We start from the raw sequence: 57,671 nt of genomic DNA, 5'->3' as shown, positions 1-57,671 counted from the left end.
TCAGGCGATCGACCTGCTCGCGGCTCAGAGTCTCCTTGACCAGGGCACGCATGATCTTCACGCCCTCCGCGTTCGGCGGGAGCGTGTACGCCGGTACCATCCAGCCGCGCTCGGCCGAGAGCTGCCAAGCGACATCGGACTCGTCGTAGGCGTGCTTGCCGGCGAGACGGAAGGCGACCAGCGGCAGCTGCTCGAGGCCGCTCCCGATCACTTCGAAGCGGCCGCTGCCGCGCAGGTTGTCCGCCAACGCCTGAGCGTTCTCCTGCATCATCTTCATGACGTAGGTGTAGCCCTGGCGGCCGAGACGCACAAAGTTGTAGTACTGCGCGAGCACCATCGACGCGCCGGTGGAGAAATTCAGCGTGAACGTCGCGTCGGTCTTTCCCAAGTAGTTCTCGTAGAACACGAGATCCTTGGGCAGGTCGGACTCCTCGCGGAAGACCAGCCAGCCGATGCCGGGGTAGACGAGGCCGTACTTGTGTCCCGAGACATTGATCGAACGCACCTGTTCGAGCCGGAAGTCCCATTTCGAGTCCGGGTAGAGGAAGGGCCACACGAATGCGCCGCTGGCTCCGTCGACATGGATCGGGATGTCGAGGTCCCGCTCCTCGCGGACGTCCCGCAGGAGCTTGTCGATCCCGACGACGTCGTCCTTGTGTCCGGTGAACGTGGTGCCGAGTACGGCGACGACGCCGATCGTGTTCTCGTCGAGGTGGGGCTCCACATCCTCCGGCCCGATCGTGTACTTGCCCTCGGCGAGCGGCACGATCCGCGGCTCGACGTCGAAATAGCGGCAGAACTTCTCCCACACGACGTGGACGTCCCCGCCGAAGACCAGGTTGGGCCGGTCGACCGACAGATTGGCCGCCTGGCGGCGCTCCCGCCACTTCCACTTCAGCGAGAGCGCCCCGAGCATGATCGCCTCGGACGAGCCCTGGGTCCGGCAGCCGGTTGTCCTGCCCGGCGCGTTGAAGAGATCGGCGAGCATGCGCACACAACGCTGCTCGATCTCGGCGGAAATCGGGTACTCCGCGTGGTCGATGAAATTGCGATGGAGATTCTCGGCGATGATCCGCCGAGCCTCCGGCTCCATCCAAGTGGTGACGAACGTGGCGAGGTTGCGCTGCGGATCGCCCTCCATGGCGAGGTCCACATCCAGCAGCCTCATGGCGTCCATCGCGGCCATGCCCTCCTCGGGGAATTTCTCCGAAGGGGCGGGCGCGGTCAGGAATCGGTTGCCGAACAGGGCCGCGTCGTCGCGCTTGGTCATATGACGATTCAAACAGCGCCGGAGCCTGTCTCGGCGAGGGACACGCCGAGGCTGAACAGCGAGGCACCGAACGTGAACGAGACGGCGGCCCGCTGATCGAACCGCGGGAAAGCATCCAATTCCGTTGCCGCGCCCTCCGACGGAACTCCCTACTGGTACGACCTGGACCGTCCGCCGATTCCCTGGCGGTCGGGCAGCTGCGCGACGGCTCGGGAGGCCGGGTCCGTGAATCCTCGCTCCACCGACTGGCGCAGCAGTTCCGACTCCGCTCGTACCGCCGGGCGTTGCGCGGGAGGCAGGGCGTCGAGAAGGTCGTCGAGCAGGGCGCGCAACCGGCGGCAGACCTGTACGGAGGTTGCCCCGTAGTCGCGGATCTCCGAGACGGCGAGTTGCAGGAAGCCCTCCCAGTCGCGTCCCTGCAGCACGAGGCGCGGCCGGCCATGGTCGTCCGCGATCACATAGCGTCCGGGCAGCGGCGTACTGCCGACCTGGGTGAGGAACGACTCGATGTGGTTGAGCACTTGCACGGCTGTCGTGGGGTCGTTGACCGCCGGAGACAGCGCTCGGATGGCGATGTCCACCAGAACCCGCATGGCGAAGGCGGGATCCTGATCGATGGTTCTTTCGGCACCCAGCGCGATGAGGCCGGTCAGGTGCTCGGGATCGGCCGCGGATGTACCGCCGTGGACCTCGACGAGGACACCTCCGGGTGGTACGTAGTCCCCGATGAGGTGGGGCACGACGAAAGTGCAGTCATGGCGCGCCGCAGCGGTCACCAGCCCGGCCGTGTTGAATGCCTGAATGGCCCCGCCGCGTGGAGAGCGGACGAGCGTCACCGGGCCGCCTGACGCGACGGACTCGCCATCGTGCGGAGCGGAACGACGGACTTCTGTGACCCCATGGGCGAAGACGCTCTCACCCATGCGTCCGACGATATCGGCGATGGCCACCGGCCTGAGGTTGTGTGTGAAGCGGTTGAGATAGACGAGCAGGAGCACCAGGCTGACGGCGACCGCTGCGCCCGCGAGGGTGACTCCGAGGTCCGGTACCGAATTCGACTCGATACTGCGCAGCAGGGAGAAAGCGAACGCGAAAGTACCGGTGAAGGTGGCCAGAACCATTTTCTGGAGGCGGTCTCTGTACCACAGGCGCATATATCTCGGGGACAGGGCTCCGGTTGCCTGCTGAATGACGAGGACGCCGATCGTCACGACAAAACCCAGCAATGCCACCATTGCCCCGACAATGGCGCTGAGCACGCCACTGGCGGTGGTGGCGGAGTAACGCCATCCGCTCGGCGGCCAGTCCGCCCCGTCCGCGGCGACGGCACATTCGGCGAGAATGACACCCAACGCGATGCCGCACAGCGGAACGATCCACAAGCTGGATTTCGCGTACTGTCGCAGCCGGAATACCGAGGCCCAGGACATCATCGTGCGCACGCCCGTCCCCTTCCCTGACCCTTCCTCACGGTAAGGCAATGAGCGAACGTGCGCATCGGCGCGTCACCGTCCCGCTGCCCGCCAGATGCCCGCCGGATTCGCTGGACAGGACCGAACGGGTTCCCCCACGTAAGCTGGTCGGGCGACACCTACGGGAGGCCACGGAGTCCGTTCGGATGGGCCTTCAGCACGGCCCTGGGTGAAAGCAGGCTCTTCATGGATGCGTACCCGCTGATCGAAAATCATGGTCTGATCGGTGATCTGCAGACGGCGGCCTTGGTGACGACCGATGGCACTATCGACTGGTTCTGCTGTCCGCGTTTCGATTCGCCCAGTGTGTTCGGCGCCTTGCTGGACCGGGAAAAGGGCGGCCATTTCACTGTCCGGCCTGCCGACCCGGCCTACGCGACGAAGCAGTTGTACTTCCCGGACACCGCCATTCTGGTAACGCGCTTCATGACGGAGTCCGGCACGGGTGAAGTGGTCGATTTCATGCCGGTGACCGGGGCCGTCGCAACGGGCCGGCATCGCCTTGTCCGCATGCTGCGTTGTGTGCGTGGCAACATGACGTTCGAGGGAGAGATCGCCCCCCGCTTCGACTACGGCCGCAAGGCGCACGAACTGCACATCACCGAGCACGGAGCGGTGTTCGCCTCGGAAGGGCTGGAACTGGCCGTTCACTCCGTCCGTGAACCGGAGGACGAGCGGCTGCTGAACCTGCTGTCGGGAGGCCGAGACCTGCGCTTCTCGCTGCCTCTGCGGGCCGGACAGCAGCGCGGCGTGGTCATGGAGTCGTCGCCCGATGGGCCGCCCCACGAAATCCGCGTAGCGGAATTCCAGCAGCTCTACGAGCAGACGATCCAGTTCTGGCGGTCCTGGCTGGGCCAGTCCCGATACTCGGGTCGCTGGCGTGAGGCGGTGGAACGCTCGGCTGTGACGCTGAAGCTCATGACGTACGCGCCGAGCGGGGCCCTGGTCGCCGCTCCCACCGCGGGTCTCCCGGAGCAACTGGGCGGCGAGCGCAACTGGGACTATCGGTTCACCTGGATCCGCGATGCCTCGTTCTCGGTCTACGCCCTCCTGGGTATGGGCTTCAAGGAAGAGGCGACGGCGTTCATCGGCTGGCTGCGCGATCGTGTGAGGGAGGAGATCGGAGGCGACGCCGACACGGGGCCGCTGAACATCATGTACCGGGTCGACGGCTCCTCCGACCTGGAGGAGGAGATTCTGGAGCATTGGGAGGGGTACGAAGCCTCCGCCCCCGTGCGCATCGGCAACGGAGCCGCCGGCCAGCTGCAACTGGACATCTACGGCGAGGCTCTGGACAGCATCTACTTCGCGCACCAGCACGGAATACAGCTGGACACCAAGAGCTGGTCCTCGCTGCACATACTTCTCGACTGGCTGGTCGACCACTGGGACCAGCCGGGCGAGGGGCTGTGGGAAACCCGCGGCGGCCGTAAGGACTTCACCTACGGCCGGGTCATGTCCTGGGTCGCCTTCGACCGCGCTCTGCGACTCTCCTATGCGAGCGGCCGTCCGGCGGCTCGCGGACGCTGGACGACCGAGCGTGACCGGATCTACGAGCAGGTGCTGGCACAGGGATGGGATCCCAAGCGCGAGGCGTTCGTGCAGCACTACGGCAGTGACGTGCTGGACTCGTCGCTGCTGCGGATACCGACGGTGGGCTTCATCACTGCGGACGACCCGATGTGGACGTCCACCCTGGAGGCGATGGACCGCGAACTGGTCAGCGACAGCCTGGTCTACCGCTACAACCCCGAGGCCTCGCCCGACGGGCTGAGCGGCTCCGAAGGCACCTTCTCCCTGTGCACGTTCATGTACGTCGACGCTCTGGCCAGGGCCGGGCGGGCGGATCAGGCCAGGCTCGTGCTGGAGAAGATGCTCACCTACGCCAACCACCTGGGTCTGTACTCCGAGGAGATCGACCTGACAGGGCGACAACTGGGCAACTTCCCGCAGGCTTTCACGCACCTCGCGCTGATCGATGCGGCCATCACCCTGGATGCGCAACTCAACCGGGCACGTGGAAGCGGCACATAGCCCGAGAGGGCGTCGCCGCTACCGCGGACGAGGGGCGGCGTCGAGCACCACGACGCTGTCGCCCTCCTGCGGCGTGATCGGCTGGTTCTCGGTGACCGGCTCCAGCTGGTGGTTTGCCCGCACCACGAACAGTGTGTCGTGGTCCGGTGGCCGTGGAACGGAGGCGGGCTGCACCAGAAAGCGGGCCCCGGCCTCGTAGCGCTCCGCCAGGACGTGCCGGACGAGCGAACTGCCGAAGAGAATGGCGCCGCCGGTGTAGGGGGCGACGACCCCGTGGCTTTCGTGCTGCGGGCCGACCCGGTACACGGGGCCCTCGACGTTGTCCTGCATCACGACCGAGGCGAGGGCGTTGAAGTCGTCGTCGTCGGTGGCCAGGAACACGGCCGTCACGCCCTCCAGACGTGCCCCGGGGTTGGTGGCCGTGGCCAGCAGATCGCCCCTGGCCAGCTGGATGCCCGCAGCCTTGATCCTGTTCCGCTCCTCATCGAGCCCTGCCCACATCAGCACATCGAGTCCGGCGGAGCGCAGGGCTCGTCCCAGATCGACCACCCATGGCTCGCCACCCACCAGGAGGATGCGCGTGCCGGACGGCTTCACGACGCCCAGCCGTCGGGCCACGGGGGCCGCGGTCAGGGCGTACAGCAGGACGGTCGCCACGATCACCAGGAAGGTGACCGGAAGGATGTCGGCGGCCCCGTCCACTCCCTGGGCGACGAGACTGGCGGAGAAGGTCGAGGCCGTGGCGGCCGCGACGATGCCGCGTGGCGCCATCCACCCGATGAAGGCCCGCTCTCCCCGGGCCAGTCCGGAACCCGCGGTCGCGGCGAAGGCGACAAAGGGGCGTACCACCAGGACCAGGATCGCGACGAGAACGAGCGAGGGAAGGAGTACGGGCACCAGGGAGGACGGGGTGACGGTGGAGGAGATGGAGACGAACAACAGGCCGATGATCAACTGCACCAGGGTCTCGAAGAAGGGCCGGCGGGCGGGCATGTCGAAACCGGGGATGTTGGTGACAGCGAGACCCGTGACGATCGCGGCGATGAGTCCCGTGTCGTCCCGGACGATGTCACAGCCGGCCGACACGCCGATCACGGTGGCCAGTTGCGCCAGTGTGCCCAGGGTTTCGCCGAGCCGCAGGGTACGGAGCGTCCACCACAGCACCGCGGCTCCCACCGCTCCGCCGATCAGACCGACCGCGAGACTGATGGCGAACTGGCCGAGCTGGTACCCCCGGCCGATGTCCACCTTGTGGGTCGAGGCGATGGCGTGGAAGACGAGTGCGCCGAGGATGCCGCCGATCGGGTCGGTCAGGGTTCCTTCCCAGATGAGGATGCGTCGCGCCTTGTCACTCGGCTTCACGTAGTCGAGCAGCGGACCCACCACGGTCGGCCCCGAAACGACGAGGATCATGCCAAGCATCGCGCCGACTTTGAGCGGCATGTCGAACAACACCGGTGCCAGGAGGCCGACACCCACGAATGTCACGAGCACGCCGAGCAGCAGCAGCCGGCCCACGATCCACCGCGTCCGACCGGTGAGGTTGCGCAGGTTGAGCCCCAGGCCCGCGTCGTAGAGGATCACTGCGACGGCCAGGGACACCAGGTCGGAGAAGCTCTGGCCCATCAACTCGTCAGGATGGATGACATCCGTCAGGGCGCCGGCGGCGAAGCCGACAGGCAGCAGAATGATCAGGGCGGGAACACGCAGCTTGCTCGCCAGGATCTGCGATCCGGTGGCGAGCACCACGGTCAGCGCGAGTCCGAGAAGGATTTCGTCGTCGGTCACAGCGGCTCCCTCCGTCGGGGTCCTGGCGCGCGATGGGATTCAACGCCGGTCCGGCGCGTCAGATGGCTCCCGTCGAGCCGTCCCCGTCCGGGCCGCCGCCCTTCCGCAGGTCGGCCTCGGTGAGTGGTTCCAGTTCGCCGTGGGTGTCGAGCCAGTACAACAGGACGACGGCCGGCACGACGATCACCAGGGCGACCAGCGTGACGACCATGAGCCAGGTCAGCGTGCCGGACGCGCCCGCGCCGTCGGCCACGGTGAGCGAGGTGGGAACCAGGTAGGGGCGCTGGGCCATGCCCCAGGCGATGACAGCGGACGCGACGACCCCGACGGCCGCGACCCGGGCCCAGTTGCCCGGTGTCCGCAGCAGCAGCCACGCCGTGACGAGCGCGGCCGCCCCGGCCACGACGACGAAGACCAGTCCCACGCCGTGCGTGAGTCCGTGCCACACATGAGGGGCGTCCTCGTGGGTGACGAACAGCGTGATCACCGCCAGGACCGAAAGCACGACGAGCGCGGCCAGCGCGCGCAGCCGGAAGTAGCCGATCAGATCGGGGGCGTCGAACCGGCGGGCGTCACCGCAGAGAAAGACCGCGCCGAGGAAGGCCGTCGTCGCGACGGCGAGCAGCCCGAACATGATCGAAGTGGGATTGGACCAGGCGTCCGCCCCGGCTTCGCTGCCGGCCTCCACCCGGCCCGAGGCGACTCCACCGACGGCCGCACCGAGGAAGAAGGGCGTCACGAGCGAGGCCACGGCGAACACGGCCCCGTACAGGCGCCGGCCGGCGAGCCGTCGGCTTGCCTTGCGGAAGGCGAAGCCCGCCCCGCGCAGGACCAGGCCCACGGCCGCCAGCGCCAGCGGTGGCCACAACGCGGAGAACACGAGCTGGAAGAACGAGGGGAAGCCGGTCCACATGATCACGAAGACGAAGATCAGCCAGACGTTGTTGACCTCCCACACAGGCGCCATGGCGTGGTCGATGAGCCAACGCGGACGCTTGCCGCGCGCCGCGCCCCCCGCCGTGAGGTCCCAGAAACCGGCCCCGTAGTCGGTGCCGCCCGCGCAGGTGTACGCGGCGACGGCGAGCAGCAGCACCACGGCGACGAGGTCGGCGGTCATGACCGGCCGTCCTCGGACGTGTCGGTTCCACCGCCGCTTGTGGCATCGCCGGCGGGAACAGGCGCCCTCGGCCCGTAAGGGCTGTCCGCCTCCGGCGCATGGGCAGGGTGTCCCGCTGCCCGCTGTTCGTCCACGAGCCGCCAGCGGGTGCGCATCTTGAGGAGGACGGCGAGCAGCGAGCCGAAGATGAACAGATACACCACGATCACCAGACCGAGCGTGATCCACAGGGTGGTGGAACGGGTCGAGGTCACCGCCTCGGCGACCCTCATGTTCTGGTAGACGATCCAGGGTTGGCGTCCCACCTCGGTGGCGATCCAGCCGCTTTCGACAGCCACCACTGAGGCGACGCCCGCGCACGCCGCGCTGCGATAGAACCACTTGGAGGCCGGAAGCCGTCGGCGGCGTAGCCAGACCAGGCCGTACCAGAGAGCGAGCAGCACCAGGACGGACCCGATGAGGACCATGATGTCGAAGGCCCAGTGAACGATGGTCGCCTGAGTGGCCGTAGGCCGCTCGTCGGCCGGAACCGACGTCAGTCCGACGACCTTGGTGTTCGGACTGAAGCCGGCCAGGACGGAGTCGAGCAGCGGGATCTTGATGCCGCCCGAGATCGATCCGTCGGGGTGCAGACGGCCGAAGAGGTACTCCGGCACGCGGGTGTCGGTCTTCCAGACGATCTCCATCGCGGCGAACTTGACCGGCTGCTTGTGGAACACCGACCGGGCGATGGAGTCGCCCAGGACGAACTGCACGGGTGTGGCGACAGCGGCGATGGTGAACGGAACGGTGAAACCGAGCCGGTGGTAGTGGTCACGGCGGCCGCGCAGCCAACCGACGGCGTAGACGCCGGCGACCACGTAGCCCGCGGTCAGCAGCATCGCCACGACGAAGTGCCAGTACTGCGGCCCGAACATCGGCGTGAAGAGGGCCTTCCACACGTTCACGTCGACGGGATCGCCGTCGGCGTCCAGGGAGAAGCCCTGGGGGGTGTTCATCCAGGAGTTGGCGGCCAGGATGCCGAACGCCCCGAGCAGGGCGGTGGCCGGCAGCGGCAGCCCGAGCAGGAAGTGCGTACGGGGCTTCAGCCGGCGCCACCCGTACAAGTAGATGGCGATGAGCACCGCTTCGAGGAAGAACGCCCATGCCTCGACACCGAATCCGATGCCGAAGACATCACCCCACCTGCCCATCAGCCCCGGCCACAGCAGCCCGAACTCGAAGGAGAGCACGGTGCCGGTGATGACACCGACCGCGAACTGCACCGCCATGACGGCCGACCAGCGCCGCGCCAGCAGAAGCGCGGTCGCGTCGTTGCGCCGCAACCCCAGATAGTGCATGACCAGGGTGATGAAGGGGAGCGCGACTCCCAGGGGCACCAGGATGATGTGGGAGGCCAGGGTGAAGGCCATGAGCTCCCGGGCGGGCAGGAGCTGGGCCGGCGTGTCCGCCAGCAGTTGGACCGAGGTGTGCATGAGGGCCTTCACTGTTCAGGACGTACAGAAAGGTCAGCCACCGGTGGCGAAGCCGGGGAACAGGGTCATTCCGCCGTCGACGTAGAGCGTGGTGCCCACCACGTAGTCCATGAGGTCGGAGGCGAGTGCGACGACCGCGTGGGCGATGTCCTGAGGATCGCCGATCCGGTCGTAGGGGATCAGCCGCAGCAGGTCCTTCTGGGCCTCGGGGGTCTCCCAGGCACTCCGGTTGATCGGCGTCCGGATGGCTCCGGGGGCGACCGCGTTGACCCGGATCTTGTGCGGGGCGAGCTCCTGGGCGAGGGTCTCCATCATCATCTGGACGCCGCCCTTGGACGCCGCGTAGTTGACGTGGCCCGCCCAGGGGATGAGCTGATGCACCGAACTCATGCAGATGATCTTTCCGGCCGCGGAGGACACCTCTGGTACGACTCCGCGGCGCCGGAACTCCTTGGTCGCTTCCCTGGCGCACAGGAACTGGCCGGTGAGGTTGACGTCGATCACCTTCTGCCACTGGTCGAGGGTCATCTCGACGAGCGGCGCGTCGCGCTGCAGGCCGGCGTTGGCGACCAGAATGTCGATCGTCCCGAACTCCTGGACCATCCGGTCCATCATCGCCGTGACCTGGTCCTCATCGGACACATCCGCCTCGTAGGCGGCGGCACGCACTCCGAACGAGGTGATCTCCTCGACCACCTGCTCGGCGGCGTCCTGACCGGCGACGTAGTTCACCACCACATCGGCGCCGGCCCGTCCCAGCCCGATGGCGGTGGCCTTGCCGATACCCGAGTTGGCCCCGGTGACCAGGGCCTTCTGGCCCTTCAGCAACTGCGCCGGAATGATGCCCTGCGGTACTTCTGCGGCGGAATCCATGATCCCCTGTCCCCTCGCTACCCGGCTCCGGATGCCCGGCCGCACGCGGTCCGGCACAAGGGCCAAACAACCACCGTCCCCGGAGCAGCGGATGGGGGACCAACCCGCCGTTGAGCCGTCGGACGGAACTTTTCGCCCGGTCGGACCAGCGACACCGGTCGTCAGCTCAGTCGCTGGAACTTGCCAGGACGTTCCGCCGGCTTGGCCCCCACAGTCGACTTGTCCGACGCCGACACACCCATCACGATCACCACGCGCGCATCGCCCGCGGTACTGACCAACGCGCCTCCCACCAGGGACGGTGGGACACTGTGCTCGTCGCCGAGCAGCGCCCTTCCCTCGGTCGAAGCACCGAAGGCGCGAGCCTGCGGCAAGGCCCTGAAGCGGGTTTTGCGACCGGTCCCCCGGTCGGAAGGCAGGAGTCCACCCCCATGAATTCCGTCGAGGCGTCCGCAGGGTTCCGGGTCCTGCTGCCGTTCACGCCGTCCGAGCTCGGAGGGCTTCCCGCAGGATGTGACGCGCTGGTCTGGGACGGCACCGGGCAGGAACCCACCGGCCAGGAGCTGGAGGCCGTCGAGTTCTTCGTCATCCCCTACACGTTCACCGCCGCAGCACTGCCCCTGCTGCCAAGGCTGCGAAACCTGCGCGTGGTGCAGTCCCTGAGCGCCGGCGTGGACGATCTGCTCCCCCGTCTGCCGGCCGGGGTCACGCTCTGCAATGCCAAGGGCGTCCATGACGCGAGCACGGCCGAGCACGCGGTCACGCTGATCCTCGCGGCACTCCGCGACATTCCCGACCACGTCCGCGCACAGGACGCGCAGCGGTGGTCTCCGGGCTTCCAGACCGCACTGGCCGACCGGACGGTCCTGCTGCTCGGCTACGGGGCCATCGGCAGCGCCGTCGAGGCCCGACTGACACCGTTCGAGTGCCGCGTACTGCGCACGGCGCGCACGGCCAGGGACACTCCGCGAGGGCGGGTGCACGGGCTCACAGACCTCCCGGTCCTGCTGCCCGAGGCCGACGTGGTGGTGCTGAGCGTGCCCCTCACCGACGCCACCCGGGGGCTGGTCGACGCGGCCTTCCTCGCCCGACTGCGGGACGGGGCCTTGCTGGTGAACATCGCACGCGGCCCCGTGGTGGACACCGCCGCGCTGCTCGACGAACTGCGGACAGGGCGACTGAGGGCGGCCCTCGACGTCACCGACCCGGAGCCGCTCCCGCCGGGACACCCGCTCTGGACGGCCCGGAACACCCTGATCACCCCGCACACGGCGGCTACCACCTCCGCCTTCCGACCCCGCGCCGTGGCACTCCTGCGGGCCCAGTTGGAGCGGTACGCGGCCGGAACGCCCCTGGCCAACGTGGTGGCCTCCGGCACTGACTGACCTGACGCACGAGCTAGGAAGGCGCCCTCGGACCCACTCGACAGAGCCCGTTCGCGCGGGGCGCTACCAGGGCCGGGCAGCGGCAAGCGAGCCGACGCCGGAAGCGTCGATGGGTCAGGGTGCGAAGCGCCGCCCCAAGCCGGCTACGGCGCGTAGCCCGCCCCCGCCAACGGCGCCTCCACCGCCCGATCGAGTGCGCCGCACCTCTCAGTGCACATGCCCGCCCGGCGCCGCCGCCACGTTCTTCACCGTCAGCGGCAGCAGCTGCTTGCCCGTGGGGCCGATCTGGATATGGGTGTCCATGGCTTGCGTACTCCAACAGAGCTAAATCCGGTACGGTGCCGCCATGGCTACCCGAAGCAGGAAGCGCGGCTCAACTCACTTACAGCCATACGACGTTGATGACGAGTGGACGGCAGCCGACTTGGCGGTCCTGGAGGAGCTGAAGAGAGCCGAGGCTCTGTTGCCCGGCGACGCCCCCAGGGCGCTCCTCTCCATACGTCTGTCGGTCCTCACCGACGAGACGACCTCCCCCGTCCGGCAGGAACTCGATCTGCGGAGGCTGGCCCTGGAGCGAGGCCGCAGGGTTGTCGGAGTCGCCAGTGACCTGAACGTGTCGGCCACGAAGGTCCCGCCCTGGAAGCGCAAGGAGTTGGGCGACTGGCTCAACAACCGCGCACCGGAGTTCGACGAGATCCTCTTCTGGAAGCTGGACCGCTTCGTACGGCGCCTCACTGACCTCAGCGCCATGATCGACTGGTGCCTGAAGTACGGAAAGAACCTGCTGTCGAAGCACGACTCGATCGACCTGACCACGACGGCCGGGAAGATCATGGTCACGCTCATCGGCGGTATCGCCGAGATCGAGGCGGCCAACACCAGCACCCGCGTCGCGAGTCTGTGGGACTACGCCAAGACACAGACGGACTGGGTCGTCGGCAAACCCGCGTACGGCTACGACACGGCGGAGAACGAGGACGGCAGGGTCGTACTCGTTATTGATAGGGACGCGCACAGGGCACTGCACTGGTGTCGCCGCGCCGCGCTGAGGCCGAAGCCCGCTTCTGCGAGTCGCATGGCCAGGGTTCTCATCCGTGCCGGCGTCTGTGGGCCGGGCCTGACCACGTCGACGATGCTCCGCCGGCTCAGGAACCCCGGACTGATGGGGTACCGCGTGGAGGAGAACAAGACCGGAGGCGTACGCCGCTCGAAGATCGTGCCGGGCAACGACGGGAGGCCCATCCGCGTGGCGGACCCGATCTTCACGAAGGAGGAGTTCGAGAGCCTCCAGGCAGCTCTTGACCGACGCGGGAAGAACCAGCCCACGCGCGCGCCCGGTGGAGCGACGAAGTTCCTCGGGGTTCTGCTCTGCTACGACTGCGACGCCAACATGATGGTCCAGAAGACAACGCACAAGGGCAGGTCGTACGAGTACCTGCGGTGCGGCAAGTGCAAGAGCGGCGGGCACGGCGCGCCGAACCCTCACCTCATCTACGGCAAGTTCGTCGAGGACGTGCTGAAGGTTCTCGGTGACGACCCTGTCATGGTGCGCGAGTACCGCCGAGGCGCCCAAGCCCGCAAGGAGCAGAGGCGGCTTGAGGAGTCGATCAGCTACTACATGGCAGGCCTCGAAGCCGAGGGGCGCTTCACGAAGACGCGCTTCACGAGGGAACAGGCCGAGAAGACCATGGACGGCCTGATGAAGCAGTTGGAGGCCATCCACCCCGAGTCGACCAAGGACCGGTGGGTTGCCGTGCACAATGGCAAGTCGTTCCGGGAGCGCTGGGAGGAGGGCGGCATGGAGGCCATGGGCGCCGATCTTCTCCGGGTCGGCGTGAAGTGCACGATCAAGCGCACCAAGGTGAAGGGCGTGCGGGCCCCGCGCATCCAGATGAAGCTCATGATCCCCAAGGACGTGCGAGACCGCCTGATCCTCAAGGAAGACGACTTCGCCGACGCCTTCTAGGCCAGGACAGAAAAAACACCTAGCTAGGGCGACGCGCACGGCCGGCACGGGTAAGAAAGCGGTCCAGTCAGAGCTGGACCGCATATATGACAGCGCGCACTGCTGAAACTCCCAACCCGAAGGCCCTGTCTGCCAAGGCGGGGCCCTTCGGGCCGCTTCCTCCTACGAGTTGACCACTCAGCAAGGACCACACCCGTGCGCGCAGGCCGAGAATGCCGTACGGGACGCCATGGCTGCCCGTGCCGAGGGCCCACGGCGGCACCGTGTCGAACAGCCTCCGAATCGAAGCCTTCACTCTCAAGGCGGTTGAGAGGGAGCATGCATGGCAGCCCGAGTGGCTGGTCAGCGTGCCAATGCCGCAGGGCGGACAGGAAGCCGATCCGATGGCGCCGGATTCGGGCGACACATGGCGCGTGGACGCCGTCAGCGGACAGGTGTACGACGGCACCGGTGTGCCGGCGAAGACTGAATGACGCCGGCCTCCGCCCAAGGTGCCTCCGGGACGGACCCGGGGGCACCGGGCGGGCAGCCATGAACTCGGTTTCCGGCCGACTCGGTCAGGACTAAACCCACTCCACCTCGGACTGGATGCCCGCACCGGCCCCCGGCGCCGGCAGCGGCGTACTCGGAGGGGCTGGAACAGCCCGCCCCCGAGCCTCCAGGAGGCCGAGCGGACACAGCGCCGCGGCCACCGCATCCTCCGTGACCTCCGCCACAGCCTCAGCGATCCGCCGCAGCGCCTCGCTCACCTCAGTGCTCGTGTCCGCTGGTCGCAGCGTCCTTCTTGACCGTCAGCGGCAGCAGCTTCTTCCCGCTGTTGCTCAGTTGTGGCCATGTGTCGAACTGCGGGCAGACGCCACAGTCGAAGCAGGGCGTCCACCGGCAGTCCTCGACCTCGGTCTCGTCGAGGGCGTCCTGCCAGTCCTCCCAGAGCCAGTCCTTGTCGAGGCCCGAGTCGAGGTGGTCCCAGGGCAGGACCTCCTCGTAGGTGCGCTCGCGGGTGGTGTACCAGTCGACGTCGACGCCGAAGGGCTCCAGGGCCTTGTCGGCGCAGGCCATCCAGCGGTCGTAGGAGAAGTGCTCGCGCCAGCCGTCGAAACGGCCGCCGTCGTCGAAGACCGCGCGGATGACGGCGCCGATCCGGCGGTCGCCGCGGGAGAGCAGGCCCTCGACGATGCCCGGCTTGCCGTCGTGGTAGCGGAAGCCGATCGAGCGGCCGTACTTCTTGTCGCCGCGGATCTTGTCGCGCAGCTTCTCCAGGCGCGCGTCCGTCTCCTCGGCCGACAGCTGCGGCGCCCACTGGAAGGGGGTGTGCGGCTTGGGCACGAAACCGCCGATCGACACCGTGCAGCGGATGTCGTTCGACCGGGAGACCTCGCGGCCCTTGGCGATCACGTTCATCGCCATGTCGGCGATCTGCAGGACGTCGTCGTCGGTCTCGGTGGGCAGGCCGCACATGAAGTACAGCTTCACCTGGCGCCAGCCGTTGCCGTACGCCGTCGCGACCGTCCTGATCAGGTCCTCTTCGGAGACCATCTTGTTGATGACCTTGCGCATGCGCTCGGAGCCGCCCTCGGGCGCGAAGGTCAGGCCCGAGCGACGGCCGTTGCGGGTCAGCTCGTTGGCCAGGTCGACGTTGAAGGCGTCCACCCGGGTCGAGGGCAGGGAGAGGCCGATCTTGTCTTCCTCGTAACGGTCGGCCAGGCCCTTGGCGACCTCGCCGATCTCCGAGTGGTCCGCGGAGGACAGCGACAGCAGGCCGACCTCCTCGAAACCGGTCGCCTTCAGGCCCTTCTCCACCATCTCGCCGATGCCGGTGATCGAGCGCTCGCGCACCGGGCGGGTGATCATGCCCGCCTGGCAGAAGCGGCAGCCGCGGGTGCAGCCGCGGAAGATCTCCACCGACATGCGCTCGTGCACCGTCTCGGCCAGCGGCACCAGCGGCTGCTTGGGGTACGGCCACTCGTCCAGGTCCATGACCGTGTGCTTCGACACACGCCACGGCACACCGCTCTTGTTCGGCACGACACGCGCGATGCGGCCGTCCTGGAGGTACTCCACGTCGTAGAACCCCGGGATGTACACCGCGCCCGTCTTCGCGAGGCGGAAGAGGACCTCCTCGCGGCCGCCGGGACGGCCCTCCGCCTTCCACTCGCGGATGATCTTCGTCATGTCGAGCACGGCCTGCTCGCCGTCGCCGATGACCGCCGCGTCGATGAAGTCGGCGATGGGCTCCGGGTTGAAGGCCGCGTGGCCGCCGGCCAGCACGATCGGGTCGTCGATCGTGCGGTCCTTCGACTCCAGCGGGATGCCCGCCAGGTCCAGCGCCGTCAGCATGTTGGTGTAGCCGAGCTCCGTGGAGAAGCTCAGACCGAACACGTCGAAGGCACCGACCGGCCGGTGGCTGTCCACGGTGAACTGCGGGACCGCGTGCTCCCGCATCAGCGCCTCCAGGTCCGGCCACACGCTGTACGTGCGCTCGGCGAGGACGCCCTCCTGCTCGTTGAGTACCTCGTAGAGGATCATGACGCCCTGGTTGGGCAGACCCACCTCGTACGCGTCGGGGTACATGAGCGCCCAGCGGACGTCACAGCTCTCCCACTCCTTGACGGTGGAATTGAGCTCGCCGCCCACGTACTGGATCGGCTTCTGCACATGCGGCAGCAGGGCTTCGAGCTGCGGGAAAACCGACTCGGCAGACATCGCGGAGGACCTTCGTGAGCGGACGGAATGACAGGGGTGACCATCTAGCCTAACGCGAACGGCGCCCTGCCCCGCCCCGCTCAGACCCGCACGCCCGCCTTCAGCTCCGTCCACGCGCCCGGCAGCCGCGCCTCGTCGGTCGCCGCGCGCAGTTCCTCGCGCCCGTACAGCACCCCGTACGTGAACGAGCTCTCCCCCGCCGCCTGCGCCTGCGCGGCCAGCTCCCGCAGCGCCTCGCGGGCCATCACGCTGTCCTGGTGGTCACCGAGGAGGTTCTGAAGGGCCTTCATCGACCTCACGAGCCCGGTGGCGCTGTCGCCGAGGGCCGGGACGGCCGCCTCCGCCGAGTACCGGGTCCGCTTGGCCTTCTTGCGCGCCTCGTGCAGCGCGAGGTCGCGGTCGCGGCCGGGCGGCAGATCCAGGGCCCCTTCCACGAGGTCTGACAGCTTCGCCAGGTCCTTGCGCACGGCCTTCCCGATCACCTGCTCCGCCGCCCCGGCGGCCCCCTTCAGCAACGGCGGATCGGCGATCAGCACATCCAGGGCGCCGAGCAGCTCCAGATACCGCTTGCCGTCCAGTACGGCGATCAGCCGCCGGCGCGATCGGCCGCGCCGGGCGTTCGTCCAGGTGCGCAGCCGCCCGCGCACCGGCCCGGTGAGCAGCGTGCGGGGCAGTTCGCCGAGGGCGGTGGTGATCCGCTCGGCCAGCACCTCCTGGTCGCGGCCGACGCCCAGCTCCCCCGCGAGCCACTTCAGTTCCTCGCCGATCGGGTCGGTGACGGAACGGTCGAGGACCTTGCCGAAGGAACGGTAGGCGCTGCGCATCCGCCGGGTGGCCACCCGCATGCTGTGCACGGAGTCGTACACATCACGGCGTACGGCCGGGTCCAGTTCCACGATCGCCGCGCGCTGGGCCCGCAGATACGCCAGGACGTGGTCGCCTGCCGTGACCGGCTCAGCCGCCCGGCGCTTGCCCCTGGCCTTCCTCTTCGGGCCGGTCTCGGCGAGCGCGCGGGCCAGTTTGGAGGCGGACGACGACGGGCGCACGCCGGCCTTGCGCAGGCGCTTCTCCACCTTGTCGAGGAAGACCGGGTCACCGCCGTCGGCGAGCTCCACCTCGATCTCGGTCCACTGGGCCTCACCGCCGCCCACGGTGAGCCGCTCGGCGTGTACGGCGTCCACGCTGACCTCGGCCAGCAGCCGCCCCTCGGCGTCGAAGAGCTCGCGCACATCGCGGTCGGAGCGCAGCCGGATCACCGGCTCCAGCTCGGCGTCCCGCACCCGCGAGCGCAGCAGACCGGCGAGGAAGCGGGGCACGGTGTCGGCGAGCGGGGCCCGGATCTCGTCGCGCACACCCGGCGCCACGGGGAACTTCAGATGCCAGCCCGCGTCGGAGCCGCCTGTGCGCCGGCGCAGGGTGATCGACGCCGCGTTCAGCCGCTCGTCGGCCGTGTCGTAGTAAGTGGCGTCCAAGTGCGCGACACCTTTGTCCACCACGGCCGCGACACCGGCGACGCCGGTCAGGTCGGGCAGGCCACTGTCGTCGGATTCGTACTTCCGCTCGATCTCGCGCTTTGTGTCCGCCATGACCTGAATCTAGTGCCCGTCACGGCCGGACAACAGAGCACAACAGGCCCCGAAACACCAGGAAAACAGAAGGTGACGGCTCTACGCCGACAAAGGTCTCTGCACCCTGATCGACTGCAGCAGCCCGACCGCCACCCACACCGCGAACATCGACGAGCCCCCGTACGACACGAACGGCAGCGGCAGACCGGTGACCGGCATGATCCCGAGCGTCATGCCGATGTTCTCGAAGGCCTGGAAGGCGAACCAGGCCACGATCCCCGCCGCCACGATCGTGCCGTACAGCTCGGTCGTCTCCCGGGCGATCCGGCAGGCGCGCCACAGCACCACGCCGAGCAGCACGATGATCAGGCCGCCGCCGACGAAGCCCAACTCCTCGCCCGCGACCGTGAAGACGAAGTCGGTCTGCTGCTCGGGCACGAACTGGCCGGTGGTCTGCGAGCCGTGGAAGAGGCCGGAGCCCGTCAGGCCGCCGGAACCGATGGCGATACGCGCCTGGTTGGTGTTGTAGCCGACGCCCGCGGGGTCGAGCTCGGGGTTGGCGAACGCGGCGAACCGGTTGATCTGGTACTCGTCGAGAATGCCGAGCTGCCAGATCGCCAGCGCGCCCAGGGTGCCCGTGCCCAGCAGGCCGAACACCCAGCGGTTGGAGGCGCCGGAGGCCAGCAGCACGCCCAGCACGATGATGACCATGACCATGACCGAGCCGAGGTCGGGCATCAGCAGCACGATCAGCATCGGCACCGCGGCCAGGCCCAGCGCCTGTAGGACCGTGCGGTGGTCGGGGTAGGGCTTGTCGCCGGCGTCGACCCTGGCGGCCAGCAGCATCGCCATGCCCAGGATGATCGTGATCTTCACGAACTCCGAGGGCTGGACGGAGAAGCCGCCGCCGAGCACGATCCAGGAGTGCGCGCCGTTGACCGTGGAGCCCAGCGGGGTGAGCACCATCAGGATCAGGAACACCGAGGCGCCGTACAGGACGGGCACGGCCGTGCGCAGCGCGCGGTGGCCGAGCCAGACCGTGCCGATCATCAGGGCGAACCCGATGCCGGTGTTCATGATGTGCCGGATCAGGAAGTAGTACTGGTCGCCCTGGTTGATCTCGGTGCGGTTGCGGGTGGCGGAGAAGACCAGCATCGAGCCGATCAGCGACAGCGCGAGCGCGGCCAGCAGTATCGGCCAGTCCATTCGGCGGGCGAGCGAGTCGCGGGCGAGCAGCCGTGTCCAGCCGGCCCGTTCGGGGCCGTAGCCGGAGACCTGGAAGCTGTTGGCGCCGGTCATGAGCACTTCCTCCGGCCGGGGCGGCGGGCGCGCCGCCGGCGCCGTGTCTGGCGGTTGTCGGCCTCCGGGGAGGCCACGGTGCCCGCCGTCTGCTGCCCGTCCGCCGGGTCGGTGGTGTTGTCGTCCGGGTTCACGGCGACGGTCTCCACCGTCTCCTCGGCGGGCTTCTGGTACTTCTGCTGGTCCTTCGCCGGGTCCTTGGACAGCTTCGGGGCGGTGATCGAGCCGTCCGGGCGGATCGTCGGCAGGTTCCGCTGCGGGGTCGGCAGCAGGGCGTTCTTCTCGCTGATGACGCCGTCGTCGGAGATGCCGTACAGCGCGTCGTATATGTTGCGCACGGCCGGACCGGAGGCGCCGGAACCCGTACCACCCTGGGAGATCGTCATCACGATCGAGTAGTCCTTGGTGTACGTGGCGAACCAGGAGGTCGTCTGCTTGCCGTAGACCTCGGCCGTGCCGGTCTTGGCGTGCATCGCGACCTTGTCCTGCGGCCAGCCGCCGAACCGCCAGGCGGCAGTACCGCGCGTGGCCACGCCCGCGAGGGCCTCGTCCATCTGCGCCAGGGTGGCCTGGCTCACCGGCAGCCTGCCGTGCGACTTGGGCTTGATCGGGGTGACCTGCCGGCCGTCCGCGCTGATGACGGCCTTGCCGACGGTCGGGTCGTACAGTGTGCCGCCGTTGGAGATGGCCGCGTAGATCGTCGCCATCTGGATCGGCGTCACCAGCGTGTCGCCCTGACCGATGGAGTAGTTGATCTCGTCACCGGCGCGCATCTTGTTGCCTTCGAGGCAGTTCTCGTAGGAGATGCGCTCGACGTAGTCGCCGTCCTTCTTGCCGGTCTTGCACCAGGCGTCCTTGTTGGCCTTCCAGTAGTCCAGCTTCCACCGGCGGTCCGGGACGCGGCCGGTGACCTCGTTGGGCAGGTCGACGCCGGTCTCCTCGCCCAGGCCGAACTGGTGGGCGGCCTTGAAGAACCAGTCGTTGGGCTTCTTCTTCGGGTCGATGCCGCCGTCCTTCTGCCACTGGGCGTGGGCCAGCTGGTAGTAGACGGTGTCGCAGGAGACCTCCAGGGCCCGGCCGAGGCTGATCGGGCCGTGGTTCTGGGACTCGAAGTTCTTGAAGACCTGGCCGCCGACGGAGTAGGAGCTGGAGCAGTTGTAGCGGCCGTCGAAGTCGTAGCCCGCCTGGACCGCCGCGGCTGTGGAGACCACCTTGAAGATCGAGCCGGGGGCCGCCTGGCCCTGGATGGCCCGGTTCAGCAGCGGGTAGTTGGAGTTCTTGCCGGTGAGCCGCGCGTAGTCCTTGGCGGAGATGCCGCCGACCCAGGCGTTGGGGTCGTACGTCGGGTTCGACGCCATGGCGACGATCCGGCCGGTCTTGGCCTCCATCACCACGACCGCGCCCGCGTCGGCCTTGTAGCGCTCCTGGGTGTTGCGGTCCCACTCCAGGCGGGCCGTCTTCATGGCCTCGTTCAGCTCGAACTCGGCGACGCGCTGTACCCGGGCGTCGATGCTGGTGACGAGATGGGAACCGGCCTGGGCGGGGTCCGCCTCGGCCTGTCCGATGACCCGGCCGAGGTTGTCCACCTCGTAGCGGGTGACGCCGGCCTTGCCGCGCAGCTCCCTGTCGTACTCCCGCTCCAGTCCGGAGCGGCCGACCTGGTCGGAGCGCAGGAACGGCGAGTCGGTGTCCTTGGCCTGCTGGATCTCCCCGTCGGTGACCGGGGAGAGATAGCCGAGCACCTGCGCGGTGTTGGACCTGCCGGGCGCGGGGTAGCGGCGGACGGCCTGCGGTTCCGCGGTGATGCCGGGGAAGTCCTCGGCGCGCTCACGGATCTGCAGGGCCTGGCGCGGGGTGGCCTCGTCGGTGATGGGGATCGGCTGGTACGGCGAGCCGTTCCAGCAGGGCTGCGGGGTCTCGGAGTCGCACAGCCGGACCTTCTCCTTGACCTCCTTCGGCCGCATGCCGAGGACGCCCGCGAGCTTGGTGAGGACGGCGTCGCCGTCGTCCGGCATCTTCAGCAGCTCGGTGCGGGAGGCGGAGACGACCAGCCGGGTCTCGTTGTCCGCGAGGGGCACTCCGCGCGCGTCCAGGATCGAGCCGCGCACGGCGGGCTGGACGACCTGCTGGACGTGGTTGCCGGAGGCCTCCTTGGCGTAGGCCTCGCCCTCGCGGATCTGGAGGTACCACAGGCGTCCGCCGAGTGTGCCGAGCAGCGAGAGGACGAGGATCTGGATGACGACGAGCCGGATCTGGACGCGTGGGGTCCGCCCGGTCTCGGGAATGTTGGTCACTGCTGCCTCCTCCTCTCAGGCTGAGTGCGCGAAGGCCGATGCGTGGACGACGGGTGTCTGTGCGCGGACGGCGGGCCCTGGACCGCGCACCGCGGACAGCGGGCACGCGGCCGGCCGCCCGGGCCCGGCCGGCCCCTCGCTCGCCGACGCTCTGTCCGCCGCCGGACCGGGCCCGCGTACCACCGGTCGCCGCCCGGCTACGAGTGATGAACGAAGGGCCCCCGCGCCGCGGTTCCGGCCCGTTTCCCCCGTCCGGGTGAACTCCGCCGTGCTCACAGGCGCTTGACCCCCTTGATGCGTCCGGCGCGTGCCGTGCGCGCGCGGGCCGCCTTCACCTTGAGCCCGCCGAGGCCCCCGCGCTGGCTGCCGATGCGCAGCCCGGTGCCGGAGGACAGCCAGCCGGATGAGATGTCGGCCGACTTGGCGGCGGAGCCCGCCTCGGCGAGCGGGTCGTTGTCGGCCCGGCGGGCCAGCGCCATGATGCCGGGCACGACGAACGGCGCGAGCAGCAGGTCGTAGAGCGCGGCGGTGAACAGCAGGCTGGGCAGCCCCACATGGCGGGCCGCGGTGTCGCCGACGAGAGCGCCGACACCGGCGTACAGCAGTGTGGTGCCGACGGCGGCGACGGCGACCACGGCCAGCGGGCCGGTCGCCGACTTCAGGCGGCCGTTCTCCGGCTTGACCAGCCCGGCCAGATAGCCGATGACGCACAGCACGAGCGCGTAGCGGCCGGCGGCGTGGTCGGCTGGCGGGGCGAGGTCGGAGAGCAGTCCGGCGCCGAAGCCGACGAGGGCGCCGCCGACATGGCCGTAGACCAGCGCCAGGGCGAGGACGGTCAGCAGCACCAGGTCGGGCACGGCGCCCGGGAGGTGCAGCCGGGCCAGCACGCTGACCTGGATGACCAGGGCGGCGACGACCAGGGTGGCGGAGAGCAGGATCCGGTTGAAGCGCATCGAGTTCAGCTCCCCTACTGCTGCTGCTCTTGCTGGAACTGGCCGTCGGCCGGCGCGGACGGGGTGACGGTCACCGTCACGGTCGGCGTCGGGGTGGGCTTGGGCTTGGCCGGGAGCACGGTGTCGCGCGGATCCTTTGCGGGTGCCTGGACGACGACGCCGACGATGTCGAGCTTGGTGAAGCCGACGTACGGGGTGACGTACAGGGTGCGGGTCAGGTCGCCGCCGGAGGGGTCGACGCGGGAGACCACACCGACGGGGACGCCAGGCACGAAGGGCCGGTCGGCCTGGGAGCCGAAGGTGACCAGGCGGTCGCCCTTCTTGATCTCGGCCTTGCCGTTGAGGAGTTCGACGCGCAGCGGGCGGTCGCCCTGCCCGGAGGCGAAGCCGAGTTCGTCGGAGCCCTCCATACGGGTGCCGACGGTGAAGTCGGGGTCGTTGGCGAGCAGCACGGTCGAGGCGTTGGGGCCGACAGTGGTGACGCGGCCGACGAGGCCGTCGCCGTTGAGGACGGTCATGTCGCGTCTGATGCCGTCGTTGGCGCCGATGTCGATGGTGACGGTCCAGGAGAAGCCCTGGGCCGCTCCTATCGCGATGACCTCGGCGCCCTTGATGCCGTACTGGCCCTCGCCTGCCACCTTCAGCATCCGGTCGAGCTGGCGCAGTCGGCTGCGGTTGCGGTCGTCGGAGCCGAGCCGGGCCTTGAGCGCGGCGTTCTCCTTCTCCAGTTCGGCGACGCGGTCGTGGCGTTCACCGGAGTCGCGGACGGCGGCGACGGCGTTGCCGACCGGGTCGACCGCGGAGGCGACGCCGTTCTCGATCGGGCCGAAGACGGAGGCCGCGGCCCGGCGGGCACCGTCGACCGGTGAGTCCTCCCCACCACGGATGTCCACCGTGATCAGTGCGAACGCGATGGCAACCAGCAGCACCAGGAGCAGCCGGCTCTCTCGTGTGTCCCTCACGTGTGGCGGCCGTGCCCTTCCTCGATCGGAATTCGGGTAGCCCCTGGGGAATCCGAGGGGCTCGTTTTGTGGCAGCTTATGCCTCTATATCAACGATCCGCCGTACGAGAGGAGATCATCTCGTACGGCGGAATCGAAGAGTTACGTCATCTGCGCGGCTGGGCGTCCAGAACCTGCTGGAGCGCCTCGAACTCCTCGACGCACTTTCCGGAGCCGAGCGCCACGCTGTCCAGCGGGTCCTCGGCGATGTGGATCGGCATGCCGGTCTCCCGGCGCAGCCGCTCGTCCAGACCGCGCAGCAGGGCGCCGCCGCCGGTCAGAACGATTCCACGGTCCATGATGTCGCCGGACAGTTCCGGCGGGCACTTGTCCAGTGTCGTCTTCACGGCGTCGACGATGGCGTTGACGGGTTCTTCGATCGCCTTGCGTACTTCGGCGGCGGAGATGACGACGGTCTTGGGCAGCCCGGAGACGAGGTCCCGGCCGCGGATCTCGGTGTGCTCGTCGGCGTCGAGGTCGTACGCCGAACCGATCGTGATCTTGATCTGTTCGGCCGTGCGCTCACCCAGCAGAAGGGAGTACTCCTTCTTGATGTGCTGGATGATCGCGTTGTCCAGCTCGTCGCCCGCGACCCGGATGGACTGGGCGGTGACGATGCCGCCGAGGGAGATGACCGCGACCTCCGTGGTGCCGCCGCCGATGTCCACCACCATGTTGCCCGTGGCCTCGTGGACCGGCAGGCCGGAGCCGATGGCCGCGGCCATGGGCTCCTCGATGATGTGCACCTGGCGGGCGCCGGCCTGGGACGACGCCTCGATGACGGCCCGGCGCTCGACACCCGTGATGCCCGAGGGCACACAGACGACGACCCGCGGACGAGCCAGATACCGCCGCTTGTGGATCTTCAGGATGAAGTAGCGGAGCATCCGCTCGGTGATCTCGAAGTCGGCGATCACGCCGTCCTTCAGCGGACGCACGGCCACGATGTTGCCGGGCGTCCGGCCGATCATCTTCTTCGCTTCGGCGCCGACCGCGAGGATGCCACCGGTGTTGGTGTTGATCGCGACGACGGACGGCTCGTTGAGTACGATCCCGCGACCCCTGACGTACACCAGCGTGTTGGCGGTCCCGAGGTCGACAGCCATGTCACGGCCGATGAACGACATTGAGTTCCCCATCAGGATTCGTCTGGCCTTCCCGCTGGCTTTTGAGAGCTTGTCAGGTCGGCTCGGTGGGTGCTGTGGCGTGAAGTGCTTCCATCGTAGACGCGCTTTCACGGACCCTGCGTGAGGGTCATTGCCATTGTCAGCAGATGATGTGCGGGTTCGCTTCTGGAGACGGGCGTTCGGGGACTCTCGTTCCCTCGATCGCCGCTCCCATGCCAGAAAAGTCCGGGGCGACGCCCCGGACTTTCCAAGCGGCTTGCGGCGAAGAGTACGCCGTTACGCGCGCCCGGGGAAGAAGATCTTGACCTCGCGCTCGGCGGACTCCTCGGAGTCGGACGCGTGGATCAGGTTCTCCCGGACGATCACACCGAAGTCGCCGCGGATCGAGCCCGGCGCGGCGGCGATCGGGTCGGTCGGACCGGCCAGCTGGCGCACGCCCTCGATGACCCGCTCGCCCTCGACGATCAGGACGACGACGGGGCCGGACAGCATGAACTCGACCAGCGGCTCGTAGAAGGGGCGGCCCACGTGCTCCGCGTAGTGCTGTTCCAGGGTGGCGCGCTCCAGGGTCCGCAGCTCCAGCGCCGTGATCCGCCAGTCGGCCTTGCGCTCGATGCGGCCGAGGATCTCGCCCACCAGCGAGCGGCGGACGGCGTCCGGCTTCAGGAGGACGAGGGTGCGCTGGGTCATGGTGTTCGGCTCCTTGCAGGCCAGGGACTATGCGATGAGGCCGAGGCTACCGGGTTGAGCCGGCAGGGCGGCACCCGGACCGCCCCGGACGACACCCCCGCGGGAGCGGGGAGCACGATCGGCAATACGCTGAGCACAAAGGGAAGGCCGGGAGCATCCCCGTGTCGGCGGGGAAGGACCGGATGCCGCGCCGACAGTGAAGCACCCCCCACCGGCAGTCCCTTACCGCGCCCCGGCCTCGGCCTCGGCCTCCGCCGCGAACCGCGCCTTCGCCTCGTCGACCTTCCGGCCGAAGTGCACCGACGCCCACCACAGGGCCGCGAACATCGCGCCCAGCCCGTACATCAGCGGGACGAAGAAGCCGGCCGCGATCAGCCCGAGCTGGAGCGCCCAGCCGAGCGCGACGCCGCCCGGCCGGGTCACCAGGCCGCACAGCAGCAGGCAGAAGAGCATCGCGACACCGCTGACCGTCCAGACCGTCCCCATGGACAGGTCCGGGTCCTTCATCGCGACCAGAGCGGCGAAGCCGATCACGAAGAACTCACCGATCAGGGTCGAGGAGCACAGCGTACGCATCGGAGGGTTCAGCCCTTCCCCAGGAGCAGGCGGGCCTCGCCCACCGTGATGACGGAACCAGTGACCAGCACGCCGCCGCCGGCGAACTCGCCCTCCTCCTCGGCCAGCGTGATCGCGGCCTCCAGAGCGTCGGGCAGCCGCGGCTCGACCTGGACGCGCTCCTCGCCGAAGACCTCCACGGCGATCGCGGCCAGTTCGTCGGCGTCCATCGCGCGATGGCTGGAGTTCTGCGTGACGACGATCTCCGCGAAGACCGGCTCGAACGCCTCCAGCAGCCCGCGCACGTTCTTGTCGCCGCTCGCCCCGACCACGCCGATGAGCCTGCTGAAGTCGAAGGCCTCCCCGATCGCCTCGGCGATCACGCGGGCGCCCGCGGGGTTGTGGGCGGCGTCCAGTACGACGGTCGGCGAGCGGCGCACGACCTCGAGCCGGCCCGGCGAGGACACGGCCGCGAACGCCTTGCGCACGGTGTCGATGGCCAGCGGCTCGGCCCGCAGCGCCCCGACGCCGAAGAACGCCTCGACCGCGGCGAGCGCCACGGCGGCGTTGTGCGCCTGGTGCGCGCCGTGCAGCGGCAGATACACCGCCGGGTACTCGCCGCCCAGTCCGCGCAGGGTGACCATCTGGCCGCCGACGGCGACCTGCCGGGAGACGACCCCGAACTCCAGGCCCTCACGGGCGACCGTGGCGTCCACCTCGACGGCCTTCTTCAGCAGCACCTGCGCCGCGTCGACCGGCTGCTGGGCCATGATCACGCCGGCGTCCTGCTTGATGATGCCGGCCTTCTCCCCCGCGATCGCGGCGGGCGTCTCGCCCAGCCGGTCGGTGTGGTCCAGGTCGATCGGCGTCACGACGGCCACGTCCGCGTCGATGACGTTGGTGGCGTCCCAGGAGCCGCCCATGCCGACCTCGACGACCGCCACGTCGACCGGCGCGTCCGCGAACGCGGCGTAGGCCATGCCGGTGAGCACCTCGAAGAAGGAGAGCCGGTAGTCCTGTTGGGCGTCGACCATCTCGACGTACGGCTTGATGTCGTTGTACGTCTCGATGAAGCGCTCGGCCTGGATCGGGGCGCCGTCCAGGCTGATGCGCTCGGTGATCGACTGCACGTGCGGGGAGGTGTAGCGGCCGGTGCGCAGTTCGAAGGCGCCGAGCAGGGCCTCGATCATGCGGGCCGTCGACGTCTTGCCGTTGGTCCCCGTGATGTGGATCGAGGGGTACGACCGCTGCGGCTCGCCCAGGACGTCCATCAGCGCGGCGATGCGGCTGACGGAGGGCTCCAGCTTGGTCTCGCCCCAGCGGGTGGCGAGGTCCGCCTCGACCTCGCGCAGGGCCTTGTCGACCTCGGGGTCCTCGGGGCGCGCGGGCACGTCTGCCTGCGGGGCGCCGCCCTGGGTGCGCAGGGTGCGGCTGCCGGCCTCGATCACCGCGAGGTCGGGGTCGCGGTCGGTCTCGGCGGAGATGATCCCGTCGAAGGGGTCGAGGGGGTCGGGCTGGTCGTCGCGGGGGTGGGTCACGATGCCCAGTCTACGGAGCCGGGGTGACAACGCGTGCGGGGGCTTGAGTGCGTCTCAGCAGGGCGTGGCCCCCGTGGCTCCAGTGCCCCCATGGCTCCCGTGGTGACCTCGGAGGCCCGGACGCGCCCACGCGGCGCAGCCGCATGTCGATCCGGCCCGCCGCCCGGGGGAACGCGCAGGCGGAACGCGCAGGCGGAACGCGCAGGCGGAACGCGCAGGCGGAACGCGCAGGCGGAACGCGCAGGCGGAACGCGCAGGCCCCGGCACCGAGGAGTGCCGGAGGCCTGCGGGGAGCTGCTTACGCGGGCGGCAGCTTGTCCAGCTGGCTCTGGATGCGGGCGATGTCCTCGTCCGCCTTGGCCAGGCGGGTGCGGATCTTGTCCACGACCTGGTCGGGTGCCTTCGCCAGGAAAGCCTCATTGCCCAGCTTGGCCACGGCCTGCTGACGCTCCTTCTGCGCGGCCGCCAAGTCCTTCGCGAGACGCTTGCGCTCCGCCGCGACGTCGATCGTGCCGGAGAGGTCGAGGGCCACCTCGGCGCCCCCGATCGGCAGGGTCGCCGTCGCCGTGAAGGAGTCGCCCTCCGGCTGAAGGCGCAGCAGTTGACGGATGGCGGCCTCGTGCGGGGCGAGGGCGGTGCCGTCGAGGGTGAGGCGGGCCGGGACGCGCTGGCCGGGCTGGAGGCCCTGGTCGGCGCGGAAACGGCGGACCTCGGTGACGACCCGCTGGAGGTTGTCGATCTCCGCCTCGGCCGAGTCGTCGCGGAAGCCGCTGTCCTTGGGCCAGTCGGCGACCACGATGGACTCGCCGCCGGTCAGCGTGGTCCACAGCGTCTCGGTGACGAACGGCATCACCGGGTGCAGCAGCCGCATCAGGACGTCGAGGACCTCGCCGAGGACCCGGCCGGAGGCCCGCGCGCCCTCGCCGCCCGCCATGAACGTGGTCTTGGACAGCTCGACGTACCAGTCGAAGACCTCGTCCCACGCGAAGTGGTACAGCGCCTCGCTGAGCTTGGCGAACTGGAAGTCGTCGTAGTACGCGTCGACCTGCGCGACCGTCTTGTTCAGACGGGACAGGATCCAGCGGTCGGTGGCGGACAGCTGCTCGACCGGGGGCAGGTCGCCCTCGATGGTGGCGCCGTTCATCATCGCGAACCGGGTGGCGTTCCAGATCTTGTTGGCGAAGTTCCGGGACGCCTGGACCCAGTCCTCGCCGATCGGCACGTCGGTGCCCGGGTTGGCGCCCTTGGCCAGGGTGAAGCGGACGGCGTCGGAGCCGTACTTGTCCATCCAGTCCAGCGGGTCGACCACGTTGCCGAAGGACTTCGACATCTTCTTGCCGCGCTCGTCGCGGACCAGGCCGGTCAGGGCGATGGTCTTGAACGGGACCTCGCCGTCCATGGCGTACAGGCCGAACATCATCATCCGGGCGACCCAGAAGAAGATGATGTCGTGGCCGGTGAGCAGGACGTCGGTGGAGTAGAACTTCGCCAGGTCCGGGGTCTTCTCCGGCCAGCCGAGGGTGGAGAACGGCCACAGGCCGGAGGAGAACCAGGTGTCGAGGACGTCGGTGTCCTGGTGCCAGCCCTCGCCCGTCGGCGGCTGCTCGTCGGGGCCGACGCAGACGATCTCGCCGTCGGGGCCGTACCAGATCGGGATGCGGTGGCCCCACCAGAGCTGGCGCGAGATGCACCAGTCGTTCATGTTGTCGACCCAGTCGAAGTAGCGCTTCGACAGGTCGGCCGGGTGGATGGCGACCCGGCCGTCGCGGACCGCGTCACCGGCGGCCTTCGCGAGCGGGGCGACCTTGACCCACCACTGCATGGACAGCCGCGGCTCGACCGTGGTCTTGCAGCGCGAGCAGTGGCCGACCGAGTGCATGTACGGGCGCTTCTCGGCGACGATCCGGCCCTGACCACGCAGGGCGCCGACGACGGCGGAACGCGCCTCGAAGCGGTCCAGGCCGAGGAAGGGGCCGTGGACGGTGATCACGCCGTGCTCGTCCATGATCGTCAGGGCCGGCAGGTCGTGGCGCTGTCCGATCGCGAAGTCGTTCGGGTCGTGCGCCGGGGTCACCTTGACGGCGCCGGTGCCGAACTCGGGGTCGACGTGGGTGTCGGCGACGACCGGGATGGTGCGGTCGGTCAGCGGCAGCTTGATCCGCTTGCCGACCAGGTGCTTGTAGCGCTCGTCGTCCGGGTGGACGGCGACGGCGGTGTCACCGAGCATCGTCTCCGCGCGCGTGGTCGCGACGACGAGGGAGTCCTCGCCCTCGCCGTAGCGGATGGAGACCAGCTCTCCGGCGTCCTCCTGGTACTCCACCTCGATGTCCGAGATGGCGGTCAGACAGCGCGGACACCAGTTGATGATGCGCTCGGCGCGGTAGATCAGCTCGTCGTCGTAGAGCTTCTTGAAGATCGTCTGGACGGCCTTGGACAGGCCCTCGTCCATGGTGAAGCGCTCACGGGACCAGTCGACGCCGTCGCCGAGGCGGCGCATCTGGCCGAGGATCTTGCCGCCGTACTCCTCCTTCCACTGCCAGACCCGCTCGACGAACTCCTCGCGGCCCAGGTCGTGGCGGGACTTGCCCTCCTCGGCGAGCTGCTGCTCGACCTTGTTCTGGGTGGCGATTCCGGCGTGGTCCATGCCGGGCAGCCACAGCGACTCGTAGCCCTGCATGCGCTTGCGGCGGGTGAGGGCGTCCATCAGCGTGTGCTGGAAGGCATGGCCCAGGTGGAGCGAGCCGGTGACGTTCGGTGGCGGGATGACGATGGTGTACGCGGGCTTGTCGCTGCCCGCGTCGGCGGTGAAGTACCCCTTGTCCACCCAGCGCTCGTACAGCGTCCCCTCTACCTCTGCCGGCGCGTACTGGGTCGGCAGTTCGGTCGTGGGCGCGGGTGGCTGCTGCTGAGTGTTGTCGGTCACGGGCTCAGTTTAGAGGTGTCACGGGGCCGTCCCGAAACTCGATTGCTTTGTAACGGTGCCGACCCCGATGCTCTGGGTTCCCTGCGCCTGCGTCAGGATGTCGGAGACGCATAAGTACCTGGAGGGGAACCCAGTAATGAGCTACAACCAGCCGGGCCCGTACGGCGGGCAGCCCCAGCAGCCGGGCCCCTACGGCGGGCAGCCCCAGCAGCCCGGCCCCTACGGCCAGCCGCCGCAGGCGCCTCAGCCCGGCTACGGCTACCCCCAGCAGCCTGCCCAGCCGCAGCCGGGTTACGGCTACCCGCAGCAGCCGGTGCCCCCGCAGCCGGGCTACGGCCAGCAGCCGCCCTACGGCCAGGCTCCTTACGGCGTTCCCCAGCCTCCGGCCCCCGGCGGCGGCAGGAAGAAGACCGGCCTCGTCATCGGCGCGGTGGCGGTCGTCGCGGCCATCGCGGTCGGCGCGTACTTCGTCCTCGCGAGCGGAGGCAGCTCGGACCTCGCGGACGACGGCCCGCACAAGCTCACCACGCCTGCGACCGTCATGAACGACGAGTACAAGAAGGACGATAGCGACTCGGACTCCATGACGAAGGACGACATCAAGGACGCCGAGAAGTGGGGGGTGAAGAACCCCACCGATGTCAGCGCCAACTACGTGTCGGGCAACGAGGACAACCCGCTCTCCCAGAAGATGCTCAGCTTCGGTGGCGTCTACGGGGAGATCGAGGACCCCGAGAAGGTCGTCGACGCCTTCCTCGCGTACATGAAGAGCGACGCGAACAAGGAGGACGACGCCATGACGGTCACCATGGTCGGTGAACCCAAGGCGTACGACAACGCCAAGGGCGCGGTCCTGAAGTGCCAGGACGCCATGATGGAGCCGAAGGAGAAGGGCGAAGGCCCCAGCGCGATGCACATCACCTACTGCGCCTGGGGTGACCACAGCACCCTCGGCCTCGTGGCGCCCATCGACCTGGCCAACCTGGCCTCGGAAAAGAAGTCCGACCCTGCGGCCGCGGCCGACCTCACGGCCAAGTTCCGCGAGGAAGTCCGCGTCAAGGCCTGACGCCGGCACCACGGAACAGGGCGGGGCTCCCCGGTCGACACGACCCGGGAGCCCCGCCCTTCTTCACGCTCGCCCGGGCGCGCACGGGGGCTTCGCCGACACGCAGGTGCCCGGCTCGCGTTGGGCGGGCCGGGCACCTGCGGGCAACTGCGGGGCGGTTACGCCGACTTCTGTTCGCCCGAGCCGCGGCCGCGGGCGTCGCGGGGGATCAGGGTCGGGTTGACGTTCGAGTGGACCACTTCGGCGGTGATGACGACTCGGGCGACGTCATTGCGGGACGGGACCTCGTACATCACCGACATCAGGACCTCCTCCATGATGGCGCGCAGGCCGCGGGCGCCGGTCTGGCGGAGGATGGCCTGGTCGGCGATGGCCTCCAGGGCCTCGCGCTCGAAGTCCAGCTCCACGCCGTCGAGTTCGAAGAGGCGCTGGTACTGCTTGACCAGGGCGTTGCGGGGCTCGACCAGGATCTGGAGCAGGGCCTCGCGGTCGAGGTTGTGGACCGAGGTGATGACGGGCAGCCGGCCGATGAACTCGGGGATCATGCCGAACTTCACCAGGTCCTCGGGCATGACGTCCTCGAACTGGTCCTTGGACTCCAGCTCGCGCTTGGAGCGGATCGTCGCGCCGAAGCCGATGCCCTTGGCACCTGCACGGGACTCGATGATCTTCTCCAGGCCGGCGAAGGCGCCGCCCACGATGAACAGGACGTTCGTCGTGTCGATCTGGATGAACTCCTGGTGCGGGTGCTTGCGGCCGCCCTGCGGCGGCACCGAGGCCGTGGTGCCCTCCAGGATCTTCAGCAGCGCCTGCTGCACACCCTCGCCCGACACATCGCGCGTGATGGAGGGGTTTTCGCTCTTCCTCGCGACCTTGTCGATCTCGTCGATGTAGATGATCCCGGTCTCGGCCTTCTTGACGTCGTAGTCGGCCGCCTGGATCAGCTTCAGCAGGATGTTCTCGACGTCCTCGCCGACGTACCCCGCCTCGGTCAGCGCGGTGGCGTCGGCGATGGCGAACGGCACGTTCAGCATGCGCGCCAGCGTCTGCGCGAGGAGCGTCTTGCCCGAGCCCGTGGGGCCGAGCAGCAGGATGTTGGACTTGGCGAGCTCGATGGCGTCGTCCCGCCCGCCCGCGCCGCCGTTCTCCCCGGCCTGAACGCGCTTGTAGTGGTTGTAGACCGCCACGGACAGGGCCTTCTTGGCGGCCTCCTGGCCGACCACATAGCCCTCGAGGAACTCGTAGATCTCGCGCGGCTTGGGAAGTTCCTCCCAGCGCACCTCGCTGGTCTCAGCGAGCTCTTCCTCGATGATCTCGTTGCAGAGATCGATGCACTCGTCGCAGATGTACACACCAGGGCCTGCGATGAGCTTCTTGACCTGCTTCTGGCTCTTGCCGCAGAACGAGCACTTGAGCAGATCGCCGCCGTCACCGATGCGTGCCACGGTGTGCTTCCCCTTCGCCTGGGAGACGCCTGGATGCTTTCGCCTCCAGCGGCTCCTGGTGCTGCCTTATTCCGACGGTACCTTGCCGAGCCCCCCGTTCGGGCCCCCCTTGGCAGGGTTCACTTTGTCGTGCACCTTGTCGGGCACCGGGTGAGACCATGCCAAGGGGCGGCAGACGATACTCCCGCGTCCGCGTCAGCGGACAGCGGCGTTGTTCATCTTCCGGGTGGAGATGATCTGGTCGATCAGGCCGTAGGACAGCGCGTCCTCGGCCGTGAGGATCTTGTCGCGCTCGATGTCCTCGCGGATCTTCTCGATCGGCGTGGTGGAGTGCTTGGCCAGCATCTCCTCCAGCTGCGAGCGCATCCGCAGGATCTCGTTCGCGGCGATCTCCAGGTCCGAGACCTGACCGCGGCCGGTCTCGCTGTACGGCTGGTGGATCAGCACGCGCGCGTTCGGCAGGGCCATGCGCTTGCCGGGCGTACCGGCGGCCAGCAGGATCGCCGCGGCGGAGGCCGCCTGGCCCATGCAGACCGTCTGGATGTCCGGCTTGACGAACTGCATCGTGTCGTAGATCGCGGTCAGCGCGGTGAAGGAACCACCGGGGCTGTTGATGTAGACCGAGATGTCCCGGTCGGGGTCCATCGACTCCAGGCACAGCAGCTGCGCCATGACGTCGTTGGCGGAGGCGTCGTCGATCTGCACGCCGAGGAAGATCACGCGCTCCTCGAAGAGCTTCGCGTACGGGTCGTACTCGCGGATGCCCTGCGAGGTGCGCTCCACGAAGCGCGGGATCACGTAGCGGGACTCGGCGGCCGGACCGGTGTACTCGGCGCGTGCGCTGCCGTACAGGCCGCTGCCGGGGAAGTCGTTCACTGTCTGTCTCCTAGGGGCTGAGGCGGTCGGCTGGAGGGCTCTGGGGGGCTCTGGGGCCCTGGCGGGCCTCAGGCCGCCCCGGTGCCGCCGCCGCCCGGCATACCGGCGGCCGTGGGGATGACGTCGTCGATGAGGCCGTACTCCTTGGCCTCGAAGGCGTCGAACCAGCGGTCGCGGTCCGAGTCACGGGTGACCTGCTCGACCGACTGGCCGGTGTGCTGCGAGGTGAGCTCGGCCATGCGCTTCTTGGTGTGCAGCAGCCGCTCGGCGTGGATCTTGATGTCGGAGGCCGAACCGGCCAGACCGGCGGAGGGCTGGTGGATCAGGATCTCCGCGTTCGGCAGTGCGAAACGCTTGCCCGGGGTGCCCGCGCTGAGCAGGAACTGACCCATCGAGGCCGCGAGGCCCATGGCGATGGTCACCACGTCGTTCTTGATGAACTGCATGGTGTCGTAGATCGCCATGCCGGCCGTGATCGAACCGCCGGGGCTGTTGATGTACAGGTAGATGTCCTTGTCCGGGTCGGCGGCAAGGAGCAGCAGCTGCGCGGTGATCTTGTTGGCGATGTCGTCGTCGACCGGCTGGCCGAGGAAGATGATCCGCTCGTTGAGCAGCCGGTTGTAGACCTGGTCGCCGAGGCCACCACCGATGGAAGGCTCGCCGGCGGCGGAGGGCATCAGATTCGTCACGTATCCACCTGCTCGTCTTGCGACGGCGCCGGGGCCGTCTCACGTGTACTACGTATTCATGGACCCTAACGCCGTAGCCCTCTCGGGGAATCCCGGTAACGGGGGTGTTCGCCGGGGGCGTAGCGCCTCAAGGGCCAGGTAGGCGAACGGACCCCGAGTCCGAAGTACTCGGGGTCCGTTCCACAGCGATCGGAGCTGCCGTGCGGCTCAGGCCTCCGGCTTGTCCTCGGTCTCGGCGGCGGCCTCGACCTCGGTGCCCTCGGCGGCCTCGACGGTCTGGACGGCGGCCTCGGCCTCGTCCTCGTCGTCCAGGTCGATGACCTCGCCGTTGGTGTCCTTGACCGTGGCGGCCTCGACGACGACGGCCAGGGCCTTGCCGCGGGCGACCTCGCCGACCAGGAGCTGGACCTGGTTCTGCTGCACGACGGCCTGCGCGAACTGGTCGGGCGACATGCCGGAGGAGGCGGCACGGCGCATCAGGTGCTCGGTCAGCTCTTCCTGGTTGACGTTGAGCTTCTCGGTCTTGACCAGCTCGTCCAGCACGAACTGGGTCTTGATGCCCTTGACCGCGGCCTCGCGGGTCTCGGTGTCGAACTCCTCGGCGGTCTTGCCCTGGATCTCCAGGTACTTGTCGAGGTCGAGGCCCATCTGGCCGAGCTGGTGGTGCTCCAGGTTGTGCTTGCGGGTGTTGACCTCGTCCTCGAGCAGCTTCTCGGGGACGGCCACCTCGACGAGCTCCAGCAGCTTCTCCAGGACACGCTCCTGGGCCTGCGTGGCCTGGTCGAACTGCTTCATGTTCTCAAGGCGCTTGCGGCTGTCGGCCTTGAGCTCGTCCAGGGTGTCGAACTCGGAGGCGAGCTGCGCGAAGTCGTCGTCCAGCTCGGGCAGTTCACGCGCGGCCACCTGGGTGACCTTGACCGTGATCTCGGCCTCCTTGCCGGCCGCCGAGCCGCCCTTGAGCTCGGAGGTGAAGGTGGTCTCGCCACCGGCCTCCACGCCCTTCACGGCGTCGTCGATGCCGTCGAGCAGCTCGCCGGAGCCGATCGTGTAGGAGACACCGCTGGCGATGCCGTCCTCGAGGACCTCGCCCTCGACCTTGGCCTCCAGGTCGATCGTCACGACGTCGCCGTCCTCGGCGGCGCGCTCGACCGGGGAGGTGGAGGCGAAGCGCTCGCGCAGCTGCTGCACGGCCTTCTCGATGTCCTCCTCGGTGACCTCGACCGCGTCGACCTCGACCTCGATGCCGGAGTAGTCCGGGATCTCGATGGTCGGGCGCACGTCGACCTCGGCGGTGAAGTTCAGCGTCTCGCCGTCCTTCAGCTCCGTGATGTCGACCTCGGGCTGGCCCAGGACGTCCAGCTCGGCCTCGGTGACGGCGGCCGTGTAGAACTTCGGCAGCGCGTCGTTGACGGCCTCCTCCAGCACGGCACCACGGCCGAAGCGCTGGTCGATGACCCGGGCAGGGATCTTGCCCTTGCGGAAGCCCTTCACCGTGACCTGCTGGTTGATCTTCTTGTACGCCGCGTCGAGGCTGTCCTTGAGCTCCTCGAAGGGCACCTCGACAGTGAGCCGAACCCGGGTCGGGTTCAGGTTCTCAACGGCGCTCTTCACGGTTCGGTCTCCTTGATGGCTGACTTCTGGGTTCTGCCGGAGCCAGACGGCTCCGGCGGATTTCGCCGCCCGGAGGACTTCAGTGATGAGACACACCGGCGCGCAGCTTGCATAGTAACCGCAGCCGCCGAACGCCCCAAAAGGCGATCACCGCGATGATCTCGCGGATGGATCACGTGGGTGGTCGGGGTGGCGGGATTTGAACCCACGGCCTTCCGCTCCCAAAGCGGACGCGCTACCAAGCTGCGCCACACCCCGTCTGGTGCGACACGTAGGGTACATGCCCGCAGGCAGCGGGGCTGCCGCATTTCCGCACGTGCCTTCCCGGCCGCCACCACGGCCGGGAATGGGGTGTGCGGGCCGGGGGTGCGACCCGCTACGATGCGTGCAGTGCCGCGGCCTTCGGACCTGCGGCGCGCACTGTGCGGGCGTAGCTCAATGGTAGAGCCCTAGTCTTCCAAACTAGCTACGCGGGTTCGATTCCCGTCGCCCGCTCTTCATGGCTCAGGGCCAGGTCGGAGGACGATTCCTCTGCCTGGCCCTGACCCGTTCTGTCGAATGTTTCCTTGCGGGCTCACCGCCGGTGCTTCTTTTGTTCGAGACCCCCATCAGGACGCCCGCCACCCTGGGCCTCGAACTCGCGACGCTGCTTGACCTGACCAATTTCGAGGGTCACCCCTTGCGGAGCGGCGGCGGCAGCAGCCTCCGCCACTGCGTGTGCTCCATCTGACACCTTGCGTCACCCGCATCCATCGATCGGCCTGGCACCGTGAGCCCTGGCCGGACACGACGGTGGCAATCCCGGCACCGTCGGTCGGCGCGCGACGGTCAGCGCCTGCCCCCCTTCACGGCGTCCGGCGCCACGCGAGCTTGCAGAGGATGCGCGCCGACGATCACCAAACCCTGTCGCGTCGCAGGACATGGTCCTCAGGCCACGCCTCGTTCCAGGCTGCCGGTCTTGCAACCCGTCGCCGAGGCATTGTGAGATGTGATCTCCAGCGTTCCCAAGCCGAGCCTCAGACGAGGGGATCATGAGACGCTCTCTCTCAACAGTTGCCGCCGCGCTCGCACTTGCCGCAGGCACAGTCATCGGCACCTCAAGCGAGGCCTCTGCTGCTACAGCACCCGGATGCTCTGACGCCCACCAGATCGGCAATACGGCGTACATCACGACGTCCTCCGGGGAGACCGCCGCCTCGGTGAAGCAGTACTACGGCTGCAACAAGAACTTCGGGTACGTCTACGTCTGGCAGAGCTTCCGTGACACCCACAGCTCGTGGCGGATATTCACCTGGATCAACACGACACCGGGAACCTACCTGGGGCTGATGTCGACGACAGGGATCGAGGTCTGGTCGAACGGAACCGCCACGGCGCAGATGTGCACCCGGGCCGGCGGTCTCATCGAATTCGGCTCGTACTCATTCCAGGCATACACGGACACCCGCTGCTGACCTGCTCAGCCCCGGCTGCTCTGCCCTACGGGCGCCCGCGGCCGGCCGGTCGCCACGCTTGGAGGCCCCGCCTGCTCCGGAACCAAGCGAGAGGTTGTCCGAGGTCGGGCCGACAGGTCGGCAGCTGAGGCCCGGCGGAGCGGTGGACGCCGCTCGGGCGATCGAGCATCCGGCGTTGCCTGCGAGCCCGCAGCCATGAGGTCCGGCCGCGAAGCGCGCCGTCGGGCCGCGAAACCCTCCCCCGACACCGGGGGAGGGTGGCTCGATGAGGTAACCGCCCACCTCCATCGGGTCGGCATCGCGCAGCACCATCCCCGTGACATCCCCCGTCCGCATCGCCCATGGTCAGGGTCGAGCGTATCCGTACCGGCCTGCGGCCTCCCCGGCCGCACCGGGGTCAGAAATTGATCGAGTTGATCGTTTCCGCTATCGAGTCCAGGAAGCGCTGGATCGACGGGGCCATGCCGCTCGAGGCGAGGAAGAAGCCGAACAGCACGGCCACGATGGCCGGTCCCGGCTTGATCGAGCCTCCGCGCATCAGGACCACCAGGATGATCGCCAACAGCAGCACCACGGACAGCGAAATGGCCACGACTGATCACACCCTCGGTAGGTCTGCACTCTCCCGCCGGAGACGCCGCCCCGCCACGCCCCCGCCAGAACCATCGTGCCACCAACCGGCCCGGGGTATGCGGGCCGTGACGCATCGTCGATGAACCGGTACCGGGCCGGCGGTGGGCCACCGTGCCGCGCGAGCCGATCTCCCGCACCCCGCACGGGAATTCGAGGATTTCCCCGTGCGGGAATTCCCACACCCTTTCACACATCTTTTCCACACCCGGGTTTCCGGTTCCGCACATCAGGTTCACAGCGAATTCGAATTGACCCGCACCGTCCGGACATTGGGACGTTATGAGGGGTTTAGTCCGGATCAATACGGACACTTCGGACCGGGATCGGATCGAAGTCGGCCCGAGCGGCGAGAAATTGGGCCCTGACGTCGGAGGTTTTACGGAAACGCGAGGACAACGCTAAGGTGCCTCAGATGTTCCACGCTGTGACGACCCCACTCCGACAGCACGGCCACAACAGAACATCCCTTCCCCCACACCGCGACGCGTTCTTCGACAACGCCAAGTACCTGGCGATCGTCCTGGTCGCCGTCGGCCACGCCTGGGAGCCGCTGAAGGAGGACAGCCGGCTCCTGGAGGGCGCCTACACGCTCGTGTACGCCTTCCACATGCCGGCGTTCATCATCATCTCCGGCTACTTCTCCAGGAACTTCGACCTGCGCCCCGAGCGCGTCAAGCGGCTGGTCACCGGCGTCCTCGTGCCCTACCTGGTCTTCGAGACGGCGTACTCCCTCCTCGACCGGTTCGCCGGCGACGACCCCGCGCAGCCGATCTCGCTGCTCGACCCCTGGTATCTCACCTGGTTCCTGATCGCCCTGTTCATGTGGCGGCTCACGACCCCGCTGTGGAAACAGCTCCGCCGCCCTCTGCCGGTGGCGCTCGGCATCGCGACGCTCGCCTCCGTCACCCCCGAGATCGGCGACGACCTCGACCTCCAGCGGGTGCTGCAGTTCCTGCCGTACTTCGTGCTCGGACTGTGCCTGAAGCCAGCGCACTTCGCGCTGGTCCGCCGCCGTTCGGTGCGGATGCTCGCGGTGCCGGTGTTCGCCGCCGCCTTCGCCGTGGCCTGGTGGAGCGTGCCGCACATGAACACCGGGTGGTTCTACCACCGCGACTCCGCGCAGGAGTTGGGCGCGCCGTGGTGGTGCGGGCCGGTCATGGTGCTCGCCCTGTTCGGCTGCTCGGTGCTGCTGGCCGCGTGCTTCCTGGCCTGGGTGCCGGGCCGTCCGCTGTGGTTCACCGCGCTGGGCGCGGGCACCCTCTACGGCTATCTGCTGCACGGCTTCCTGACCAAGGCCGGTGAGTACTACGGCTGGTACGACCCCGCCTGGCTGCACGGGCCCCTCGGCGCGCTGTCCGTGACGCTGCTCGCGGCGGTCGCCGTCACACTGCTGTGCGGCCCGCCCGTCCAGCGGGTCCTGCGGTGCGCGGTGGAGCCGAGGATGAACTGGGCGTTCCGGCGCGACGCCGCGGAGCTGGGACGCGAGCGGGAACTGGCCCGGACCTGAGGGCCCTCACAAGCCCCCTCAGACCTCACAAGCCCGCTCAGGACCACACAGGTCCGCTCAGGTCCGCTCAGGCCCGCTCAGGTCCACACGAGGCCCTGAAGCCCTCTCACGCCCTCACAGGCCGAGGAGTGCGCGCATCCTCGCGTACTTCTCGGTCAGCCGCACCCGCGTCGCCTCGTCCAGCACCGCCAGCCGGGCCGGGTCCGCGTTGTGCGCCAGGTCCGCCCGCTTGACCAGCAGCGCGCCCGGCGTGGCGAGGATGCGCCCGGCGTAGGCGCGCGGGGTCTCCCCCGCCCGCTTGGTGACCGCCAGCACGATGTCCTTCGTACGGCGGCTCAGCGCGGCCTCTTCGAGCCACCGCTCGGACAGCGCGTCGTCCTCGACCGCGTCGTGCAGCCAGGCAGCGGCGATCTGCTCGCTGTCGCCGCCCAGCGCGCGCACGCCCGCGGCCACGGCGGCGAGGTGCTCGGCGTAGGGCCGCCCGGCCTTGTCGGTCTGGCCCTCGTGGGCGGCGCGGGCGAGGGCCTCCACCTCGGTGAGTGTCAGCACGGCGGCGCCTCCTAGGACGACTGGGCCGTCGGGCCCTCACGGCAGATCAGCAGCAGGGCCCGGTCGTCGTTGACGTCCTTGGCGACGGCCTCGATGAGATGCCAGGCGGCGCCGCGGAAACCGGCGGCCACATAGCGGTCGGCCTCGCCGGTGAGGCGGTCGATGCCCTCGACGATGTCCCGGTCGGACGTCTCCACCAGGCCGTCGGTGAACAGCATGAGCACGTCCCCGGGGCGCAGCACACCCTTGACGGGGTCGAACTGGGCGCCGTCGTACACCCCGAGCAGCGGGCCCTCGGCGGCCTTCTCCTCCCAGCGGCCGCTGCCCGCGCTGAGCTGGAGTCCGGGCGGATGGCCCGCCGAGTAGAGCTCGTAGTCGCCCGAGTCCAGGTCCAGGACGAGGTGGATGGAGGTCGCGAAGCCCTCGTCCCAGTCCTGACGCAGCAGATAGCCGTTGGCGGCCGGGAGGAAGGCGTGCGGGGGCAGCGAGCCGAGCAGACCGCCGAAGGCGCCGGACAGCAGCAGGGCGCGTGAGCCCGCGTCCATGCCCTTGCCGGAGACGTCGGTGAGGACGACCTCCAGGGTGCGGCCGCCGCCGCCCGTGCGGGCCGCGACGACGAAGTCACCGGAGAACGACTGGCCCCCCGCGGGGCGCAGCGCCATCTCGTGGTGCCAGCCGCGCGGCAGCTTGGGCAGCCGGCTCTGGGTGCGGATGCGTTCGCGCAGGTCGAACAGCATGGTGCCGCCGCGCCGCCAGGGCACGCCGACCCGGCTGCGGAACTGGGCGATGAGCAGGCCGAAGAACCCGCAGGCGGCGACCACGAGGACGACGCCCGGCGTGACCCGGGCCGGGCCCTCGGTGTACGGCCCGAGCTGGACCGACTCCACGATCAGGGCGGTCGCGGAGGCCGCGTACAGGCCGAGCAGGCTCGCCGGGCGCAGCAGCAGCCCGCCCGCGACGATGGGCAGGACCAGGGCGGCCGGGGAGCACCACACGGGGTTGGCGAGGGTGGCGGCGGCGATCAGCGGGACGGTCAGCAGCAGGCCCGCGAGGGCGATCCAGTCGGAGCCGTCGCCGCGGAAGTAGTCGACGGCACTTCTGCGCAGGCCGACGCGGACCCGGTGCCAATGCATCCGCACCCGGGCCGGGAGCGTCTCGGCGGCTGTGCGCCGCTCTCGTCCTGCTGCCATCGTCCGGACCCTATCCACCCGACCGGCCGCATGGCACGGGAGGCCCCACTTGTCCCCCGTCCGAGGCCGGACTTCGCCGTGGCTCTCAGTGAACTCCACGAGGGGCGGGCCCGCCCCGGGCACGGAGAAATTGGGTGGCTCGTCCCGCATTGCGCTGGTAGGGATGGGCCCATGGTGACTGACTACGAGGGCACGCGCCCGGAGCCGGTGATACGGGAACTGCGGCAGGACGAGTGGGCTCCGTGGTACGACAACCTGATCCGCGCCTTCGGCGCGCAACCGGAGCCCGCCGAGGAGCGGGAGCTGTGGGACGCGCTGACCGAGCGGACCCGGTCCATCGGCGCCTGGGACGGGCCGGACTGTGTGGGCACGGCCGGGGCGTTCTCGTTCCGGCTGACGGTGCCGGGGGGCGCCTCGGTGCCGGCGGCGGGCATCACGATGGTGAGTGTGGCCGCGACGCACCGCCGACGCGGGCTGCTGACGGCCATGATGCGGCGGCAGTTGGACGACATCCGCTCCTGGGGCGAGTCGCTGGCGGTGCTGACGGCGTCCGAGCCGGACATCTACGGCCGGTTCGGGTACGCCGCGGGGACGTTCGGCCTGCACGGCGAGATCGACACGAGCCGGGTTCGGCTGTCCGTGCCGGCCGGCACGGACGACGTGCGGCTGCGGTACGCGGCGCCGGCCGAGGTCCTCGACGTGTGCGAGGCGGTGTACGCGCGACTGGTGCCGAGGCGGCCGGGGATGCTCGCCCGGCGGCCCGGCTGGGAGCGGCTCGGGGTGCTGGACGCACAGGAGCACCGGGACGGGGCGTCACCGCTGCAGTGCGTGGTGGCCGAGCGGGACGGCGAGATCACCGGATACGCCCGGTTCCGTACGAAGTTGGGCTGGGGTCCGTCGGGGCACGACGGGACGGTGACGCTGTCGGACCTGGCCGGGGTGGACCCGGCGACCGAGGCGGCGCTGTGGCGGTTCCTGTTCGGGATCGACCTGACATCGAAGCTGGTCGTGCGGGGGCGGCCGGTCGACGAGGCGTGGCAGCACCAGGTGTCCGACATCCGCAGGTGCCTGCTGCGGCTGCGGGACTCGCTGCACGTGCGTCTGGTGGATGTCGGCGCGGCGCTGGAGGCCCGGACGTATCAGGCGCCCGTGGACGTGGTGTTGGAGGTGGACGACCCGTTCTGTCCCTGGAACACCGGGCGTTGGCGGCTGACCGGCGATACGAAGGGGGCGGCGTGCCGGCCTACGACGGACCCGGCGGATCTCGCCCTGTCCGTGCGGGAGTTGGGCGCGGCCTACCTCGGCGGGGTGAGCCTCGCGGCGCTGGGCGCGGCGGGGCGGGTGCGCGAACTGCGCGAGGGCGCGCTGACGGACACGGCGGTGGCGTTCGGCTCCCCGGTGGCGCCGTGGCTGCCGCACGGGTTCTAGTGCCCCGGCAGGCGGCGTTCGCCCCGTCGCGGACGTCGCCTGCCGGGGCACCGGGAACGCGGGGTCGCCGGGGGTCGGGTCAGCCCCGCTGACAGCCGGGGCACCAGAACAGATTGCGGGCGGCGAGATCGGCGGTGCGGATCTCGCCCCCACAGATGTGACAGGGCAGGTTCGCCCGGCGGTAGACGTAGACCTCGCCGCCGTGGTCGTCGACGCGCGGCGGACGGCCCATGGCCTCGGGGGTGTGCTCCGGGCGGACGGTGTCGATGCGGTTGTGGCGTACGCCCTCGCGCATCAGGCCGACGAGGTCGGCCCAGATCGCGTCCCACTCGGCGGCCGTGACGTCCTTCCCGGCCCGGTAGGGGTCGATGCCGTGCCGGAAGAGGACCTCGGCGCGGTAGACGTTGCCGACGCCCGCGATCACCTTCTGGTCCATGAGCAGCGCGGCGATCGTCGTACGGCTGCGGGAGATCCGCCGGTGCGCGGCCCGCGGTTCGGCGTCCGCGCGCAGCGGGTCGGGACCGAGGCGGTCGTGTATCGCGCGCTTCTCGGCGTCGGTGATCAGCGCGCAGGTGGTGGGCCCGCGCAGATCGACGTAGGACGTGCCGTTCGCCAGGCGCAGCCGGACCGTGTCGGTCGGCGGGGGCGCGGGCACGGCGCCGAGGTTCACCTTGCCGAACAGGCCGAGGTGGATGTGGACCCAGGAGGCGCCGAAGCCCAGGAAGAGGTGCTTTCCATGGGCGTCGGCGGTGTGCAGGACGCCGCCGTCGAGCAGGGCGGCGGCGTCGCTGAACTTGCCCTGGGGGCTGGTCACACGCGGGGCGGTGCCGGAGAAGGCGGCGGCGTAGTCCTGGGCCAGCCGGTGAATCGTGTGCCCTTCCGGCACCGTGCCCTGCCTTTCTACTGCTGCGGGTGGTGCGCCGGGATCGGGGGCAGGTCGCCGGTGGTCTCGTACCCCGCGAGCATCTCGATGCGGCGGATGTGGCGCTCGTCACCGGAGAAGGGCGTGCCCAGGAAGATCTCGACGAACTTCGTCGCCTCCTCCTGGGTGTGCATGCGGGCGCCGACCGCGACGACGTTGGCGTCGTTGTGCTCGCGGCCGAGCGCGGCGGTCTGCTCACTCCAGGCGAGGGCCGCCCGCACGCCCTTGACCTTGTTGGCGGCGATCTGCTCGCCGTTGCCGGAGCCGCCGATCACGATGCCGAGGGAGCCGGCGTCCGCGGCGGTGCGCTCCGCGGCCCGCAGGCAGAACGGCGGGTAGTCGTCCTGGGCGTCGTAGATGTGGGGGCCGCAGTCGACGGGCTCGTGCCCTGCCGCCTTGAGCCACTCGACGAGGTGGTTCTTGAGTTCGTAGCCCGCATGGTCGGAGCCGAGATACACGCGCATGGGAGGAGTGTGTCATGCGCGGCCGGGAAGCAGCGGGGCGGGTGACCGACGGCACGACTGTGACGAAGACTATAGAACCTCAGGGAAACCTCAAGTAACGATCTGGATTCAAAGGTTCACGAATCCAGTTGCCTCCGATTCACTGGACCGGCTCGTGCACCACTCCCTGATTGCGCACGAGTCCCCCCTCCCCCGGCGCAAAGGAAATCCATCCAATGACCTCGCAGCCGAACCCGGCGAAGAGCACCGGAGATCCCGGTCCCGGTCTCCACGCAGGGCTGAAGAACCGGCACCTTTCCATGATCGCCATCGGCGGTGTGATCGGTGCCGGCCTGTTCGTCGGCTCCAGCGTGGGCATCGCGACCGCCGGCCCCGGCATCCTGCTGTCGTACGCCCTCGTCGGCACGCTCGTGGTGCTGGTGATGCGGATGCTCGGCGAGATGTCCGCGGCCAACCCGTCGTCCGGTTCCTTCTCCGCGCACGCCGACCGGGCGCTCGGCCGCTGGGCCGGGTTCTCCATCGGCTGGCTGTACTGGTTCTTCTGGGTCGTCGTGCTCGCCGTCGAGGCGACCGCCGGCGCCGCCATCCTGGAGGGATGGATCCCCGCCGTCCCGCAGTGGGCCTGGGCGCTGATCGTGATGGTCGTGCTGACCGCCACCAACCTGGTCTCCGTCGGCTCCTACGGTGAGTTCGAGTTCTGGTTCGCCGGGATCAAGGTCGTCGCCATCGCCGCGTTCATCGTCGTCGGCGGCCTGGCCGTCTTCGGCGTGCTGCCGGGCGCCGACAGCGACAAGGCCGGGCTGTCCAACCTGACCGAGCACGGCGGCTTCCTGCCCAACGGGCCCGGCGCGATCCTCACCGGTGTGCTGCTCGTCGTCTTCTCCTTCATGGGCAGCGAGATCGCCACCCTGGCCGCCGGCGAGTCCGAGGACCCGCAGCGCGCGGTCACCAAGTCCACCAACAGCATCATCTGGCGTATCGCCGTCTTCTACCTCGGCTCGATCCTCGTCGTGGTCTCGCTGCTGCCGTGGAACGACCCGGCCATCAAGGAGGACGGCCCCTACGTCGCCGCGCTGGACTCCCTGGGCATCGCGCACGCCGGTCAGATCATGAACTTCATCGTGCTGACCTCGGTGCTGTCCTGCCTCAACTCCGGTCTGTACACCGCCTCCCGCATGGCCTTCTCGCTGGGCCAGCGCGGTGACGCGCCGAAGGCCTTCGCGAAGACCACCGCCAACGGTGTGCCGCGCACGGCCATCCTGGTCTCCGTGGTGTTCGGCTTCGTCGCGGTGTTCTTCAACTACAAGTTCCCGGACTCCGTCTTCCTCTTCCTGGTCAACTCCTCCGGCGCGGTCGCCCTGTTCGTGTGGCTGGTGATCTGCTTCTCGCAGCTGCGCATGCGGAAGATCATCCAGGCCGAGGCGCCGGAGAAGCTCGTCGTGAAGATGTGGCTGTACCCGTACCTGACCTGGGCCGCGGCCGGGCTGATCGTCTTCGTCCTCGGCTACATGCTCACCGACACCGAGCACGACGGCCGCGAGACCGTGCTGCTGTCGCTGATGGTCGCCGCGGTCGTGCTGGTGATCGCCGTGGTCCGGCAGAAGCTGGGCGCCGGGCGTCCGGCCGCCGTCGCCGAGGCGGCCCCGGCCGAGCCGGCGGACAAGGTCACGACCGGCTGACCTCCTTCCTCGCCGAGGGCCCCGCGGCAGCACTGCCGCGGGGCCCTTCGCGGTTCGCCGTTCGTCGTCGTTCTTCGCGGTTCGCCGTTCGTCGTTCGCCGTGGGGCGGCGGGCGCGGGACTGCTCACCGCGGGTGCGGCCGGTCTGTGGTGGTCGCGCCGGCCGCGCGAGACCGCGCGGGGAGCGTGAGACGCACCCCAGTGCGGGGGAGGCGTGACGGCGTTCCCTCCGGGACGCGAAGAGGCTCGCCGGTCGGTCCGGCGAGCCTCTTCGTCGACGTACGGCGCTGGTTCAGCGCTTGACGAGCTTCCAGGCGCTCGGCAGCAGCCCCATCGCGAGGGCGGCCTTGAGGGCGTCGCCCAGCAGGAACGGCGTGAGGCCCGCGGCGATCGCGGCCGAGGCGGACATGCCGGTGGCCAGGGCCAGGTAGGGCACGCCGACGGCGTAGATGATCGCCTCTCCCAGCAGCATCGCCAGGGCCGTGCGCAGCACGCCGCGGTCGGCCCCGCGGCGGGCCAGGGCGCCGACGACGGTGGAGGCCAGGATCATGCCGAGGATGTAGCCGAAGGACGGGGCGGTTCCGCCGGAGGTGGCGTCGGCGAACCACGGCACACCGGCGATGCCCGCCAGCGCGTACAGCGCGAGCGAGAGGAAACCGCGGCCGGCGCCCAGGGTCGTGCCGACGAGCAGCGCGGCGAAGGTCTGGCCGGTCACCGGGACCGGGGAGCCGGGCACGGGCACCGAGATCTGCGCCGCGAGCCCGGTCAGCGCGGCGCCGCCGACGACGAGCGCGATGTCACGGACGCGCGAGGCCGGCAGCAGGTCGGCGAGGACCTGCCCCGGGCGGACGGGGGCGGCGGCAGCGGTGCTCATGGGGACTCCGCGGAGGGGTGTGGGCAGTTGGGGACAGCGCGACGCTATCCCAGCGTCCTCGAATCGATCACCGTCAGCGCTCGACAAAGGCCGGAGCGCGACCTTGATGGAATCCCAACAAAGGATGCCCATTACATGCGGGAGGAGGTGATGACGGTCACTGAGGCAGTGGCGATCTGGTCACAGGTGGAGTGTTTCGAGTTTATGTAGAGACTCACCAAACAGCATGTCACGCCCTGGCCGGACCCGGCGGGCAGGGCCTACCCTTCCAGCCATGGTCGCCCAGGCTCGGAACCTCACGTCGCGTCGCTATGTCGACCTGCGCCGCCAGGGCACGGCCACCTGTCGCCGCCTCCTCGGGTGAGGCGGCGCGGACCGCTTCGGCGTCTCCTCGCCCGGTGCACGGCACAGAGTCGGACCGGCCCCTGAGGAACTGTCATGCCCCGTACCGCGGTATCCGCCCCAGCCTCCCCCGTGCCCCGCGCCGCCGACAGCGACCGGCGGCGCACCAGCGCCAGCGTCGTGCTCCGCTCGGTGCTGGAGCACGGGCCGGTGGCCCGCAGCACCATCGCCCGGCTGACCGGGCTGTCCCCGGCGTCGGTGACGGACTACTGCGCCCGGTTCGCCGAACTGGGCCTGCTCCGCGAGACGGTGGCCCCGCCGCGCGCGCGGGGGGCCGGACGGCCGCATGTGCCGGTCGACCTGGACGTCTCGCGGTTCGTCGTGGGCGGGGTGCACATAGCCGTGCCCTACACCACGGTCGCGCTGCTGGACCTGCGCGGCCGGGTGCTGGCCGAGCGGGAGCTGCCGCACGAGAGCACCGAGCCCTCCCTCGTGCTGGCGCGTGCCGCCACCGCGCTCGCGGGCCTGTTCGCCGGGGCGCCGGGCGGCCGGCCGCTGGGCGTCGGGGTGGCGGTGGGCGGCTGGGTGGACCGGGAGGCGGGCACGGTCGTCGACCATCCGCTGCTGGGCTGGCGGGAGGTGGCGGTGCGGGAGCGGCTCGGCGCGCTGACCGGGCTGCCGGTGCGGGTGGACGGGCACGCGCGGGCGCTGGTCGACGGCGAGCGGCTGTTCGGCCGGGCGCGCGGCAGCCGCAGTCTGCTGCATCTCTTCGCCGGCAATGTGGTGGACGCGGCGTTCGCCACCCATGACGAGGTGCACCACGGGCCGCGCTCGCAGGCCGGGGCGATCGCCCATCTGCCGCTGCCCGGCGGCACGGAGCCGTGCGACTGCGGCCGGACCGGCTGCCTCCAGGCCGAGTTGAGCGAGCGGACCCTGTGCCGCAGGGCGCGCGCGGCCGGGGTCGCGGAGGGCATGAACCCGATGCATGTCGTGGCCGCGGCGGCGGCCGGCGACAAGGCGGCCGCCGGGCTGCTGGTGCGGCGGGCCCGGCTGGTGGGGCGGGCGGCAGGCCTGCTGCTGGACGTGCTCAATCCGGAGACGGTCGTCGTCACCGAGGTCGGGGTGATCCATCGCGAGGACTGCCTGGCGGCCCTGCGCGAGGAGGCCGGGCCGGAGCGCGCGGCAGCCGTGCTCCCGACGAGCTTTCCGGAATCCGTGCTGGCCGTGGCGGGCGGCTCGGTGATTCTCGACGCGCTTTATCGAGATCCACTGAGCGTGTCACCCGAGATGAATTAATTCAGAAACTCCGAATGTTGACAAGAGTCGAGGAAAGCAAGGAACATGCTGGTCATGAGCCTTCGCCTGCACTGTTGTGCCTCTTGTTGCTGACACGTTGCCCCGTGTGAAGCGCTCATTTCCTGTTGCGTGAATTTCCCTGTCGGGCCGTCTGCGTCCGTATTTTCTCCTGCCTTCTCACTCCATGCACAAGGGAGTCCTGCCATGCCTTCTCCAACGGTGTCCGGTCTCGATCGCCGGCTCTTCCTGACCTCCGCGCTCGGTGCCGCCGCGGCGGTCGCCGGGCTGAGCGGCTGCGCGGAGAGCAGCGCCGCCACCTCGTCGAAGGGCGCCTCGACGGCCCCGCTCGCCGACAAGGTCCCGGCGGGCACGAGCCTGAAGGTCGGGTCCTTCCAGGGCACCCAGCAGCTCCAGTTCAAGCTGGCGAAACTGGGCAAGCTGCCCTTCGAGGTCTCCAGCTGGGTGAACGTCGCCGCCGGACCCGATGTCATCAACGCCTTCCGGGCCCAGTCGCTGGATCTCGCCAACAACGCGGGCATCCCGCCGATCCAGGCACACTTCCAGGGCTTCGACGCGAAGATCGTCGCGATCAACATCACCCGCAAGCCCAACTACGTCTTCGCCACCAAGCCCGGCAGCGACATCCGCACGGTGGCCGACTTCAAGGGCCGCAAGCTCGCCTTCTCCCAGGGTCAGGCCCAGGGAGTGGTCCTGCTGCGGGCACTGAAGAAGGCGGGTCTGGCCTACGACGACGTGCAGCTGGTCCCGCTGACCAGCAACCAGTTCCTCACCGCCCTGCAGTCGGGCCAGGTGGACATCGCCCCGCTCGGCAACACCCAGTCGCCCGCCTATCTGGCGCAGTACGAGTCCAAGGGCGCCCGGATCATCACCACCGACGTGGTCGACCTGCTCAACCTGCTGTGGGCGCCGACCAGCGTGCTGAACGACCGCGCGAAGGCGGCCGCGGTCGCCGCCTACATCCCGCACTGGGCCAAGGGCTCGGTGTGGACGTACGAGAATCCCGACATCTGGAACGAGGAGTTCTACGTCAAGACGCAGAACCTGACCCTGCCGCAGGCGCAGAGCATCAGTGAGCTGGCCAACAAGCCGCTGTTCCCGCCCAGCTGGGCCGAGGCGATCCGCTGGGAGCAGGAGACGGCCGATCTGCTCGCGGAGGGCGGCTTCGTGAAGAAGTTCGACGTGGCCTCGCTGTTCGACCACCGCTTCGAGGCCATCGCCGCGCGGTCCGTGCCCGCGGAGTACCGGAGGTGAGCGCGGTGACCACGACCACGACCACGACCACGACCGCCCCCGTCGCCGCGAAGGCCCCGAGAACCGCCCGAAGGCGGCGGCGCAGCCTCTCCCCCGGCAAGCGTCTGCCCGCCACCCGGCTGGTCGGCCCGCTCCTGTTCCTCGCGCTGTGGGCCGCGGCCTCGGCCGCCGGACGGCTCGACCCGGCGGCGATACCGGCGCCCTGGACGGTGGTGGAGACCGGCGCCCATCTGTGGACCGACGGCACCCTGAACACGGACATCCTGACCTCCCTGCAACGGGCGGCCTCGGGCTTCGCGATCGGCCTGACGGCCGGCGTCGCCCTCGCGCTCGCGTCCGGACTCAGCCGGGTCGGGGAGGCGCTGATCGACGGGACGGTGAACCTCAACCGGGCGATCCCCACCCTCGGTCTGATCCCGCTGTTCATCCTCTGGCTGGGCATCGGCGAGACCTTCAAGATCGCCATCATCGCGATCGTCGTCTACATACCGATCTACCTCAACACGCACGCCGCGCTGTCCGGCATCGACAGCCGGTTCGTCGAACTCGCCGAGGTGCAGGGGCTGGGCCGCTTCCAGTTCATCCGCCAGATCGTCGTTCCCGGCGCACTGCCCGGATTCTTCGTGGGACTCCGGCTCGGCGTGACCGGCTCCTGGCTCGGCCTGGTGGTGCTGGAGCAGATCAACGCCACCAGCGGACTCGGCTACATGATGTTCCAGGCCCAGAACTACGGCCAGTCGGACGTCATCCTCGTCGGCCTGGTCGTCTACGGCATCTTCGGCCTCGCCTCCGACAGTGCGGTCCGCCTCATCGAACGGAGGGTGCTGTCATGGCGACGCACACTGAGCAACTGACCCGTCCCGCCGTCCAGTTGCGCGGCCTGACCCGGTCGTTCGACGGACGCATCGTCCTCGACGGCGTCGACCTGGACATCCCCGCCGGCCAGTTCATCGCCCTGCTCGGGCACAGCGGCTCCGGCAAGTCCACGCTGCTGCGGGCCGTGGCGGGCCTGGACCACGAGGTGACCGGAAGCGGACAGCTCACCGCCCCGGAGCGGATCTCCGTGGTGTTCCAGGACTCCCGGCTGCTGCCCTGGCGCCGGGTGCTGGACAACGTACTGCTCGGCACGGAGGGTTCGGACGGCGACGCCAAGGGGCGCGCGGCCCTCGAAGAGGTCGGGCTGAAGGGGCGCGAGCGGGCCTGGCCGAACGAGCTGTCCGGCGGTGAGGCCCAGCGCGCGGCCCTCGCCCGGTCGCTGGTGCGCGAGCCCGAACTGCTGCTGGCGGACGAGCCGTTCGGGGCGCTCGACGCGCTGACCCGGATCCGGATGCACGGCCTGCTGCGGGAGCTGTGGGAGCGCCACCGGCCCTCGGTGCTGCTGGTCACGCACGACGTGGACGAGGCGATCGTGCTCGCCGACCGCGTGCTCGTGCTCGACAGCGGCCGTATCGGCCTCGACCTGACCATCGACCGCCCGCATCCGCGCTCGTACCGCGATCCACGGCTCGGCGAGTACCGGGAGCGGCTGCTTGCCGCCCTGGGTGTGACGGAGGACCAGTCATGACGAGACAACTGCACCTCAACGCCTTCCTGATGAGCACCGGCCACCACGAGGCGTCCTGGCGGCTGCCGGAGAGCGATCCGTACGCCCATGTGGACCTGGCGCACTATGTGCGCCTGGCGCGGATCGCCGAGCGGGGCACCTTCGACTCGCTGTTCCTCGCCGACGGGCCGCAGCTGTGGGGCAGTGTGGGCCAGCGGCCGGCCGGCGCGCTGGAGCCGCTCACGCTGCTGACCGCGCTCGCGACGGCCACCGAGCACATCGGCCTGATCGCCACCGCGTCCACGTCGTACAACTCGCCCTACAACCTGGCCCGCAGGTTCGCCTCCCTGGACATCGTCAGCGGTGGCCGGGCCGGCTGGAACATCGTCACCACCGCCGGCGCGGACGCGGCCCGCAACTTCGGACTGGACGCCGAGCCCGCGCACGCCGAACGGTACGCGCGTGCCGCGGAGTTCCTCGACGTGTCGCTGAAGCTGTGGGACAGCTGGGAGGACGACGCGATCGTCGCCGACAAGGCGGCCGGCGTGTGGGGCGACGACGCCCGGATCCACCCACCGCGCCACAAGGGCGCCTACTTCAGCGTCGAGGGCGCGCTCAACGTGCCCCGCTCCCCGCAGGGCTACCCGCTGCTGGTGCAGGCCGGGTCCTCCGAGAACGGGAAGGACTTCGCCGCCCGGTACGCGGAGGCGGTGTTCACCGCGCAGCAGACCATCGAGGACGCGCAGGCCTTCTACGCCGACCTCAAGTCCCGCACCGTGGCTGCGGGCCGCGACCCGGAGCACATCAAGGTGCTGCCCGGCATCGTCCCGGTGGTCGGCTCCACCGAGGCCGAGGCACGGGACCAGGAGCAGGTGCTGGAGGACCACATCGTGCACACGCACGGCGTGACCAATCTGGAGCGGCTGCTGAACCTGCCCCCCGGAACCCTGGAGCTGGACGGCCGGCTGCCCGACGACCTGCCCCCGGACTCCGCGATCGAGGGCGCCCGCAGCCGCTACACGCTCGTGGTGGAGCTGGCCCGGCGCGACAGGCTCACCGTGCGGCAGCTGATCGGGCGGCTCGGCGGCGGACGCGGCCATCTCACCTTCGCGGGAACGCCCGAGCAGGTCGCCGACACCATCGAGACCTGGTTCACCCGGGGCGCCGCCGACGGCTTCAACATCATGCCCGCCGTCCTGCCCTCCGGGCTGGACACCTTCGTCGACCAGGTCGTCCCACTGCTGCGCGCCCGCGGCCTGCTGCGCACCGAGTACGGCCCGCGCCGCACCCTGCGGGACCGCTACGGCCTGCCCCGCCCCGCCAACCAGCACACGCTCGCCGCCTCCCTCGTCTGAAAGGAACCGTCCCCATGAGCATCGACATCCGCAAGGTCACCGCCCGTATCGGCGCCGAGGTCAGCGGCGTCGACCTGACCGCGCCGCTCGAGGAGAAGACCGTCACCGCGATCCGGGAGGCCCTGAACGTCCACAAGGCGCTCGTGTTCGACGCGAGGGGCCTGGACGACGAGGGCCAGCAGGCCTTCGCCCGGCACTTCGGAGAGCTGACCAGCGCCCACCCGACCGTGCCGGCCGTCGAGGGCGCGCCGAACGTGCTGCCCGTCGACAGCGAGGCCGGCCGCGCCAACCACTGGCACACGGACGTCACCTTCGTCCTCAACCCGCCGCAGGCCAGCACCCTGCGCAGCATCACGATCCCGCCGTACGGCGGCGAGACCCTGATCGCGAACGCGGCGGCCGCCTACCGGGACCTGCCGGAACCGCTGCGGAAGCTGGCCGACACCCTGTGGGCCGAGCACACCAACGACTACGACTACGCGGTGCCCGCGGAGGAGGTCGACGAGGACCAGGCCGCACTGCGCGCCCAGTTCACGTCGATCAGGTACCGCACCGCGCACCCGGTGGTCCGGGTGCATCCGCTGACCGGGGAGCGGGGCCTGTTCATCGGCGGGTTCGCCCAGCGGATCGTGGGCCTGTCGGTGGGCGAGTCCCGCAAGATCCTCGATCTGCTCCAGGCGTACGTCACCCGGCCGGAGAACATCCTGCGGCACCGCTGGTCGCCGGAGCAGCTCGTGCTGTTCGACAACCGCATCACCCAGCACTACGCCATCGACAACTACGACGGTCTGCCGCGCCGGCTGCACCGGGTGACGGTGGCCGGTGACGTGCCGGTCGGCATCGAGGGCAAGGAGAGCTACTCGATCGAGGGCGACGCGACGCACTACACGGCCGTCGCCGGGTAACCGCACCGGCCCCCTCGCCCCGCCGAGCCCCGCCGAGCCCCGCCGTCGCGATGCCGCGAAAGCCCCCGGTGATCCACCCGGGGGCTTTTTGCTGTTAGCTTGTTATTGCGAACTACTTGCAATAAGAGGTCGGAGGGGACCCTCATGCCCGTGTACACGCTGCCTGAACTGCCGTACGACTACTCCGCACTGGCGCCCGTGATCAGCCCGGAGATCATCGAGCTGCACCACGACAAGCACCACGCGGCGTACGTGAAGGGCGCCAACGACACCCTGGAGCAGCTCGCCGAGGCGCGGGACAAGGACCGGTGGGGCTCGGTCAACGGGCTGGAGAAGAACCTGGCCTTCCACCTCTCCGGCCACATCCTGCACTCGATCTACTGGCACAACATGACCGGCGACGGCGGTGGCGAGCCGCTGGACGAGGACGGCGTGGGCGAGCTGGCCGACGCCGTCGCGGAGTCCTTCGGGTCGTTCGCCGCCTTCAAGGCGCAGCTGTCCAAGGCCGCCGCGACCACCCAGGGTTCGGGCTGGGGCGTGCTGGCGTACGAGCCGCTGAGCGGGCGCCTGATCGTCGAGCAGGTCTACGACCACCAGGGCAACGTCGGCCAGGGCTCCACCCCGATCCTGGTCTTCGACGCCTGGGAGCACGCCTTCTACCTCCAGTACAGGAACCAGAAGGCCGACTTCGTCGAGGCGATGTGGCAGGTCGTCGACTGGCAGGACGTGGCCAGGCGCCACGCCGCCGCCAAGGAGCGCGGGGACGGCCTGCTGCCGGCGCCCTGACGGGATGCCCTGCTCGTGATCGTCTTCTCACCGTTGACCGGGCAGGCGCGTGAAAAGGGAAGGGCCCCCGCGAGGACTGGACTCGCGGGGGCCCTTCCGGCTCCGTGTCAGAGGTTGCTGAAATCAGGGCCCTTGGTGCGGGTGCGCTTGATCTCGTAGAACCCGGGCACCGAGGCGACCGCCACCGCGCCGTCCCACAGGCGGACGGCGTCCTCGCCCTTGGGGGCGGGAGTGACGACCGGGCCGAAGAACGCTATCTGCTCGCCGTTCGGGCCGGGCAGGGCGATGACCGGGGTGCCGACGTCCTGGCCGACCTTGTCGATGCCCTCCTTGTGGGAGGCGCGCAGCTCGGCGTCGAACTCGAAGTTCTCCTGATCGGCGTACTCGATCAGGTCGGCGGGCAGGCCGGCGTCGGCGAGCGCGCCGGCCAGGGCCTCGCGGGTGGCGCCCTCCCCTTGGTTGTGGATACGGGTGCCGAGGGCGGTGTAGAGCGGGCCGAGGACGTCCTCGCCGTGCTTCTGCCAGGCGGCGGTGACCACGCGCACCGGCTGCCAGGCCGTGGTGGCGAGCATCTCCCGGTAGGCCTCGGGCAGCTCGTCGAGCTTGGGCTCGTTGAGGACGGCGAGGCTCATGATGTGCCAGCGGACCTCGATGTCCCGGTACTTCTCCACCTCCAGCACCCAGCGCGAGGTCATCCACGCCCAGGGACACAGCGGGTCGAACCAGAAGTCGACGGGGGTCTTCGCGGGCGTGCTCGCGGTCTCGGACATGGCTCTCCTACTCGTACGGGCTTCTCACCTCGCAACACCCCCGGCAGGCTGCCCCATTCCCGGCTACCCCGCGTCAGGGGCGCATGGCAGGATCGGTGCTGTTCAGCATCCGAGACGACCGGCGTCGACGACGACCGGCGCCGAGGACGACGTACATCCGTGACGACCCGAGGGAGTGCCGCCCGTGCCCGGTGAGAATCTGTCCCGCGACGAGGCCCGCGAGCGCGCCGCGCTGCTGTCCGTGGACGGCTACGAGGTCTCGCTCGACCTGCGCTCCGCCGTCGGTGAGCACAGCGGGGACGGGCCGCGGACCTTCCGGTCCGTGACGACGATCCGGTTCCGCTGCGCCGAGCCCGGCGCGAGCAGCTTCGCCGACCTCATCGCGCCGAGCGTGACGGCCGTCTCGCTGAACGGCCGTGACCTGGACCCAGGCGAGGTCTTCGACGGGTCCCGCATCCTGCTGGAGGACCTGGCCGCCGACAACGAACTGGTCGTGGACGCGCAGTGCGCCTACTCGCGCACGGGTGAGGGAATGCACCGCTTCGTCGACCCCGAGGACGGCGAGGTGTACCTGTACACCCAGTACGAGCCGGCCGACTCCCGACGGGTTTTCGCCAACTTCGAGCAGCCCGACCTCAAGTCCCCGTTCCGCTTCGAGGTGCGCGCGCCCGAGGGCTGGACCGTGTGGAGCAACGGGGCCGGCCAACTCGCCGACGGGGTGTGGCGGTTCGCGGAGACCAAGCCGATCTCCACGTACATCACCTGTGTGGTGGCGGGTCCGTACCACTATGTGACCGACAGCTACACGCGGACGTTCGAGGACGGCGGCACGCTGGAGATCCCGCTCGGCGCGATGTGCCGCAAGGGGCTCGCCCCGCACTTCGACGCGGACGACGTCTTCCTGGTCACCAAGCAGGGTCTGGACTTCTTCCACGACCACTTCGACTACCCGTACCCGTTCGGCAAGTACGACCAGGCGTTCGTGCCCGAGTACAACCTCGGCGCGATGGAGAACCCGGGTCTGGTGACCTTCCGCGAGGAGTACATCTTCCGCGGCAAGGTGACGCAGGCCTCGTACGAGGCGCGGGCCAACGTCATCCTGCACGAGATGGCGCACATGTGGTTCGGCGACCTGGTCACCATGGAGTGGTGGGACGACCTGTGGCTGAAGGAGTCCTTCGCGGACTTCATGGGCTCGTTCGCGCTGGTGGGCGCGACCCGCTTCACCGACGGCTGGATCACCTTCGCCAACCGGCGCAAGGCGTGGGCCTACCGCGCCGACCAGCTGCCCTCCACGCATCCCGTGACGGCCGACATCCGTGACCTGCAGGACGCCAAGCTCAACTTCGACGGCATCACGTACGCCAAGGGCGCGTCCGTGCTCAAGCAGCTGGTGGCGTACGTCGGCCAGGACGCCTTCCTGGAGGGCGCCCGGCGCTACTTCAAGCGGCACGCGTACGGCAACACGCGGCTCGGGGACCTGCTGTCGGCGCTGGAGGAGACCAGCGGGCGGGACATGGGCACGTGGGCGCGGTCCTGGCTGCAGACGGCCGGGGTGAACTCGCTGACCCCGCAGGTGCTGCTGACGCCCGAGGGGCGGATCGAGGAGCTGGCGGTGGTCCAGGAGGCCGCCGAGTCCTACCCCGAGCTGCGCCCGCACCGGGTGGCCATCGGTCTGTACCGGCGCGGCGCGGGCCCCGAGGGTCCGGTGCTGGAGCGGTACGCGCGGGCCGAGACGGACGTCGACGGGGCGCGCACGGTGGTTTCGGAGCTGGCGGGCGCCGAGGCGCCGGACCTGGTGCTGGTCAACGACGACGACCTGACGTACTGCAAGACCCGCTTCGACGAGACCTCGCTGGCGGCGCTGCGCGACGGCCTCGGGCACATGACCGACCCGCTGGCGCGGGCGCTGTGCTGGTCGGCGCTGTGGAACATGACGCGGGACGCGCTGCTGCCGGCGCGGGAGTTCATCGGTCTGGTGCTGAAGTTCGCGGGCCGGGAGACCGACATCGGTGTGCTCCAGATGCTGCACGCGTGGGCGGAGTCGGCGGCGGTGCACTACGTCACGCCCGAGCGGCGCGAGGAGGTCGGGCGGGAGCTGTGCCAGGGCGCCACGGCCCAGCTGTTCGCGGCCGAGCCCGGCAGTGAGCACCAGCTGGCGTGGGCGCGGTTCTTCGCGCACGCGGCCGATGTGCCGACCGCCTTCGAGCTGTTGAGCACGCTGCTGGACGGCACGGAGACACTGCCGGGGCTGGAGGTCGACCAGGAGCTGCGCTGGGCGTTCCTGGAGGCGCTGGCCGTGCACGACGTGGTCGGCGAGAAGGAACTGGCGGAGGAGCTCTCGCGGGACGACACGGCGTCCGGCAAGCGGCATCAGGTGCGCTGCCTGGCCTCGCGGCCGGTGGCGGCGGTCAAGGCGCAGGCCTGGGCGCAGGTGGTGGAGTCGGACGAGCTGTCCAACGCGCTGGTGGAGGCGACCATCGCGGGCTTCGCGCCCGCTTCGCAGCGGGAGCTGACCGCGCCGTACACGTCGAAGTACTTCGCCGTGATCGAGCGGATCTGGGCCGAGCGGTCGATCCAGATCGGCATGGACGTGGTGAAGGGGCTGTTCCCCTCGCTCCAGGACTCGCCGGAGACCCTGGCGGCCACGGACGCCTGGCTGTCGGCCCACGAGGACGCGCCGCCCGCGCTGCGGCGGCTGGTGCTGGAGGCACGGGACGACCTGGCGCGGGGGCTGCGGGGCCAGGCCTGCGACGCCGCGGCCGGCTGACGGCCCGGCGGCCTGCTCGCGGGCCGGCGGGCCCGCGGACTGTTCTCCGGCGCGGGGCCCCGCGGGCTGTTCGCGGGCGCGGGGCTCCGCGGACTTTCCTCGGGCGCGGGGCTCCGCGGACTGTTCGCGGGCGCGGGGCTCCGCGGACTTTCCTCGGGCGCGGGGCTCCGCGGACTGTTCGCGGGCGCGGGGCTCCGCGGACTTTCCTCGGGCGC

General features: G+C 69.5%; 45 protein-coding genes and 2 tRNA genes (1 of these 47 only partly in view). 18 read left to right on the top strand and 29 right to left on the bottom strand.

From position 1 onward, the window contains the following. A protein-coding gene (locus tag ABZZ79_RS01800; protein ID WP_356685354.1) for a glutamate decarboxylase crosses the window boundary here: on the bottom strand, positions 1–1,270 show its 5' portion. It extends 95 nt beyond the left edge of the window; only the first 1,270 of its 1,365 coding nucleotides appear in the window; it begins with the start codon at positions 1,268–1,270; its stop codon lies off the left edge, out of view. Positions 1,271–1,419: 149 nt separating this feature from the next. Continuing rightward, positions 1,420–2,703 carry a DUF2254 domain-containing protein gene (locus tag ABZZ79_RS01795; protein WP_356685843.1) on the bottom strand — a complete coding sequence of 428 codons (1,284 nt, stop codon included), beginning with the start codon at positions 2,701–2,703 and terminating at the stop codon, positions 1,420–1,422. A gap of 225 nt (positions 2,704–2,928) precedes the next feature. On the opposite strand from ABZZ79_RS01795, the gene ABZZ79_RS01790 reads away from it, so the two are divergent. Then, positions 2,929–4,776 carry a glycoside hydrolase family 15 protein gene (locus ABZZ79_RS01790; protein ID WP_356685352.1) on the top strand — a complete coding sequence of 616 codons (1,848 nt, stop codon included), beginning with the start codon at positions 2,929–2,931 and terminating at the stop codon, positions 4,774–4,776. An 18-nt stretch (positions 4,777–4,794) separates the two neighbouring features. Here the strand turns inward: ABZZ79_RS01790 and ABZZ79_RS01785 are convergent, their stop codons facing one another. The 4 genes from ABZZ79_RS01785 to ABZZ79_RS01770 are packed head-to-tail and all read right to left on the bottom strand — an operon-like array spanning position 4,795 to position 10,029. Beyond that, complete coding sequence (locus ABZZ79_RS01785; protein WP_356685349.1) at positions 4,795–6,564, bottom strand: cation:proton antiporter; 1,770 nt, start codon at positions 6,562–6,564, stop codon at positions 4,795–4,797. A gap of 58 nt (positions 6,565–6,622) precedes the next feature. Then, positions 6,623–7,681: a cytochrome d ubiquinol oxidase subunit II gene (locus ABZZ79_RS01780; RefSeq protein WP_356685347.1), complete on the bottom strand. Its 1,059-nt coding sequence runs from the start codon at positions 7,679–7,681 to the stop codon at positions 6,623–6,625. Next, positions 7,678–9,156 (bottom strand): cytochrome ubiquinol oxidase subunit I, encoded by a 1,479-nt coding sequence (locus ABZZ79_RS01775; protein ID WP_356685345.1) that lies wholly within the window; start codon positions 9,154–9,156, stop codon positions 7,678–7,680. The genes ABZZ79_RS01780 and ABZZ79_RS01775 overlap by 4 nt, the downstream gene beginning before the upstream one ends. A 33-nt stretch (positions 9,157–9,189) precedes the next feature. Beyond that, the gene (locus ABZZ79_RS01770; protein ID WP_356685343.1) at positions 9,190–10,029 is read right to left on the bottom strand and encodes an SDR family oxidoreductase; all 840 of its coding nucleotides are present in this window, start codon (positions 10,027–10,029) and stop codon (positions 9,190–9,192) included. 431 nt (positions 10,030–10,460) lie between these two features. On the opposite strand from ABZZ79_RS01770, the gene ABZZ79_RS01765 reads away from it, so the two are divergent. The 3 genes from ABZZ79_RS01765 to ABZZ79_RS01755 all read left to right on the top strand — a co-directional run bounded on the left by ABZZ79_RS01765 (position 10,461) and on the right by ABZZ79_RS01755 (position 13,853). After that, entirely contained in the window at positions 10,461–11,414 is a 954-nt protein-coding gene (locus tag ABZZ79_RS01765; RefSeq protein ID WP_356685341.1) for a 2-hydroxyacid dehydrogenase, read from the top strand. A 346-nt stretch (positions 11,415–11,760) separates the two neighbouring features. Beyond that, a complete protein-coding gene (locus ABZZ79_RS01760; protein ID WP_356685339.1) occupies positions 11,761–13,380 on the top strand; it encodes a recombinase family protein in 1,620 nt (539 codons plus the stop codon). Positions 13,381–13,643: 263 nt separating this feature from the next. Further along, positions 13,644–13,853, top strand: a complete 210-nt coding sequence (locus ABZZ79_RS01755; RefSeq protein ID WP_356685337.1) for a hypothetical protein — start codon at positions 13,644–13,646, stop codon at positions 13,851–13,853. Between the two features lie 277 nt (positions 13,854–14,130). On the opposite strand, the gene ABZZ79_RS01750 is transcribed toward ABZZ79_RS01755, so the two are convergent. The 11 genes from ABZZ79_RS01750 to ABZZ79_RS01700 form a co-directional block, all read right to left on the bottom strand. After that, on the bottom strand, positions 14,131–16,083 hold the full coding sequence (locus ABZZ79_RS01750; RefSeq protein WP_356685335.1) for a TIGR03960 family B12-binding radical SAM protein: 1,953 nt from the start codon (positions 16,081–16,083) through the stop codon (positions 14,131–14,133). An 80-nt stretch (positions 16,084–16,163) separates the two neighbouring features. Further along, positions 16,164–17,669 (bottom strand): CYTH and CHAD domain-containing protein, encoded by a 1,506-nt coding sequence (locus ABZZ79_RS01745; protein ID WP_356685333.1) that lies wholly within the window; start codon positions 17,667–17,669, stop codon positions 16,164–16,166. A gap of 81 nt (positions 17,670–17,750) precedes the next feature. Then, positions 17,751–18,950, bottom strand: a complete 1,200-nt coding sequence (gene rodA / locus ABZZ79_RS01740; RefSeq protein WP_356685331.1) for a rod shape-determining protein RodA — start codon at positions 18,948–18,950, stop codon at positions 17,751–17,753. Next, positions 18,947–21,244: a penicillin-binding protein 2 gene (mrdA, locus tag ABZZ79_RS01735; RefSeq protein ID WP_356685329.1), complete on the bottom strand. Its 2,298-nt coding sequence runs from the start codon at positions 21,242–21,244 to the stop codon at positions 18,947–18,949. The genes rodA and mrdA overlap by 4 nt, the downstream gene beginning before the upstream one ends. Before the next feature lie 272 nt (positions 21,245–21,516). After that, positions 21,517–22,197 carry a rod shape-determining protein MreD gene (mreD, locus tag ABZZ79_RS01730; protein WP_356685328.1) on the bottom strand — a complete coding sequence of 227 codons (681 nt, stop codon included), beginning with the start codon at positions 22,195–22,197 and terminating at the stop codon, positions 21,517–21,519. Between the two features lie 14 nt (positions 22,198–22,211). Then, the gene (gene mreC / locus ABZZ79_RS01725; RefSeq protein WP_356685326.1) at positions 22,212–23,159 is read right to left on the bottom strand and encodes a rod shape-determining protein MreC; all 948 of its coding nucleotides are present in this window, start codon (positions 23,157–23,159) and stop codon (positions 22,212–22,214) included. Between the two features lie 146 nt (positions 23,160–23,305). Next, entirely contained in the window at positions 23,306–24,325 is a 1,020-nt protein-coding gene (locus tag ABZZ79_RS01720) for a rod shape-determining protein (protein WP_004931372.1), read from the bottom strand. A gap of 276 nt (positions 24,326–24,601) precedes the next feature. Further along, on the bottom strand, positions 24,602–25,015 hold the full coding sequence (gene ndk, locus ABZZ79_RS01715) for a nucleoside-diphosphate kinase (RefSeq protein ID WP_356685324.1): 414 nt from the start codon (positions 25,013–25,015) through the stop codon (positions 24,602–24,604). Positions 25,016–25,237: 222 nt separating this feature from the next. Beyond that, positions 25,238–25,591 carry a DUF4233 domain-containing protein gene (locus ABZZ79_RS01710; RefSeq protein ID WP_356685322.1) on the bottom strand — a complete coding sequence of 118 codons (354 nt, stop codon included), beginning with the start codon at positions 25,589–25,591 and terminating at the stop codon, positions 25,238–25,240. Between the two features lie 8 nt (positions 25,592–25,599). Next, on the bottom strand, positions 25,600–27,108 hold the full coding sequence (locus ABZZ79_RS01705; protein ID WP_356685320.1) for a folylpolyglutamate synthase/dihydrofolate synthase family protein: 1,509 nt from the start codon (positions 27,106–27,108) through the stop codon (positions 25,600–25,602). 298 nt (positions 27,109–27,406) lie between these two features. Next, the gene (locus tag ABZZ79_RS01700; protein ID WP_356685318.1) at positions 27,407–30,031 is read right to left on the bottom strand and encodes a valine--tRNA ligase; all 2,625 of its coding nucleotides are present in this window, start codon (positions 30,029–30,031) and stop codon (positions 27,407–27,409) included. Between the two features lie 136 nt (positions 30,032–30,167). On the opposite strand from ABZZ79_RS01700, the gene ABZZ79_RS01695 reads away from it, so the two are divergent. Beyond that, positions 30,168–31,097 (top strand): hypothetical protein, encoded by a 930-nt coding sequence (locus ABZZ79_RS01695; RefSeq protein WP_356685316.1) that lies wholly within the window; start codon positions 30,168–30,170, stop codon positions 31,095–31,097. Positions 31,098–31,255: 158 nt separating this feature from the next. Here ABZZ79_RS01695 and clpX read toward each other — a convergent pair whose 3' ends face one another. The 5 genes from clpX to ABZZ79_RS01670 form a co-directional block, all read right to left on the bottom strand. Next, positions 31,256–32,542: an ATP-dependent Clp protease ATP-binding subunit ClpX gene (gene clpX / locus ABZZ79_RS01690; RefSeq protein WP_356685314.1), complete on the bottom strand. Its 1,287-nt coding sequence runs from the start codon at positions 32,540–32,542 to the stop codon at positions 31,256–31,258. A 195-nt stretch (positions 32,543–32,737) separates the two neighbouring features. Then, entirely contained in the window at positions 32,738–33,418 is a 681-nt protein-coding gene (locus ABZZ79_RS01685; protein WP_356685312.1) for an ATP-dependent Clp protease proteolytic subunit, read from the bottom strand. Positions 33,419–33,486: 68 nt separating this feature from the next. Then, entirely contained in the window at positions 33,487–34,095 is a 609-nt protein-coding gene (locus ABZZ79_RS01680; protein WP_152894046.1) for an ATP-dependent Clp protease proteolytic subunit, read from the bottom strand. Between the two features lie 219 nt (positions 34,096–34,314). Continuing rightward, complete coding sequence (gene tig / locus ABZZ79_RS01675; protein WP_356685310.1) at positions 34,315–35,718, bottom strand: trigger factor; 1,404 nt, start codon at positions 35,716–35,718, stop codon at positions 34,315–34,317. Between the two features lie 181 nt (positions 35,719–35,899). Then, positions 35,900–35,976 (bottom strand) — tRNA-Pro (locus ABZZ79_RS01670). Between the two features lie 166 nt (positions 35,977–36,142). Here ABZZ79_RS01670 and ABZZ79_RS01665 point away from each other — a divergent pair. Then, positions 36,143–36,213: transfer RNA gene (locus ABZZ79_RS01665), tRNA-Gly, on the top strand. Between the two features lie 536 nt (positions 36,214–36,749). Further along, positions 36,750–37,172 (top strand): hypothetical protein, encoded by a 423-nt coding sequence (locus tag ABZZ79_RS01660; RefSeq protein ID WP_356685308.1) that lies wholly within the window; start codon positions 36,750–36,752, stop codon positions 37,170–37,172. Positions 37,173–37,569: 397 nt separating this feature from the next. On the opposite strand, the gene ABZZ79_RS01655 is transcribed toward ABZZ79_RS01660, so the two are convergent. After that, complete coding sequence (locus tag ABZZ79_RS01655) at positions 37,570–37,764, bottom strand: hypothetical protein (protein ID WP_356685306.1); 195 nt, start codon at positions 37,762–37,764, stop codon at positions 37,570–37,572. A gap of 453 nt (positions 37,765–38,217) precedes the next feature. Between ABZZ79_RS01655 and ABZZ79_RS01650 the strand changes: the two genes are divergently transcribed. After that, positions 38,218–39,312, top strand: coding sequence for an acyltransferase family protein (locus tag ABZZ79_RS01650; RefSeq protein WP_356685304.1), 1,095 nt, complete (start codon positions 38,218–38,220; stop codon positions 39,310–39,312). Positions 39,313–39,426: 114 nt separating this feature from the next. Here the strand turns inward: ABZZ79_RS01650 and ABZZ79_RS01645 are convergent, their stop codons facing one another. Continuing rightward, on the bottom strand, positions 39,427–39,861 hold the full coding sequence (locus ABZZ79_RS01645) for an HD domain-containing protein (RefSeq protein ID WP_356685302.1): 435 nt from the start codon (positions 39,859–39,861) through the stop codon (positions 39,427–39,429). A gap of 11 nt (positions 39,862–39,872) precedes the next feature. Then, positions 39,873–41,051, bottom strand: a complete 1,179-nt coding sequence (locus tag ABZZ79_RS01640; protein ID WP_356685300.1) for a PP2C family protein-serine/threonine phosphatase — start codon at positions 41,049–41,051, stop codon at positions 39,873–39,875. Positions 41,052–41,222: 171 nt separating this feature from the next. On the opposite strand from ABZZ79_RS01640, the gene ABZZ79_RS01635 reads away from it, so the two are divergent. Beyond that, entirely contained in the window at positions 41,223–42,479 is a 1,257-nt protein-coding gene (locus ABZZ79_RS01635; protein ID WP_356685296.1) for a GNAT family N-acetyltransferase, read from the top strand. Positions 42,480–42,558: 79 nt separating this feature from the next. Here the strand turns inward: ABZZ79_RS01635 and ABZZ79_RS01630 are convergent, their stop codons facing one another. Both ABZZ79_RS01630 and ABZZ79_RS01625 read right to left on the bottom strand, forming a co-directional pair. Next, a complete protein-coding gene (locus tag ABZZ79_RS01630) occupies positions 42,559–43,365 on the bottom strand; it encodes a DNA-formamidopyrimidine glycosylase family protein (RefSeq protein ID WP_356685294.1) in 807 nt (268 codons plus the stop codon). A 14-nt stretch (positions 43,366–43,379) separates the two neighbouring features. After that, positions 43,380–43,865: a ribose-5-phosphate isomerase gene (locus tag ABZZ79_RS01625; RefSeq protein WP_356685292.1), complete on the bottom strand. Its 486-nt coding sequence runs from the start codon at positions 43,863–43,865 to the stop codon at positions 43,380–43,382. Between the two features lie 215 nt (positions 43,866–44,080). On the opposite strand from ABZZ79_RS01625, the gene ABZZ79_RS01620 reads away from it, so the two are divergent. Then, positions 44,081–45,544: an amino acid permease gene (locus ABZZ79_RS01620; protein ID WP_356685290.1), complete on the top strand. Its 1,464-nt coding sequence runs from the start codon at positions 44,081–44,083 to the stop codon at positions 45,542–45,544. A 291-nt stretch (positions 45,545–45,835) separates the two neighbouring features. Here ABZZ79_RS01620 and ABZZ79_RS01615 read toward each other — a convergent pair whose 3' ends face one another. After that, positions 45,836–46,417, bottom strand: a complete 582-nt coding sequence (locus tag ABZZ79_RS01615; protein ID WP_356685288.1) for a biotin transporter BioY — start codon at positions 46,415–46,417, stop codon at positions 45,836–45,838. 438 nt (positions 46,418–46,855) lie between these two features. Between ABZZ79_RS01615 and ABZZ79_RS01610 the strand changes: the two genes are divergently transcribed. The 7 genes from ABZZ79_RS01610 to ABZZ79_RS01580 all read left to right on the top strand — a co-directional run bounded on the left by ABZZ79_RS01610 (position 46,856) and on the right by ABZZ79_RS01580 (position 53,916). Continuing rightward, complete coding sequence (locus tag ABZZ79_RS01610) at positions 46,856–48,055, top strand: ROK family protein (RefSeq protein WP_356685286.1); 1,200 nt, start codon at positions 46,856–46,858, stop codon at positions 48,053–48,055. Positions 48,056–48,259: 204 nt separating this feature from the next. Continuing rightward, positions 48,260–49,327, top strand: coding sequence for an ABC transporter substrate-binding protein (locus ABZZ79_RS01605; protein ID WP_356685284.1), 1,068 nt, complete (start codon positions 48,260–48,262; stop codon positions 49,325–49,327). Between the two features lie 5 nt (positions 49,328–49,332). After that, the gene (locus ABZZ79_RS01600; protein ID WP_356685282.1) at positions 49,333–50,181 is read left to right on the top strand and encodes an ABC transporter permease; all 849 of its coding nucleotides are present in this window, start codon (positions 49,333–49,335) and stop codon (positions 50,179–50,181) included. Further along, positions 50,157–50,891, top strand: coding sequence for an ABC transporter ATP-binding protein (locus ABZZ79_RS01595; RefSeq protein WP_356685280.1), 735 nt, complete (start codon positions 50,157–50,159; stop codon positions 50,889–50,891). The genes ABZZ79_RS01600 and ABZZ79_RS01595 overlap by 25 nt, the downstream gene beginning before the upstream one ends. Continuing rightward, positions 50,888–52,225: an LLM class flavin-dependent oxidoreductase gene (locus ABZZ79_RS01590; RefSeq protein ID WP_356685278.1), complete on the top strand. Its 1,338-nt coding sequence runs from the start codon at positions 50,888–50,890 to the stop codon at positions 52,223–52,225. The genes ABZZ79_RS01595 and ABZZ79_RS01590 overlap by 4 nt, the downstream gene beginning before the upstream one ends. Positions 52,226–52,239: 14 nt before the next feature. Continuing rightward, a complete protein-coding gene (locus ABZZ79_RS01585) occupies positions 52,240–53,130 on the top strand; it encodes a TauD/TfdA family dioxygenase (RefSeq protein WP_356685276.1) in 891 nt (296 codons plus the stop codon). A gap of 144 nt (positions 53,131–53,274) precedes the next feature. Beyond that, a complete protein-coding gene (locus ABZZ79_RS01580; protein WP_356685274.1) occupies positions 53,275–53,916 on the top strand; it encodes a superoxide dismutase in 642 nt (213 codons plus the stop codon). 107 nt (positions 53,917–54,023) lie between these two features. Here ABZZ79_RS01580 and ABZZ79_RS01575 read toward each other — a convergent pair whose 3' ends face one another. After that, on the bottom strand, positions 54,024–54,686 hold the full coding sequence (locus tag ABZZ79_RS01575; RefSeq protein ID WP_356685272.1) for a DsbA family protein: 663 nt from the start codon (positions 54,684–54,686) through the stop codon (positions 54,024–54,026). Positions 54,687–54,870: 184 nt separating this feature from the next. On the opposite strand from ABZZ79_RS01575, the gene pepN reads away from it, so the two are divergent. Continuing rightward, positions 54,871–57,456: an aminopeptidase N gene (gene pepN / locus ABZZ79_RS01570; RefSeq protein ID WP_356685270.1), complete on the top strand. Its 2,586-nt coding sequence runs from the start codon at positions 54,871–54,873 to the stop codon at positions 57,454–57,456. The last annotated feature ends 215 nt before the right edge of the window (positions 57,457–57,671 follow it).

It is taken from the genome of Streptomyces sp. NPDC006458 (assembly GCF_040612135.1).
GTDB lineage: Bacteria > Actinomycetota > Actinomycetes > Streptomycetales > Streptomycetaceae > Streptomyces.
Note: the sequence above shows the minus strand (reverse complement) of the source record. Positions and strands in the feature narration are given on the sequence as shown.

What these genes read in the sequence shown, in the direction of transcription:
- ABZZ79_RS01615 (WP_356685288.1), bottom strand. Translation starts at nt 46,417, where the DNA reads ATGAGCACCGCTGCCGCCGCCCCCGTCCGCCCGGGGCAGGTCCTCGCC.
- ABZZ79_RS01745 (WP_356685333.1), bottom strand. Translation starts at nt 17,669, where the DNA reads ATGGCGGACACAAAGCGCGAGATCGAGCGGAAGTACGAATCCGACGAC.
- ABZZ79_RS01610 (WP_356685286.1), top strand. Translation starts at nt 46,856, where the DNA reads ATGCCCCGTACCGCGGTATCCGCCCCAGCCTCCCCCGTGCCCCGCGCC.
- ABZZ79_RS01710 (WP_356685322.1), bottom strand. Translation starts at nt 25,591, where the DNA reads ATGCGTACGCTGTGCTCCTCGACCCTGATCGGTGAGTTCTTCGTGATC.
- mreD (WP_356685328.1), bottom strand. Translation starts at nt 22,197, where the DNA reads ATGCGCTTCAACCGGATCCTGCTCTCCGCCACCCTGGTCGTCGCCGCC.
- ndk (WP_356685324.1), bottom strand. Translation starts at nt 25,015, where the DNA reads ATGACCCAGCGCACCCTCGTCCTCCTGAAGCCGGACGCCGTCCGCCGC.
- ABZZ79_RS01650 (WP_356685304.1), top strand. Translation starts at nt 38,218, where the DNA reads ATGTTCCACGCTGTGACGACCCCACTCCGACAGCACGGCCACAACAGA.
- ABZZ79_RS01585 (WP_356685276.1), top strand. Translation starts at nt 52,240, where the DNA reads ATGAGCATCGACATCCGCAAGGTCACCGCCCGTATCGGCGCCGAGGTC.
- ABZZ79_RS01625 (WP_356685292.1), bottom strand. Translation starts at nt 43,865, where the DNA reads ATGCGCGTGTATCTCGGCTCCGACCATGCGGGCTACGAACTCAAGAAC.
- ABZZ79_RS01795 (WP_356685843.1), bottom strand. Translation starts at nt 2,703, where the DNA reads ATGATGTCCTGGGCCTCGGTATTCCGGCTGCGACAGTACGCGAAATCC.
- ABZZ79_RS01620 (WP_356685290.1), top strand. Translation starts at nt 44,081, where the DNA reads ATGACCTCGCAGCCGAACCCGGCGAAGAGCACCGGAGATCCCGGTCCC.
- ABZZ79_RS01760 (WP_356685339.1), top strand. Translation starts at nt 11,761, where the DNA reads ATGGCTACCCGAAGCAGGAAGCGCGGCTCAACTCACTTACAGCCATAC.
- ABZZ79_RS01790 (WP_356685352.1), top strand. Translation starts at nt 2,929, where the DNA reads ATGGATGCGTACCCGCTGATCGAAAATCATGGTCTGATCGGTGATCTG.
- ABZZ79_RS01580 (WP_356685274.1), top strand. Translation starts at nt 53,275, where the DNA reads ATGCCCGTGTACACGCTGCCTGAACTGCCGTACGACTACTCCGCACTG.
- ABZZ79_RS01695 (WP_356685316.1), top strand. Translation starts at nt 30,168, where the DNA reads ATGAGCTACAACCAGCCGGGCCCGTACGGCGGGCAGCCCCAGCAGCCG.
- ABZZ79_RS01575 (WP_356685272.1), bottom strand. Translation starts at nt 54,686, where the DNA reads ATGTCCGAGACCGCGAGCACGCCCGCGAAGACCCCCGTCGACTTCTGG.
- ABZZ79_RS01590 (WP_356685278.1), top strand. Translation starts at nt 50,888, where the DNA reads ATGACGAGACAACTGCACCTCAACGCCTTCCTGATGAGCACCGGCCAC.
- ABZZ79_RS01605 (WP_356685284.1), top strand. Translation starts at nt 48,260, where the DNA reads ATGCCTTCTCCAACGGTGTCCGGTCTCGATCGCCGGCTCTTCCTGACC.
- ABZZ79_RS01680 (WP_152894046.1), bottom strand. Translation starts at nt 34,095, where the DNA reads ATGCCCTCCGCCGCCGGCGAGCCTTCCATCGGTGGTGGCCTCGGCGAC.
- ABZZ79_RS01720 (WP_004931372.1), bottom strand. Translation starts at nt 24,325, where the DNA reads ATGTCGTTCATCGGCCGTGACATGGCTGTCGACCTCGGGACCGCCAAC.
- ABZZ79_RS01640 (WP_356685300.1), bottom strand. Translation starts at nt 41,051, where the DNA reads ATGGCAGCAGGACGAGAGCGGCGCACAGCCGCCGAGACGCTCCCGGCC.
- ABZZ79_RS01775 (WP_356685345.1), bottom strand. Translation starts at nt 9,156, where the DNA reads ATGCACACCTCGGTCCAACTGCTGGCGGACACGCCGGCCCAGCTCCTG.
- ABZZ79_RS01635 (WP_356685296.1), top strand. Translation starts at nt 41,223, where the DNA reads ATGGTGACTGACTACGAGGGCACGCGCCCGGAGCCGGTGATACGGGAA.
- ABZZ79_RS01770 (WP_356685343.1), bottom strand. Translation starts at nt 10,029, where the DNA reads ATGGATTCCGCCGCAGAAGTACCGCAGGGCATCATTCCGGCGCAGTTG.
- ABZZ79_RS01660 (WP_356685308.1), top strand. Translation starts at nt 36,750, where the DNA reads ATGAGACGCTCTCTCTCAACAGTTGCCGCCGCGCTCGCACTTGCCGCA.
- ABZZ79_RS01780 (WP_356685347.1), bottom strand. Translation starts at nt 7,681, where the DNA reads ATGACCGCCGACCTCGTCGCCGTGGTGCTGCTGCTCGCCGTCGCCGCG.
- ABZZ79_RS01765 (WP_356685341.1), top strand. Translation starts at nt 10,461, where the DNA reads ATGAATTCCGTCGAGGCGTCCGCAGGGTTCCGGGTCCTGCTGCCGTTC.
- ABZZ79_RS01750 (WP_356685335.1), bottom strand. Translation starts at nt 16,083, where the DNA reads ATGTCTGCCGAGTCGGTTTTCCCGCAGCTCGAAGCCCTGCTGCCGCAT.
- ABZZ79_RS01595 (WP_356685280.1), top strand. Translation starts at nt 50,157, where the DNA reads ATGGCGACGCACACTGAGCAACTGACCCGTCCCGCCGTCCAGTTGCGC.
- rodA (WP_356685331.1), bottom strand. Translation starts at nt 18,950, where the DNA reads ATGACCGGCGCCAACAGCTTCCAGGTCTCCGGCTACGGCCCCGAACGG.